We start from the raw sequence: 57,671 nt of genomic DNA on the forward strand, positions 1-57,671 counted from the left end.
CATGCTCGCCATCACCGCCGTCATGAGGAAGCTCATCGTCCTCGCAAACGCACTCGTGCGACACAATCGCTCATGGGCGCCAAAAACAGCTTGATCAAGACGGATACTCTGCCCTGAAACCCGCCAAAGGCTGAGCCTTTGGAAACGCATTTATTATCAATACATTGGCGTGTAAGGGTCGAGGTCGGACATGGGCATCGGCGCGAAACGATGCGTCAATGTGGCCGCTGAGGCTTGCCCGTGCCCTGCGCCCGCGAACGGGGCAGCAGAATTTCTGCCCGCAAGCCGCCTTCGGGCCGATTCGCCAAGGTGAACTGGCCCCCCTCGCGCTGCACTTCCCGGTTGACGATCGCCAGCCCCAGCCCCAGCCCGCCCGTGGAGCGCGACCGCGATCCCTCTACCCGATAGAACGGGGCCAGCACCCGGGTCAGTTCGGCTTCAGGCAGTCCCGGCCCGTCGTCATCGACCCGTATCCGCAGGCCATCCGGTGCCACCGAAAGGTTGACACGGGCTCCACCACCGTAATTGACGGCATTGTCGATCAGATTGCCGAAGACGCGCTTCATCGCCAGCGGCCGGACTTTCGCCAGGCAATGCTCCATGCCTTCATACACCACGTCCCGCCCCTGGTCGGCCGCGTCATCGACCAACGTCTGCAGGATCGAGACCAGATCCACCGACCGGACGGCCTCGGGATCATTTTCCCCGGAGAGATACGCCAGCACGCCGCCGACCATCGCCTCCATCTCGGCAACATCGCTTTCGATCGCGCTCTGCGCTTCCGGATCGGTCAGAAAGCCGGCCCGCAGGCGCAGGCGCGCCAGCGGCGTGCGCAGATCGTGCGATACCGCCGCCAGCGCCTCGGTCCTGTCCTCGATCAACCGGCGGATACGATCCTGCATGGCATTGATCGCCCGGGCCAGATGCCGGACTTCCCGTGGCCCCTTTTCCTCGACCGGCACCCACCGGCCCGACCCCACACCGTCCGCCAGATCGGCCAGGGCCCGCAGCGGCATGCTGAGCGTATGCACCAGCATCGCCGCCGCCAGCAGCACCGCCCCGGCCAGAATGGCGGCCGAGGCGACACCGCGCGTCATATGGTGCGGCTGAAGAATATCGGGCGCCACGAAACCCAGCCGGCTGCCATCGGGCAACCGCACGATGCCCCGTACATCGGACGTACCGATCTGGGTCGGCGACAGGTTCAGGACCGACCCACGCAACGGTTCGCGGTTCCCCACCAGCTTGTCGTGCAAATCGCGCAGCGCCGACGGCTCGGGCCGCATCGGCCGGCCCGCCACGGGCGGCCGCCAATCGAGCGTAAGGTCGCCGGTGGACAGCATGGCCGCCAGGATGGGTCGCTGGGCCAGCGGCGTGGCCGCCAGCACCCGCGTATCCACCGCCAGCCGTTCGCCGATCGCATCGAGTTGGGCATCATCGACCGTGTAGGTCTCGGCCTCCTCGTAGAACGCCGAACTGCCGAGAAACACCAGCGCCACCGCCGCCAGCAGCACGAACGTGACCCGCCCGACCAACCCGCGCGGCCACAGCGTGATCCGCCGCGGCCCCGGCGAAACCCCGACAGTCAACGCCCGACCAGAAATTCAGACTGACACACAGAAACCGCGCGTCGGATCGCCACCAACTCATATGACCGGGAATGGGTATGTGGAAACGCGGGCTGCCGCGCGAGAGCGGCCCGCAGGGTCGCGTCCGTCGTGTGTTTCCGAGCACCGGAGCGGAACGGCCTCAATGGCCGTGAGCACCGGAGCGCAGGAAACGCGCGTCGGATCGCCACCAACTCATATGACCGGGAATGGGTGCGCGGAAACGTGGGCTCGCGCGCGAGAGCGGCCCGCAGGGCCGCGCCCGTCGTGTGTTTCCGAGCACCGGAGCGGAGCGGCCTCAATGGCCGTAAGCACCGGAGCGCAGGAAACGCGCGTCGGATCGCCATCAACTCATATGACCGGGAATGGGTGCGCGGAAACGTGGGCTGGTGAGCGAGAGCGGCCCGCAGGGCCGCGCCCGTCGTGTGTTTCCGAGCACCGGAGCGGAGCGGCCTCAATGGCCGTGAGCACCGGAGCGCAGGAAACGCGCGTCGGATCGCCACCAGCGCGCGTTTCCGCGCACCCATCAGAGGCGCTCGACCGGGGCGGTAAAGATATACCCCAGCCCGCGGACGGTGCGGATCAGGGATTCGGAATCGTTGCCCAGCTTGCGGCGCAGACGGCTGACCAGCACATCGACACTCCGATCGGACACATCGCCCAGGCGGGTGCGCGACAGTTCGAGCAGGCGGTCCCGCCCGATCACCCGTTGCGGATTGTCCAGGAAGCTGGCGAGCAGATCATGCTCGGCGCCGGAAATATCCACCACCGCCCCCGAAGGATCGGTCAGTTCGCGCCGGCGCAGATCCAATGTCCATCCGGCGAATTTCAGCGTTTCGCGGCGCGGCGTGCTGGGCTGCACCCCGGTCACGCCGCCGCTGCCACGGCGCAGCACCGCACGGACCCGCGCCAGCAATTCCTTCTGGCTGAAGGGCTTGGCCACGTAATCGTCGGCCCCGAGTTCCAGGCCGAGCACACGATCCAGTTCCTCGCCCCGGGCCGAGACCATGATGACGGGCGTATGGCGGTCCGGATGGACCACCTCGGCACCCGGCGCACCGCCCCGCCGCAGCGAACGGCAGAGATCCAGCCCGTTGGTTCCCGGCAGCATGACATCCAGAACGATCAGGTCGGCCGACGATGCCGTCAGCGCGGCCCACATTTCGCGCCCGTCCTGCACGCCGCGTACGCGATAGCCATCAGCCTGCAAGGCCCTTACCAGCAGGGTACGCATACCGGGGTCGTCCTCGACGACCAGAATGCGGGCAGGCAGGTCGGAATCTGGGGCGGTCTGGGACATCGTCACGATGCGAATCGTCATTCCTGAAAGCACCGGCCGCCGGATCGGGCCGGAATGTCAGTGAAGATACCGTAAAATCGGGATCGGCGAAAAGGACCCCCTCAAACAGCAAGGGCCGGGTGGATGGTTCCACCCGGCCCCGCCGGCATTCCGGGTCACGCGGCCGGACCGATCAGGCCCGGCGACCACTCAGTGATGAGCGGCCGGCGCGGCGGCGTGGGCCGCAGATGCAGGGGTCAGCTTGAGTATCCAGAGCTGGGCGATATCCCGGGCGCCATTTTCGCCGGCGACGGTCTTGAGTGTCGCGATGGCGTCAGCGGTACGCCCGGCCGCAGCCTGCGCCAGACCGTAATGCAGCTTGCCGATATTGGGGTCCAGCGGCCCCTTCGCCAGCCCTTTCTGCATCACGGCCAGACCTTTGTCTGCCTGACCGAAGGTCACGTAATTATAGCCCACGGTCAGCAGCGCATTGCCGGTCGGCGCGCTCGCGGCAGCGGCTTCGTCCGCCGCGATCGTGGCCTTCTTGTCGGCCACCGCCTTCACGACCATGGCCTTGAGCTTGGCTTCGCGCGCGGCCCCGGCATCCTTGCCCAGAACGCCGCTGGCATAACCCGCGTTCATCAGGTCCAGCGCCAGTTGCGGCAGACCGGCCTGCATGGCCAGTTCGGTCATGTCCATGAAGTCGGACGGCGCCGTCAGCACACCCGCCGCCAGCCGGATGCGATAGACATCAAGCTGCAGGCCGGGCGCGACCTTGGGGTTGGTGATCAGCCCATGCAGGATCAGCGCCCAATATTCCGGCTTGGGATAATAGGACACCAGCATCACATAGGTGTGGTTCAGCCCCGACTGGTCCTTGAGCTGCGTCTGGCAGGCCGCCAGAAGCTGCAACTGGGATTCGACGGGAACCTTGCCGGCCTTGATCGTGGCATCGATCTGCGCCTGCTGAACGCGCGCGGCGTTCTTGTAGTCCTGTTGCAGATAATAGGACTGGATCAGCAGCGTCTCCATCGCCGGGTTGCTGCCGGCGGCCTTCAGATACTGCTCGGTCCCTGCGACGGCCCGGGGATAATCCTTGGCGGTGTAGGCCATCGTGGCCTCCGCCATCATCATCTGCAGCTTGGCGTCCTTGGGAGTACGGCTGGACGCGATCAGCTTGTCATAGGCGGCCGTGGCCGCCGCCACGTTACCCGACTGCGCCGCGACGGCGGCACGCATCTGGGTGACCGTATATTCTTCGTAATCGGATTTGCCGGGCACGGCCTCGGCCGCATCGACGGCGGCCATCGCCTTGGCATAATTATGCGCGGCCAGGGCGGACTGGGCCTCCTGCAAGGGCTTGCCGACCTTGGCGCTCAGAGTGTCGGCCGCCCAGGCGGACCCGACCGACGAGACGGAAAACGGAACGGCGGCGATCACGCCGGCAAGCAGGCCGGCGCGGAACAGACGTAATGACATCAGCTCATTGTCCTTCCATGAACTGATCCTGACCTACGATACCCAGCTTGGTAATGCCAAGCCTCTGGGCGTCAGCAAGGACATGCGCCACCGTCTTGTAATCGGCCAGACGGTTCGGATGAATATGCATTTCGGGCTGGTCGGGCTGCGCCGCGGCCTCCTGGAGATGCGCCAGCAGCGACCCCTCGTCACCGATGGGCTCGCCATTCCACGAAAGGCTGTTGTCGAAATCGATCGCGAGCGTCACGACCTTCGGAATTTCGGTCGAAGGCGGCGGATCACCCTGGGGCAGATCCAGCGCGACCGAATGGGTCTGCAACGGAATAGTAATGATCAGCATGATCAGCAGCACCAACATGACGTCGATCAACGGCGTCGTGTTGATATCGACCATACCTTCGTCTTCGTGGGTGCTTTCGGAGCCGACACTCATGCCCATGGCGGTGTACTCTCTAAAAAAACGTGGGCCACTGGACCGTTCGAACCGCCACCTGAAACCGGTGCGGACGGACAAACGCGGCGCCCTGATGTGAGATTCCCGGAAGTCGGGGGCCGGCGCGGGCCGACCCCCTGTTCCCCGTCGTTCAGTCCGAGTGGGGCTGCTCGGTGATGAAGTCCACGTGGTAGATCCCGGCTTCCTGGCAGGTGGCGATCACCCGCCCGACCGATTCGTAGCGCGCCTTGGCATCGCCACGGATCTGGATCTGGGGCTGCGGCTTGATCACCGCCACCTTTTCCAGCCGGTCCAGAAGGTCGGCCCGACTTTTGATCGCGACCTCGTTCCAGTAGATCTGCCCGTTCTCCGTCACCGCCAGCACCACATTGCCGGGCTTGGTCTGAGTGGGCTGGTTGGCGTCCTTCGGAAGGTTCACCTTGATCGTGTGTGTTGCGACTGGGATGGTGATCAGAAAGATGATCAGCAGCACCAGCATGACGTCGACAAGTGGAGTGGTGTTGATGGCGGACACCACCTCGTCTTCATCGCCGCCGCCTCCGACTTGCATCGCCATGTTCAGGCAACCCGGTTGGAGGTCGTGGTGGTGGTCGGCGAGCTATCGGGATGAACCACGATCTCCGGCGCGACACCATGACGGAAGCCACCCAGCAGGATCGACTGCAGGTCGGCGGCGAAGTTGCGGACCTTGTCCATGGCGCCCTTGTTGCGACGGACCAGCAGGTTGTAGCCCAGCACGGCCGGAACGGCGGTGCCCAGACCGATGGCGGTCATGATCAGCGATTCACCGACGGGGCCGGCAACCTTGTCGATCGACGCCTGGCCGGCGATGCCGATGGCGGTCAGGGCGTGATAGATACCCCAGACGGTGCCGAACAGACCGACGAACGGCGAGGTCGAACCCACGGTGCCGAGGAAGGCCAGGCCACCCTGCATCCGCGCCTGGATGGTATCGACGGCGCGCTGGATCGACATCGAGGTCCAGGTGTGCAGGTCGATGGATTCCTGCATCGTGCCTTCATGATGCTCGGCCGCGACGATGCCGGTATCGGCAATGTAGCGGAACGGCGAGGACGGCTTCAGCGCGGCGGCGCCTTCCTGGATCGAAGACTTGGTCCAGAAGGTCGACGCGGCTTCCTTGGCGGCCGAGAACATACGCATCTGTTCGAAGAACTTCGTGATCATGATGTACCATGTGCCCAGCGACATGACGACCATGATCAGCAGAACGCCACGGGCGATGATGTCACCGTTGCGCCACAGCGCATCCAGGCCATACGGGTTGCCGGCGGGCTTGGCCGGGGCGGCATCCTCGGCCGGCGGCGTCACCGCGGGGGCCGGAGCGGAGGCATCGGCGGCCGGAGCGGCCGGGGCAGCGCCGTCGGCCGGCGGGGTGGCCGGAGCCGAGCCGTCGGTCGGGGCGGCGGCGGGTGCCGAAGCGGCAGGTGCCGATGCGTCGGGCGCCGGAGCGGCCGGAGCCGCTGCGTCAGGGGCGGGAGCCGCGGCCGGAGCGGTGGACTGTGCGTCCTGAGCCACCGCGATCACGGGCGACGAGACGCTCAGAATGGCAGCCAGGGCCGATGCGGCAACAACAGGAACACGGTGCAGTCTGGTCATGTACTCCAAATCCTCTGTGGTAGATGGCCCGTTTGCCGGAACCCCGGGGCCGGCGGGCTCACACCCGTCCGGCTCCGGTCGTTAGGTAACCCTCAGTCGTTGCTGAGCCTGAAGGTAATCGTGTACGGATGGCGGAACTCCTTGATGGGCACGCCATTCTTGACCGCCGGCTGATACCGGGCACGGCGGACGTAATCCAACGCGGCCTGGGAGAACGACTGCCCACCCTGCACGCTCGTCACCGCGCAGTTGCTGGTCGACCCGTCCTGCTCCACGTCGCACACCACGGTCACGCGGCCCTCCCGATTTTCCTCGAGCATTTCCTCGGGATATTCGAGCTTGACGTTGTTCACCGGACGCGCACCCGCCAGATGATCCGGAACCGGCGGCCCGACAGGCGCGTTCTGCACTGTCGGCGGCGCAGGCGGCGACGGCGGCATCGGCTTCGGCGGTGGCGTATGCGTCACCTGCTTGATCACCTGCTGCGGCGGCGGCTGGATCTGGATCTTCGGCGGCGGAATGTACGGCGGCGGCGGCTGCGTCATCACCGGCGGCGGAGGCGGCGGTGGTGGCGGCGGCGGCGGCTTCTTCTCCGTAATAATCTTGGTCTGGATGGGCGGGTGCAGTTCCTGGACGATTTTCGCCCCGAGACCGTTCATCAACGCCCAGATCAGAACCACGTGCAGGAGAACAACGACAGTTATGCCGATGATATGCTTCGTCGGACTGCGTTGTTGTTCCGCGTAGTTCATGTCGAAACCTCCTTAACCCTCTCGTCCACGCCGGTTTCGGCACTCAAAACCACAACAAATCAGGACCACTTCGCAGCGTCCGGCCTTCTCTCCGGGCAAACCCCGGCCACACCGTGGCATGGCCACGGCATGTGCGAAAGCACGCACAAACGATAATCGGGATCGTGCATCCCCTGCGTTCCGACCTGACCGGACAGACATCGAAATGCCGCCAAGCCATCGAATTGGGCTATTGCGCCCATCCGATGTCAAGCAAGATATTTATCGAATTTGAAACGAGTAATTTGTCATCACTGGCCCAAAAAATGGCCATATTAACAACCTGTCATAAATGGCGAAAAACTGGCGATTTTTGAGAGTGTGCCCATTTTTCTGCCATTTTTCGCGCCGGGTCCGCTTTTGTTTCGAATCCGACACATTGGCGTTCCAGCCCACGTCGCCCCGTTCGCCGCGCTGACAGAACCTGAACGCACGAGGGCCGGATCAGGTTCGAATCCATCGTACGGGCCGCAAATCCCGTCATAAAAATCTCACAAAAAAAGGCGGCCGAAGCCGCCCTCTCTTGCGCGCATACCCCGCGATCACCCTGCGGCGATCACTGGGCGGAAGCACTGGCCTCGGACCGGGTCGCCCCCACACGGGCGGCCAGGGCCGCCGCCATGAAATCATCCAGGTCCCCGTCCAGCACCGCGCCGGGGTTGCCGCGCTCGACATTCGTCCGCAGGTCCTTCACCAACTGGTAGGGCGCCAGCACGTAGGAGCGGATCTGGTGCCCCCAGCCGATATCGGTCTTCGCCGCCTCGGTCTGGGCCGCGGCGGCCTCGCGCCGTTGCAGTTCCTGCTCGTACATGCGGGCCTTCAGCATCGTCATCGCCGTGGCGCGGTTGCGATGCTGCGACCGGTCGGTCTGGCAGGCCACCACGATGCCGGTGGGAATATGGGTGATTCGAATCGCGGACTCGGTCTTGTTGACGTGCTGCCCGCCGGCACCCGAAGCCCGGAACGTATCGACCTTCAGATCGGCTTCGTTGATCTCGATCTCGATCGAATCATCGACCACCGGATAAACCCAGACCGAGGCAAACGACGTTTGCCGCCGCGCCGCCGCGTCGAAGGGCGAAATCCGCACCAGGCGATGCACCCCGGCCTCGGTCTTCAACCAGCCATAGGCATTGGGGCCGGTCACCTGGATCGTCGCCGATTTCAGCCCGGCCTGCTCGCCCTCCGAGCTTTCCATCAGCGTGACCTTGTAGCCATGCTGCTCGGCCCAGCGCGTGTACATGCGCAGCAGCATCTCGGCCCAGTCCTGAGCCTCGGTGCCGCCGGCGCCGGCATTGACTTCCATGTAGCAGTCGTTGCTGTCGGCCTCGCCGGACAGCAGGCTCTCGGTCTCGCGGCGCTTGGCCTCGTCGGCCAGTTCGCGCAGCATCCGCGTGGCGTCCTTCAGGACGGCCTCATCGCCTTCCATCTCGGCCAGTTCGACCAGATCCAGCGTATCGCGGACATCGCCTTCCAGCCGCTGCACCCCCTCGACCTGCCCGGCCAGCAGGGTGCGCTCGCGCATCAACTTCTGGGCGGCATCCGGATCGTTCCACAGATCCGGGTCCTCCGCCCGGTTGTTCAGTTCGGCCAGGCGGCCGATTGCGACATCCCAGTCAAAGATGCCTCCTCAGCAGTGCCACCGACTGCTTGAGCTGGTCGTTGAGAGCCTCGGTCTCGGCGGACATGGAACAGGAACTCCATCGGTCAGAAAGGGCGGCCGATTGGCGGCCGGCCCGACAGGAAAAGCAAGCGGCGTCAATACAGGCCACCCATGCCGATGTCACCCCCGCCCGCCGGCGCGGCAGGAGCGGCGGCCGAAGGCGCGGGCTGGCCCGGCACACCGGCGGGGCCGGCGGCGGGCGCGGCAGAGGGCGATGCCGCCATGTCGCTCTCGGAATCCGGCATCGTCTCGGCGCCGGTATCCTCGGCGGTCAACGCGCCGGTCGCATTGGCGTTCAGGTCGGCGCTGATGCCCGGCACCTGGTCGGGCTTGAAGGCATCCACCGCCATGCCCATGCCGGTATCGTAGCGCGCCAGCGTCAACCCCTGGGGCACGGGGAAATCCAGCCTCGGCCGGTCGGCCAGCACCGCCTTCATCACCCGGTTCCAGATCGGGCCGGCGATCGTGCCGCCGGTCTCGTTCTTGCCCAGCGTCTGCGGCGTGTCGAACCCGACCCAGACGATCGTCACGATATCGGGCGAAAAGCCGGCGAACCACGCATCGTTGAAATTCTGGCTGGTGCCGGTCTTGCCGGCGATGGGCCGGTCGATGCCCTGCCCGGCCCGATTGCCGGTGCCGCGCAGGATCACGTCACGCATCATCGCCACGATCTGGTACGCGCTGTCCGGCGAAGCGACCTGCGGCCGCGTATCCACCAGCACCGGCCCATCGGCCGGCACGCCCGCCACCGCCGGGGAGGCGACGGCCGCCGGTGCCGCCACCGATGCCCCATTCCCCGCGACGGCCGGTTGCGGCGTGACGCCAGGCACCGGGGCGGCGGTGCCGGCGGGGGGCACCGCCGCCTGCAAGGCCAGGCCCGGCGGCTGCCACAGCACATGGCCGTCGCGGTCCTGCACATTGTCGATCAGGGTCGGCGTCACCAGCCGCCCGCCCGCCGCGATGGTGGCATAGGCCCCGGCCTCGCGCAGCACGGTCGTCTCCACCGCGCCCAGCGCGGCCGGCAGAACATGCGGCATGGACTCGACCAGTTGCAGCGAAGTGGCCATGTTCGCCACCGATTTCATGCCGATATGGGCCGCCAGACGGATCGTCACCAGATTGCGCGATTCCCGCAGCGCGTCATGCAGGGTGGTCGGACCCCAGAAATCCTTCTCGTAATTGTTCGGATGCCAGGTGCCATAAGACACCGGGGAATCGTCGAATTTCTGCGACGGAGAAATCCCCTGCTCCATCGCCGTCAGATAGACGAACGGCTTGAAGGACGATCCGGGCTGGCGCAGCGCCTGGGTCGCGCGATTGAACTGCGACTGGCCGAACGACCAGCCGCCGACCATCGCCAGCACCCGGCCCGTCCGCACGTCCATCGTCACCAGCGCGCCCTCGACCTTGGGCACCTGCCGCAGCGCGACCCCGCCGCCATCGGCCTGGGGCTCGACCATCAGCACATCGCCCGCGCGGGGGGCGCGCCAGCGGCGCATCCAGGCCATGTCGCGCGCCAGCAGCCGCCCGCTACGCGGTTCGGCATGCGCCGCCGGCCCTTCCAGCCAGCCGATCTCCCCCGTGGCCGGCGAGAGCAGGACCCCCAGCCGCCAGGAATCCAGCATGCCGGGCGGCCGCGCCGTATGTGCCAGCGCAGGCACCCACTGGCCGGCATCCGCGCCGGACGCGATCTCGTCCAGATGCGCCACCGGCCCCCGCCAGCCGCCATGGTCGTGGTCGTAGCTCATCAACCCGTCGCGCACCGCGGCGGTCGCGACCTGCTGGATATGCGGGTCCATGCTGGTATGCACCAGAAGGCCGCCCTGCATGGTGGTGTCCTGCCCGTAACGCTCGATCAACTGGCGGCGCACTTCCTCGCCGAACCATTCCGAGCCGGGGGCCGGGCCGGGCCGGGTGAAGGCCTGCGGCACCAGCGGCTCGGCCTGCGCCAGACGCGCCTGCTCCTCGGTGATGGCACCGATCTCGACCATCTGCTGCAACACGAGGTTGCGCCGGGCCAGCGCCGCGTCCGGGAAACGGTAGGGGTTGTAGTTGGAAGGCGATTTCGGCAACGCCCCCAGGAACGCGGCCTGCGCGTCGTCCAACTGGTCCAGCGGCTTGTTGAAATAGGTCTGCGCCGCCGCGCCGACGCCATAGGCGCCCGCGCCCAGATAGATCTCGTTCAGGTAGATTTCGAGGATCTTGTCCTTGGACAGGGTCTGCTCGATACGGATCGCCAGCAGGGCTTCCTTGGCCTTGCGCTCCAGCGACAAAGTCTGTTTCGAGCCCAGCAGCATGATGCGCGCCACCTGCTGCGTGATCGTCGAGGCACCAATCGGCCGGTGCCCCTTGTTCATCGTCAGGTCGGTCAGCCCCGCGCGGAGGATCGCGAACGGATTGACGCCGCCATGGGTATAGAATTTCTGGTCTTCGGTCGCGATGACGGCGTTCTTCACCCGGGCCGGAATGGCCGAATAGGGCACGAAGATACGCCGTTCCGCCGCCAGTTCCGCCATCACCCGGTCATCGCCGGAATAAAGCCGGCTCATCACCGGCGGCTGGTAGGTGCGCAGCCCGTCAACCGTCGGCAGGTCGGCCACCAGTTGCTCGTATTTGGTCCAGGCGACCATCCCGCCGGCCAGCGAGCCCAGCAGCAGCACCGCCGCCCCCCCGCCGAGCAGCCTGCGCACCAGCCGGAAGCGCGGCCGGCGCGGGCCGCCACCCGGCCCCGTCAGGCCGAAACCGCGTCGCGACGGGCGGGGAGCCCCACCGTCTGCGGCATCACCGCCAATGCGCGAAGTCACAAGCAGCCGGCCGTCACGGCCTGATCCGTTACGAAAAATCATCCAGGGTCCAGTGGGCGAAGGGCAAGGAAACGAGATCCGTCACGACGGGCACCGGCGGGAACGGGGCTGGGCAAGGACGCCTCTCCTAGCATTCCCGGACCCCGGCGTCGCCCCCCGCAAGGTGCGTCAACCACCCGCCTGACGCTGCCATTCCGCGCGCCCCTCCTGCTCCAGACGGGTGAAAACGGCATCATCCAGCACCAGTCCGGCGGCGGCGACATTCTCCTCGACATGCTCGGGGCTGCCGGTACCGGGAATCGGCAGCATCACCGGGGCGCGGCGCAGCAGCCATGCCAGCGCCACCTGCCCCGGCGTGGCCCCCAGATCGCGCGCCACCCGGTCCAGCACGCCGCCCTCGCGGGCCAGCGACCCCGCCGCCAGCGGCGCCCAGGGGATGAAGCCGATCCCGTGCCCCGCGCAATAATCCAGCACGTCCTCCGAGGCACGATTGACCAGGTTATAGCGGTTCTGCACCGTCGCGACCGGAAAGAAGCGCCGGGCCCGCTCGATCATCTCCACGGGCACTTCCGAGAGGCCGACATGGCGGATCAGCCCTTCCGCGCGCATCGCGGCGATCACCTCGAACTGCGTCTCCGGCGTGCAATCCGGCCCCACGCGATGCAACTGCCACAAATCGATGCAGTCCACCCCAAGGCGCCGCATGCTCATCAGCACGCACTGGCGCAGATAGTCCGGGTTCCCCACCGGCCGCCAGATATCCGGCCCATGGCGCGTATGCCCGCCCTTGGTCGCGATATGCAGCCCGGCATAGGGATGCAGGGCGGCGCGGATCAGATCCTCGCTGACATAAGGCCCATAGGCGTCGGCGGTGTCGATCAGCGTCACGCCGCAGGCCGCCGCGCGGCGCAGCGTGTCCAGCGCGCGGTCACGGTCGGGCGGATCGCCCCAGATTCCGCGCCCGGTAATCCGCATGGCGCCAAACCCCAGGCGCGCGACGGGCAGATCGCCGCCAATCAGGAATGTGCCGGCCTGGCCTGCATCGGGACGGGGCATGGAAGCGCTCCTCAAACATGCGCGCCAGGGCGGAAACAAAGGCCAGACCCCGGCAGTTAAAGCAGGAAAATGGCGGCACCAAGGCAGTCCGGTTTTTCACGACGACCGTTTATGGAGCCGCCAAATCCCGACCCGGACACACCACCAGCGCGTGTGTCCGGGCCGAGATTCAGCCGAGCATTCTGCCTATGACGCGGGCAGTATAATCCACCACCGGGATGATGCGCCCATAATTGAGGCGCGTGGGGCCGATCACCCCGATCGCCCCCACGATCCGGTTGCTGTCGGTCCGTGCCGGGGCCACCACCACCGAGGTGCCGGAAAGCCCGAACAGCCCACTCTCGGCCCCGATGAAGATCCGTACGCCATCCGATTCCTGCGCCAGTTCCAGCAGGCGCAGCATCGTCTCCTGCGCCTCCAGCCGCTCGAACAGCATCTGGATGGTGGAAAGGCGCTCGATCTCCGTCACGTCGGCCAGCAGGCGCGCCTGCCCGCGGATGAACAGCGTGCCGCCGCGATCCACGTCGCTCCAGGTCGCCAGCCCGCTGGCCACGATCTCGGCGGTCAGATGATGCAGTTCGCTGCGATTGGCGCTCATGTCGGCGCTGACATGCGTGCGCAGATCCTCCAGCGAGCGCCCGGCCAACTGGGCGTTGAGATAATTCCCCGCCTCGACCAGCGCCGAGGGCGGCAGTCCGATCGGGGTCTCGATCACCCGGTTTTCCACCTGCCCGTCCGCGCCGACCAGGATCACCAGCGCCCGCCGGGGGCCGAGGGCGACGAACTCGATATGCTTCACCGCCCCGTCGCCCTTGGGCGCCAGCACCAGCCCTGCGGCCGAGGACAGGCCGGACAGCATCGACGATGCCTCGGCCAGCGTGTCCTGCAACGAGCGGCCGCGCATTTCCAGCGAGTTGGTGATGGTCTCGCGCTCGTCCTCGCTCAGGCTGCCGAATTGCAGCAACCCGTCCACGAACAGCCGCACCCCCTTTTCCGTCGGCAGGCGGCCGGCCGAGGCATGGGGCGAAAACAGCAGCCCGGCCTCGGTCAGGTCCGCCATCACGTTGCGGATGGTCGCCGGCGACAGCGGCAGCGGCAGGCGCCGCGACAGCGTGCGCGACCCGACGGGCTCTCCGGTTTCCACATATTGTTCGACGATCTCGCGCAGGATCGCCGCCGAACGGGCATCCAGCCCCGGTGGCAGGGCCGGACGGGAAGACAGGGTGCCGGGATTCATCCTGCTTGAAGCCTCCACGTTCGAGGCCGGCGGAAGCCGGCGGAATTGACCCTTATAAATCTGGAAGCTCCGGCCGGCTATGACAAGCGTCGGGCTGGCCATTCTCCCCCGGCTCGGGCTATGCCCGCGTTTTCGGCGGCCCGCCCCGGAATGCCCTGCCTGTCGATGCGGAGTATCGTTTGCCCATGCCCCCCCGCCCCTCGGGCCGCGCCGCCGACGCGCTGCGCCCCGTCTCCATCGAAACCGGCTTCGCCCGCCACGCCGAAGGTTCGGCCCTGATCCGCATGGGCGGGACCGAGGTGCTGTGCGCCGCCAGCGTCGAACCCCGCGTGCCGCCCTTCCTGCGCGGCCAGGGCAAGGGCTGGGTCACCGCCGAATACGGCATGCTGCCCCGCGCCACCCACACGCGCGGCCCGCGCGAGGCCGCGAAGGGCAAGCAGTCGGGCCGCACGCAGGAAATCCAGCGCCTGATCGGCCGCTCGCTGCGCGCCGTGACCGACCTGACCGCCCTGGGCGAAATCTCGATCACCGTCGATTGCGACGTGCTGAACGCCGATGGCGGCACCCGCTGCGCCTCCATCACCGGCGCCTGGGTCGCCCTGCGGCTGGCGCTGGAGAAGCTGGTGCGCAACCGCGTGCTGGCCCGCGTGCCGCTGACGGCACAGGTCGCGGCCATCTCCTGCGGCCTGACCGGGGCCGGCGCGGTGCTCGACCTTGATTACGACGAAGACAGCACGGCAGCCGCCGACGCCAATTTCGTCCTCACCGAGGCCGGCGGCATCGTCGAGATCCAGGGCACGGCCGAACAGGCCCCGTTCTCGCAGGCGCAGTTCGAGGCCCTGATGCGGCTGGCACAGGGCGGCACCGCGCATCTGTTCGCCGCCCAGCTTGCTGCGGTCGACAAAGCACTGGCCGCACGGGGCGACGCGTCGTGAGCGGGGCGAGCCCCCCCCGCCTGGCCTCCGGCACACGACTGGTCCTGGCCAGCCACAACCAGGGCAAGCTGGCGGAATTCGATGCCCTGCTGAACGGCTACGGCATCACCGTCGTCTCCGCCGGCCAGCTCGGCCTGCCCGAACCCGAGGAAACCGCCGACAGCTTCACCGGCAACGCGGCGCTGAAGGCCGTGGCGGCGGCCAGGGCCAGCGGCCTGCCGGCGCTGGCCGACGATTCCGGCCTCTGCGTCGCCGCCCTCGGCGGCGCGCCAGGGATCTATTCCGCCCGCTGGGCCGGCCCCGACAAGGATTTCCCCGGCGCCATGGCCCGCATCCACGAAGCCATCGGCAATGACGAGGACCGGTCCGCCTGGTTCATCTCCGTCCTCTGCCTCGCCTGGCCCGACGGCACCCTCCGCACGTTCGAAGGCCGGATCGACGGACAGATCGCCTGGCCGCCCCGTGGCGCCCAGGGCCATGGCTACGACCCGATCTTTACACCGGAAGGCGAGACCCGGACCTTCGCCGAGATGCCCGAGGCCGAGAAGAACGCCATCAGCCATCGCGCCCGCGCCTTCGCCGCCTTTCGCGCCGCCTGCCTGCCCTCATAGAATAGCTAGAAAAATCACCACTTAGTTGACGGTAATCTCTTGGCAGGGTAGCTGAATGCCTCTCATAGTAAGTCGTAATGGGACGCTGCCTTTTGTCGCGGGAGTTGGCCAGAGCAAAGGAGCGTTATCAGGCAAACGCACTCGAAGCCTATCGTTCTGCCGCACGAAATCTCATACCTCATATTCACGTTGATTTTCACGTCACGGGATGGACAGGCCGCGGGGTGGACGCGTATCGTCATTCGTGGAAGCGCCGGTCAAAGTGGGACTGGGAAGAGATCTTCCGTCGCCATAGAGAACCTGATTGCTTGGAAATGGCGGTCTGGTCAGAGCATTCGGACTTGTGCGCATTAGGGTTAGGTTTGACTTCCGGAAGAGCCGTTGAACTCCGTTTTTTAGAGGGGAATGGCCAAGACGGTTGTCCTCTCGTTGGACGCCGAGCCCTAATTGCGTTGGAAACAGTGTCTTGTTACGCGCAACTCATGGGGAAGCGTGAGGTTTGGGTTAATCCCATAAATGAACAAACCACACGCCTTTACGTTGATGAATTTGGGTTTGAGCGTGTCGTCGAGAAAGGGCGGACGCCGTTTTTTCGTCGCTATGTATGAGTAAGGTTGTTACGAAAGGAGGATGAATATGGCTGATGTCACGAAAAGGCTCGCCGCCTCTTTCCGGAGCGGTGTACGCCTTATCTCTAAGCCGGTGCCCCCGCCTGAGCCGGTATATTGTGAGCCACGTGCGGCTACGGGGCTATTTGCCAGCTTAAGCCATGATAAAAAAGAGGCCGTTCTTTCTTATCGTGGGCCACAGGATCATGGCGATATGGCTTTTAGCCGGAAATAAATAGCGCAAAACAGCAGCTTGATGAGCTGCTGCTTTGGCCTGTTCCGTCGCAGGTGGCAGGCCAAACCTAGAGCTTTTTCACCGAAAACCAGTTCGGTGGAAATGCGGACACCGTCTGCCAGTACGGCTTCGCGCAGGTCAAAATCGACCGCTTCACCTATTGTCAACACTACAGCCACGATCCGATACTAGGACGCGCTCGACGCGGCCAGCTATCCAGCGTTCGGGACAGCACAAATCCGGACCGCCTTCCGGATCCGGCCACGATAGGCGGGATGGCGGTGACCGCCACGCACTGACGGTGACAGACCTCCCCAACGCGAACGGGCCTCGATGAGGCCCGTTCCAACCGTTCCGATAGTCTGCCGGATCAGCGCCCGGTCATGATGCGGTCGACCAGTTGACCGACCGTCGGCACGAACCCGTTGGCGTAGAACGGGTCGGTGGCGAAGCGCCACGCGTTCGTGCCGCCGAACATCAGGTTGTTGTCCATCACCCCGTCGTCGCCTTCCGGCCCCGCATGGGCAATGGCCTGAAGCGTCTTCTGGATGCAGAACGAACGCGGATCGGCCCTGTGGCCGTTGGAATACTCCGGTCCCCGCTGGCTCCAGTTCGAGAAGCGGCATTCCGACAGACAGCCCATGCACGCCACCTGATCGGCCAGGATCTCCCGCGCCTTCTCCGGCGTGACGAAGATCAGGGTGGAATCCGGCGTGCGCATGGCCTCGGTGTAGCCTTCCAGCTCCCACAGCCGGACATGCTCGCGATCGGCCTCGGTCATGAAAACCTGCCGGCCACGGGCACCCACGCCATAGGCGGCGGTATGCTCGCCCACCGGCTCGGTCGAATAGGCAACCTGCCGTTCCGACCGCCCCTGAAGCTCCCGCAGGAAGGGATTGTTCACCGCCGAGGAATAGAATCCCGTGGGCGAGAACCGGTTCAGGAACACGTCCCCCTTCTTCAGGGTCAGCAGCCGGCGCTTCCACGCATCGGGGATCGGGCTCTCCTGCGTCAGCAGCGGCCGGGTGCCGAACTGGAAGGCGATCGGCCCGAGTTCGGGATTGTCGATCCAGTCTTCCCATTCCTCCAGGCACCACACCCCACCGGCCATGACGATCGGCGTCTCATGCAGGCCGAAACCGCGCATCGCCTGACGCAACGCCAGCACGCGCGGGAACGGGTCTTCCGGATTGAGCGGATTTTCGCTGTTCGACAGGCCATTATGCCCGCCGGCCCGCCACGGGTCTTCGTACACCACCCCGCCCAGCCCATCGGGGTTCTTGTGGAATGAACGCTTCCACAAGGCACTGAACGCCCGCGCGGACGACACGATGGGATAATAATGGATGCCGAACCGCGCCGCGATGTCCGACAGGCGATAGGGCATGCCCGCGCCGCAGGTCAGGCCATGGATCAGCCCCGGCGCGCCTTCCAGCACGCCCATGATAACGTCTTCGGCGCCGCCCATCTCCCACAGGATGTTGGCATGCACGCGCCCGCGCCCACCCGACAGATCATGCGCGATCCGCGCCTGCGCAATACCGCCGGCAATGGCGTAGGCAATCAGTTCCTGCTGCCGTTCGCGCCGGCTGCGGCCGTGATAGACCTGCGGAACATAGCGTCCCTCAGCGTCATAGGAATCGGCATTGACGATCGAGACCGTGCCGGCGCCGCCCGCCGCCGCCCAATGACCGGACGATATGCCGGTCGAAACCGACACGCCCTTCCCACCTTCGATCAGCGGCAGGACATCCACCCCGCCCATGCGGATCGCATTGATCGCCTTCATCACTACCCTATCGTCCTCGCACGGTCCCGATGGACCGGCGTCTCGTCCATACGTGCCCCGCGCCTCACGGGCGGGGCCGCGGCGGCGGAGCAGGCTGCCCCACCGCCGACCGGCTTCAGCGCGCCGGCGGCCGAGCGGGCTTGGCTCCGACGGTCTCGCTGATGTCGGCACCCGTCTCCTGGTCGACGACGCGCATCGACAGCTTGACCTTGCCGCGATCGTCGAAGCCCAGGACCTTCACCTTGACCACATCGCCCTGGTTGACGATGTCCGTGGTCTTGGCCACCCGGCCCTGCGACAGTTCCGAGATATGGACCAGACCGTCGCGCGCGCCCAGAAAGTTCACGAACGCACCGAAATCGGCGGTCTTGACCACCTTGCCGGTATAGATCGCGCCAATCTCGGGCTCGGCCACGATGCCGCGAATACGCTCGATCGCCTTGGTGGCCTGCTCTTCGGCCGACGCGGCGATCATGATCGTGCCGTCATCGTTGATATCGATCTTGGCGCCCGAATATTCAACGATCTCACGGATCACTTTACCGCCCTGGCCGATCACATCGCGGATCTTTTCCTTGGGCACGGTGATGGTCGTGATCTTCGGCGCGGTCGAGGACACGTCGCTGCGCCCCTCGGTCAGCGCCTTGGACATCTCGCCCAGGATGTGCAGGCGGCCGTCGCGCGCCTGGCCCAGGGCGATCTTCATGATCTCGGGCGTGATGGACGTGATCTTGATGTCCATCTGCAACGCGGTGACGCCCTGCTCGGTGCCCGCCACCTTGAAGTCCATGTCGCCCAGATGATCTTCGTCACCCAGAATGTCGGACAGCACGGCGAAGCCGCGATCTTCCTTGATCAGGCCCATGGCGATGCCCGCCACCGGACGCTTCAGCGGCACGCCGGCATCCATCAGCGCCAGCGAGGTGCCGCACACGGTCGCCATCGACGACGAACCGTTGCTCTCGGTGATCTCGGACACCACGCGCATGGTGTACGGGAAGGTATCCTTGCCGGGCAGCAGCGGATGCACCGCGCGCCAGGCCAGCTTGCCATGCCCGATCTCGCGACGGCCCGGCGAGCCCATGCGGCCGCACTCACCCACCGAGTAGGGGGGGAAGTTGTAGTGCAGCATGAAGTTGGTGCGGTATTCGCCTTCCAGCGCGTCGATCACCTGCTCATCCTGGGCGGTGCCCAGGGTGGCGACCACCAGGGCCTGGGTCTCGCCACGGGTGAACAGGGCCGAGCCATGGGCGCGCGGCAGAATGCCGACTTCCGACACGATCGGGCGGACCGTCTTCAGGTCGCGGCCGTCGATCCGCAGGCCGGTATCCAGCACCGAACTGCGCACCACGTCGGCTTCCAGATCCTTCAGGATCGGCTTGGCCGCGCCCGCATCCAGGCCTTCCGCCGTCAGCGCCGCCAGCACGGCGTCCTTCGCCGCGCCGACCTTCTTGTAACGCGCCTGCTTCACGCGCTCCTGGTACGCTTCGGCGATCGACGCGCGGCCCAGCACGTCGATCCGCTTGCGCAGCGCCAGTTCCTCGGCCGACGGCTCGGCCAGGTCCCACGGCGCCTTCGCGGCATGCTCGGCCAGCGCGATGATGGCGTCGATGACCGGCTGGAACGCTTCATGACCGAAGGTCACGGCACCCAGCATCACCTCTTCGCTCAGTTCGGCGGCTTCGGATTCGACCATCAGCACGCCTTCGGCGGTGCCGGCGACGACCAGATCCAGCGCGCTGTCCTTCATCTCCGGCAGGGTCGGGTTCAGCACATAGGCGCCGTTCGCATAGCCGACGCGGCAGGCCGCCACCGGGCCGAAGAACGGAATGCCCGACAGCGTCAGCGCCGCCGAGCAGCCGATCAGGGACGCGATCGCCGGATCGTTCTCCAGATCGTGGCTCAGCACGGTCGCGACGACCTGGACCTCGTTGCGGAAGCCTTCCGGGAACAGCGGGCGGATCGGGCGGTCGATCAGGCGCGAATTCAGCACCTCGATCTCCGACGGACGGCCCTCACGCTTGAAGAAACCACCGGGGATCTTGCCGGCCGCGAAGGCCTTTTCCTGGTAGTTGACCGTCAGCGGAAAGAAATCCTGGCCCGGCTTGACGCTGCGGGCGCCCACGGCGGTGCAGAGCACGACCGTGTCGCCATAGGTCACGACCACGGCGCCATCGGCCTGGCGGGCGATCTTGCCCGTCTCCAGCACCAGCGTGCGGCCGCCCCATTCGATCTCTTTGCGGTAGTAGTTGAACATTCAGACACTCCCTGTCCGATGGCCACCCCGGATGAATGGGAGAGGCCCGGACAAGGGGATGAAGGACAGCGTCTCGGACGGCATGGAGCGATGACGGTCATCCGCCAGAACACCATGTGGCCTGAAACGCTGTGACCCGGTCCGGATGTCTCCACCGACATGGGGGCAGCGTGTGGCCCGGCCCAGGATTGGGCATCGGGCGCGGCGGTCCCGCGGCAACGGGGCGGCCATGCCACCCCATCGGCGGAACGCACCAATGCGACCCGGCCCGTTGCCACGCACCGCGGGGCAGCAGGCCGGATCGCGCGTCATCTCAGCGACGCAGGCCCAGACGACCGATCACGGTCTGGTAGCGGGCCTCGTCCTTGCGCTTCAGATAGTCCAGCAGGCCGCGGCGCTTGCCGACCATCACCAGCAGGCCGCGACGCGAATGGAAATCCTTCGCGTGGGTCTTCAGGTGCTCGGTCAGGTTCGTGATCCGCTCGGTCAGCAGGGCGACCTGGACTTCCGGCGAGCCGGTGTCGGTGGCGGCGGTCTGGTATTCGCCAATCAGCGCCGTGCGGCGTTCAGCAGTAATCGACATCGTGTTCTCCACATTCCAATTCGGTTAAAGCATGCGGTCCGGGCGCAGCCAGCCATCTTCCAGCCGGCACAACCCGATCACGCGCCCCCCGTCCATCCCCCGCACGATACCCTGGTCGGGATCGGCGGCGTCCGGAATGCGTCCCATCAGGCCGAGCAGGCTGATCGCCTGCCCGTGCGAGAGGGACTCCGCTTCCTCGTGGGTCAAGGCCAGCGCCGGGATGTCGGCCAGCGCGGTCGCGACCGGAAGAAGCAGATCCGGTGAGGCAGGCGCGTTGTCGTCGTTTGGCGTCAGTTTGTCCAGCGGAATCGCGTCTTCCTCGGCAAAAGGCCCCACCCGCAGGCGGCGCAGGGCGGCCACATGGCCCACCGTGCCGCAGGCCCGCGCGATGTCGCGCGCCAGCGAGCGCATATAGACGCCCTTGCCCGATTCCACCTCGAAAATCGCGGTATCCTCATCCGGCCGCGCCACCAGTTCGAACCGGTCGATCCGGGCCGGCCGGGGCGGCAGATCGGGCGGCCGCCCGTCGCGCGCCATGTCATAGGCCCGCTCGCCCGCCACCTTGATCGCGGAATAGACCGGCGGCACCTGCATGATATCGCCCTGGAAGGCCGGCAGCGCGCGGCGGAAATCCTCGTCCGTCGGCCGCACGGCCGAAATCTCTGTCACCGCCCCGTCGGCATCGTCGGTATCCCGGGCCTCGCCCAGGCGCAGGGTGAACTGATAACGCTTTGTTCCGTCCATGATGTACGGCACGGTCTTGGTCGCCGCACCGAAGGCGATGGGCAGCAGGCCGGTCGCCAGCGGGTCCAGCGTCCCGCCATGCCCCGCCTTGGCGGCATCGAAGGCGCGCTTCACCCGGTTGACGACATCGGTCGATGTCATCCCCGCCGGCTTGTCGATGACCAGCCAGCCATCGATCTGACGTCCGCGCTTGCGTCGCATGGGGCAAAACCTTCTTGATCAAAATCCTGGAAGAGGCGTGCGTGTAGACGAGCCCTGAAGGGGGAGCAATGCCGGATTGTGCCATGCCTGCTTTCTCAAGCGGCTCAGGAGGCCCGAAATAGACACCCGATGATCTTTTCTCTTCCCGCATGAGCACTCATCCAGGCCGTACCGCCGGATGGACGGCCATCCTGCTCTTCGTTGCCGGCGGGATCGGGCTGGGCTGCGCGTTCCTCGGCGCGTTCGGCCAGTTCGGCCTGATGACGCACAGCGAACGCGCCATGGTCGTCTTCGACCGTCCGATCGGCGGCCTGCGCGCCGGCGCCATGGTCACGTTTCGCGGCGCAAGGCTTGGGCGAGTCGAACATGTCGGCCTCGCCGCCGACCCCCTGCATGGCCGCGCGCTGATTCCGGTCACGATCCGCATCCAGCCCGAGCGGATTCACATGGCGGGCGGCGGAGGTCCCCTGTCGCCGCACCAGATGCTGTCCCGGCTGATCCAGGACGGATTGCAGGCCGAACTGCATAGCGCCAGCCTGGTGACCGGCCGCGTCGGCATCGACCTGGATATCGCCCCCGGCCCCGCCCCGCCCCTCCATCCCGGCCTGTCGAACCTGCCGGAAATCCCGGCCCATGAATCCCGCCTGGCCATCCTCCGCCGAACCCTGACCACCCTGCCGATCCATAAAATGGCAGCGGAATGGCGACAGACCGTGCAGGAAGGCCAAAAGATCAGGCAAACCCTCGATGCCGCCCTGCCACCCGTCCGCGCCAGCGTGACGGCAACCGCGTCTTCCATCCGAACGGCTTCCGCCACGGCACAAGCAGCCCGACAAAAGATCGAAACCGACTGGCACACCACCCGCACCGCGCTCGCACAGGCGCGCGCGACAGCCCACCGGCAGAGTCACGATCGCGGCACGGAAATCCAGGCCGTCACCCACGACACCCACGCCGCTCTGGCGGCCGCCCGTCAGGTCCGCTCAGACCTGCGCACACCGGATGATGCATTGAAAACCAACCTGGACACGGCACGGCGCGACATCGCCGCCGGGGGCGCCGCCTTGCATGACGCGGCACGCACGATCCGGCGCGAGCCAAGCGTTCTGATCACAGGAAGGCGATAGTCTTCGTTCTTTTTTGAAAAAAAGAACCAAAAAACTTTGATTCGTCGGGGAATTTTGTGCCGGGACACACGATGTCCCTGAACCGATCAAAAGTCTTTTTGCTTCTTTTTCTTCAGAAAAAGAAGAGAGTCTCTCTCAGTCCAGATCCCGCGCCACTTCCGGCTTGTTCAGCAACGCGCTGACTTCCATCGCATAATCCAGCGCCGTATCCGGCTGGAAATGGATTTCCGGCACCACCCGCAGCCGCAGATTGCCCGACATGCGCGACCGCAGGAACGGCGCCACACGCCGCAGCGCCGGCATCAGCGCATCCACATCGCTACGCCCCAGCCGCGCCACGAAAGCGGTGGCATGTTTCAGATCGGGCGACAGACGCACTTCCGTCACGGTGATGCGCGCATCGACCAGTTCCGGATCGCGGAATTCGGTGCGGGCGAACAGGTCGGCCAGCACCCGGCGCACTTCCTCGCCCACGCGCAACTGGCGCTGGCTGGGTCCGGAAGCGGCAAGACCGGCGAGTTTCCCCGCCGGCCCCGCCGTATTCACCTTCCCACGGGATGGGTTGCGGCTCATGCGGGAACCAGTTCCATCTCGTAGCACTCGACCATGTCACCTTCGCGCAGATCGTTGTAGCCCGCGAAGGACAGGCCGCACTCATAACCGCGCGCCACTTCCTTGACATCGTCCTTGAAGCGCTTGAGCTGGCTGAGATCGCCCTCGTGCACCACCACGTTGTCGCGCAGCAGGCGCACACCGCACCCACGCTTGACCACGCCTTCGGTGACGTAGCAACCGGCAACCTTGCCCACCTTGGTGATGTCGAACACCTTGCGGATCTCGGCATACCCCAGGAACTTCTCGCGGTGCTTGGGCGCAACCTTGCCCTTGACCAGCTGCTCCACGTCATCCGCGACCTGATAGATGATCGAGTAGTAGCGGATATCGACCCCTTCGCGCTGCGCCAGTTCCCGCGCCTGCGTCGTGGCACGGACGTTGAACGCGATGATCACCGCATCCGAAGCCTTGGCCAACTGCACGTCGCTTTCGGTGATCTGGCCCACACCGGCCGTCAGCACCCGCACCTTGACCTCTTCATGCTCAAGCTTGAGCACCGTGGTCTGCAACGCCTCGGCCGAACCCTGGACATCGGCCTTGATCAGCACGGCGACTTCCTTCTGGGCACCGGCCTGGATGCGCGCCAGCATCTGGTCCAGCGTGCCGCGCGCGGCCGTCTGGCCAGCGGCCATGCGGTCCCTGATCACGCGCTGACGGAATTCCGAGATCTCGCGGGCGCGGTTCTCGTTCTCCACCACCACGAACGGCTCGCCGGCACCCGGCACGCCGGCGATGCCCAGGATCTCGACCGGGGTCGAAGGCAGCGCCTCCTGGATCTGGCGGTTGCGGTCGTCGAGCATCGCACGGACACGGCCCCATTCGGCGCCGGCCACCACGATGTCGCCACGCCGCAGCGTGCCCTTCTGCACCAGGATCGTCGCCACCGGGCCACGACCGCGATCCAGCCGGCTTTCGATCACCGAGCCTTCGGCCACCCGGTCGGGGTTGGCGCGCAGGTCCAGGATTTCCGCCTGAAGCAGGATGGCTTCTTCCAGCTTGTCCAGCCCGGTGCGCTTCAGCGCCGAGACCTCGACATCCTGGGTGTCGCCGCCCATGGATTCGACCACGATCTCGTGCGACAGCAGTTCCTGACGCACGCGCTCGGGGTTGGCACCCGGCTTGTCGCACTTGTTGATCGCCACCACGATCGGCGCGTTCGCCGCCTTGGCGTGGCGGATGGCCTCGATCGTCTGCGGCATCACGCCGTCATCCGCCGCGACCACCAGCACCACCACGTCGGTCACCGAGGCGCCACGGGCACGCATGGCGGTAAACGCCTCATGGCCCGGCGTGTCGATGAAGGTGATCTTCGCACCCGAAGGCAGCGTCACCTGATAGGCGCCGATATGCTGCGTGATCCCGCCGGCTTCGGCCGCGGCCACGTCGGTGGTGCGCAGCGCATCCAGCAGCGAGGTCTTGCCGTGGTCGACATGCCCCATGACCGTCACGACGGGCGGACGCGGCAGCAGGTCTTCCGGCGTATCGTCGATGCCTTCGATGCCGATCTCGACATCGCTGTCCGCCACGCGGCGCACACGATGTCCGAATTCCTGAATCACCAGCTCGGCCGTGTCGGCATCCAGCGACTGCGTCACGGTCGCCATCACGCCCATCTTCATCAGGGCCTTGATGACTTCACCCTGGCGGGCCGCCATACGGTTCGCCAGTTCCTGCACCGTGATCGTCTCGGGCAGCACAACGTCACGCACCACGCGGACCTGGTCGGAGCGCAGACGCTCCAGTTCGGCCTGCCGGCGCTCACGCTCGCGCTGGCGCCGGACCGAGGCCAGCGAGCGCGTCTTGTCGTCGTCACCCTCGATCGCCGCCTGAACGTCGATGCGGCCGGACCGGCGGTTGTCGCCACCCTTCTTCGCGGGTGCGCCATTCGGCTTGCGGCTGGGCACGACACCGGGGCGACGCGGCGCACGGCGTTCCTCTTCCGTGTCGGGACCGCGACCGGTGCGCAGGCGCAGGGTCTCGCCCTGCGGCTGGGCCGGCGTCGCCGCCGCCGGCGCGGGACGGGTGGGCGTGACCGGACGGGCCGGCATGATGGCGCGTTCGGCCAGCGGGCGCAGGCGCTCCATCGGCGGCGCCAGCGTAACCTCGCCGGGCCGCGGCACGGCCGAGACCACCGCACCGGTCTCTACGGCTTCAGGCTGCTCCTGCACCTGACGCGCGGCCTGCTCCGCCTGGGCACGGGCCGCTTCTTCCTGTTCGCGGGATTCTTCCTCGGCTGCGCGCCGGGCATCTTCCTCGCGCCGCCGCGCTTCCTCGGCGGCGGACAGGATCATGATCTTTTCCTGCTCGCGGCGCTCCTGCTCGCGGCGGACGGCCTCGGCCCGCTGCTCGTCGAGGACGCGCTGGCGGGTAGCCAGTTCGGCGGCGGTCAGCGCGCGACCGCCACTGCCACCGCGCGCACCGGCCCGGCCGCCACCGGGCGAACCGGAGCCGCTGCCTGCGGGGGCCGGACCGGGGCCGCGCTTCTTGCGCACCTCGACCTGCACCACCTTCGAACGACCATGGCTGAAACTCTGCCGCACGGAACCGGCATCAACCGTCCGTCCGACCTCCTTCCGGCCCGCCGGCCGCAAGGACAAGCGTCCCTTACCCTGATCCTGATCGTTGCCTTCGCTCATGTACCCGCCTGTTCACCCAAGTTCGCCGGATTGGTCCGACGAACCCGGAACCGCCCTGCCGGACAGCCCCGCAAAACGTTCACTATCGATGCGCACGCGCCGTGCCAGTTCGCCACGCGACATCGCCGCATGCACGACATGGTCACGGCCGAATGCCGCCCCCAGACCCGCCGCCGTAGGAACAACCGCTATCGGCAGATCCCGTGCGCCGGACAATAACCTCGTCCTCTCGTCAGGGCTGCCATCCTCGGCCTGTATGATCAGACCGGCGCGACCGCCCTCTATCCATTCCCGCACCTTGACGAAACCGTATGTCACCTGACCGGCCCGTCGTGCGAGTCCCACCGTCTCCAGCATCCGGCGCACGAGGCCGGCTTCCAGGACCTTGTCCAGGTCGGGCGGAACGACGACCTGACCCCGGGCGGCGCGTGAGAATGCCCCGCGCGTCCGGGCCGTTTCTAGCACATCCCGGCGCGCGCTCAACCAGATTCCCCGTCCGGGCAGACGCGCGGAAAGATCGGGTGTCACAATCCGGTCGGGCGAGACCACGAAACGGATCATCGTCTCAGGCGCCGCACGCTCCCGCGTGACGATACAGCGGCGCAAAGGCCCCCGCTCGTCGTCTTCCGGCTCCAGATCGGCGTCCGCCGTCATATCCTGTCCCGCCTGCCCCGACACGCCGTGGCGCTCAGGCCCCCGGCGCCTCCTGCGCGTCGGCCGGCTGCTCGTCCTCGAACCAGTGAGCACGCGCCGCCATGATGATCTCGTTCGCCGCTTCCTCGTCGATCACGTCGCCGCCGAGGAATTCGACCAGCTCATCGCCGGCCAGATCCGCCAGATCGTCCAGGGTCTTCACACCCTTTTCACCCAGCGTCACCAGCATCTGGTTGGAAAACACGCCCAGAACCGCAATCTCGTCGGTCACGCCGAGTCCACGGCGCTTCTCGTCCAGTTCCTCCTCGCGACGGGCCAGGAAGCCCTCCGCGCGGCGGACCAGCTCGCCGGCCACATCCTCGTCGAACCCTTCGATCTCCGCCAGTTCGTCGGGCTCGGCATACGCCAGTTCCTCGATCGAATGGAAGCCTTCGGTCACCAGCAGGCCGGCGATCACGTCGTCCACGTCCAGCGCCTCGACGAACAGGTTGCTGCGACGACGGAACTCTTCCTGCCGGCGCTCCGATTCCTCGGCCTCGGTCAGGATGTCGATATCCCAGCGCGTCAACTGGCTGGCCAGACGGACATTCTGCCCGCGCCGGCCGATCGCCAGGCTGAGCTGCTCGTCCGGCACCACCACTTCGACGCGCCCGGCCTCCTCGTCCATCACCACCTTGCTGACTTCCGCCGGCGCCAGGGCGTTGACCACGAAGGTCGCCGCCTGCGGGCTCCACGGAATAATGTCGATCTTCTCGCCCTGAAGCTCCTGCACCACGGCCTGCACGCGCGACCCGCGCATACCCACGCAGGCGCCGACCGGATCGATCGAGGCATCGCGCGAAATCACCGCCATCTTGGCGCGCGACCCCGGATCGCGGGCCACGGCCTTGATCTCGATGATGCCGTCATAGATCTCGGGCACTTCCTGCGCGAACAGCTTGGCCAGGAACGCCGGATGCGTGCGCGACAGGAAGATCTGCGGCCCGCGCGGCTCGTCGCGCACGTCATAGATATAGGCCCGCACGCGGTCGGAATTGCGGAAGCTCTCACGCGGGATCAGCTCGTCACGGCGCAGCAGCGCCTCCGAACTGCCGATCTCGACCATCAGGTTCCCGTATTCCGTGCGCTTGACCGTGCCGTTCACGATCTCGCCCACGCGGTCCTTGAATTCCTCGAACTGGCGCTTGCGCTCATATTCGCGCACGCGCTGCACGATCACCTGCTTGGCGGTCTGCGCCGCGATGCGGCCGAAATCGATCGGCGGCAGCGGGTCGACCAGATGCTCGCCCAACTGGATCTCGGGCTTGAACTTGCGGGCGATGTGGAGCGGGATCTGCGTTTCCTCGTTCTCCACGACCTCCACGGCCTCGGTCCAGCGCGACAGGCGCACATCGCCGGTCTTGCGGTCGATGGTCGCGCGGATGTCCTTCTCATGCCCGTACTTGGCGCGCCCGGCCTTCTGAATGGCCTGCTCCATCGCCTCCAGGACTTCCTCCCGGTCGATCGCCTTCTCGCGCGCGACGGCATCCGCCACCAGCAGCAGTTCGGGACGGGAAACGGACGTGTCCATCAGAACCTCCAGGACGTCTCAGTGAGTCTTGCGCGCCGGCTTCTCGCCGGGCGGGACAGGGTCTTCCGGGGCTCCGTCGTCGGAGACCCCCATCATATGGGCGCTGGCGGCGATCAGTTCATCGGTCAGAACCAGCCGCGCGCGACGCATGTCCGACAGCGGCAGCGCCACTTCGGTTCCATCTTCCAGCCGCAACCGGCCGAGCCCATCTTCGGCACCCAGCAGGATGCCCGAGAAACGCTTGCGGCCGTCGATCGGGATATTCACCTCGGCCTTGGCCAGATGCCCGGCAAACCGGTTCCAGTCCTTCGCCCGCGTCAGCGGACGGTCAATCCCGGCCGAGGACACTTCCAGCGTCCAGGCGCCGGGCAGCGGGTCCTCGATATCCAGCACCGCGCCCACCGCGTGGCTGATCTGCTCGCAATCCTCGATCGCGATCAGGCTGCCGTCGGCGCGGTCGGCCATGATCTGCACCGTCGGGCTCTCCCGGCCCAGGATCGCCACGCGGACCAGTTCGAATCCCATATCGGCCAGGACGGGCGCCACGAGGGCGGCCACCTTGGCGTCCAGGCCGGTGAGGTGAGGCAGGTCTACGTCCAAAACAAAAAAGGCGGCCGGTAAGGCCACCCCCCAAAAAAGCGGAAGATGAAGGAATGACGCTGATATAGGCGATAACGCACGCGGCCGCAAGGTGCATGCCACGACGGAACCAAGGGGCTACATTACATTACAATCACGTCCTCGTTTGCCTGCTTGCCCAATCGCATGAGGCACACGCATGATGCCCGGATGAGGCAGACGCCCGACCCCGAAGCACGCGCCGCGCCCGATGAGGCCGGACCCGGCAAAGGCCGGCCCCTGTGGTATGGCCTGGCGGCAGGCATGATCGTCGTCGCCGGCTTCAGCGCCCGCATGGCCACCCAGAGCGAGCACCCGGCCCCCGTTCCCGCCCCGATCGTCAGCGATGCCGCCCATGGCGCCGCCGCCGGCGCCAATGCGCTGACCAGCACCCAGCAATTCGCCATGATCGCGCCCGACAACGCGCCGCGCGCCTTGCAGCAATCGGGCCTTCCGCCCGACCAGCAGGCCCGCATCCTGGCCGGCATCCGCAAGCGCGAATACCGGCTGGTGCAGATGCCGATCTATGACGAAGCCGGGACCGGCGGCGTCGTGAGCGTCAGTTCGGGCGGCATCACCCAGACCGTGCCGCTCTCTCCCAGGCCGCGCACCGTGCTGCTGCCCATCCGCATTTCCGGCGAGGTCGATATCGCGCCGGTTTCCGATCCCGGCCCGGCCGGCGTGGCGCCGGGGGCCATCACGGTCCTGGGGCCGACGCCGCTGCCGGTCATTCACCGGGACCAGATGCTCGTTCTGGATGTGATCGTCCAATGAAGGCTCTTCTGCCCGCCCTGAACCGGCTGATGCCGGTCATGATGGTTATTTTTCTGATTCTCGCCAGCTTGCAGGCCGCGGCCTCGCTGCATCTTTCCCTCGCCAGCCTGACGCATTTCATGGAATGGTGTGCACCGGCCTTTCCGGTGCTGATGGGCGGGAGCAGCCTGCTGGTCCTGGCGGGCATGATGTTCGAGACCCGCGCCGAACGGCTGGCGCGCAAGGGGCTACGGCGCCGACGGGGGTGGATGATGGATGTACTGGCCAGGCTGACCAATCGCACCGCGCTGGAAGAAATGATGGCGCGCGAGCAGAAAGAAACCGTGATCGACGCCGAGGAACTGGCGGCCGGCCTGCGCGCGCGGGTCATCGGCCAGGACCAGGTCTGCGAGGACATCGCCGCCCAGTTGCGCCGCCGCATGGCCTTGCAGGTGCGCGGCAAGCCGGTCGGCATCTTCCTGCTGGCCGGGCCGCCGGGCACCGGCAAAACCTACCTGGCCAAGCAGATGGCCCGCCAGCTCGACCGCCCGCTGCTGCATTTCGACATGACGCAGATGAGTTCGCCGCACGCCGCGACGCAGCTTTTCGGCTCGCCCAAGGGCTATGTCGGCTCCGACACGTTCGGCAAGCTGACCGGCGGCCTGAAGGAAAAGCCCGATGCCGTCGTCCTGCTCGACGAAATCGAGAAGGCCCACCCCGATGTCTTCAAGAAATTCCTCACCGCGTGGAACGACGGTCACGTTACCGAGGCTTCCACCGGCCAGCAGATTTCCACCGTCCGCGCCATCTTCGTGCTGACCTCGAACATCGCGACCGATGCTTTGTCCGAGATCGCCGACCGCCTGGCCGACGAACCCGACCGCATGCGCGCCGAGTCGGTCGAGGCCCTGCGCCAGGCCGGCTTCGCGCCCGAGGTGCTGAACCGCCTGGACCGTATCTTCGTCTTCCGCGCGCTGACGGGGCTGGACGTGGCCCGCGTCGCGGCGCTGGAGATCGAGGCGATGATCGAAAGCTACGGCCTGAAGGTCGAGACGGGCGGCATCGACGCGTCGCTGCTGTTCGAGGTCATGCGTCGCCAGAGCAAGATGGGCGCCGCCGCCAGCGCCCGCGACCTGGTACGGTCGATCGAAGACATGATGAGCGACTCGCTGATTTCCGCCCGCCAGCAAGGGGCGAAAATGGTGCGCGTCGTTTCCGGCGAAGACGGCGTCACCGCCGAAATCGCCAACGATACCGAGGCCCAGCGGGCCCGCGTCCTGCGCTGACCCGCTTTTCCCTTACGGCGACCTGAATGTCCGCAGCTTCCCGTCTCTGGCGCCGCGCGCCGATCTGGCGCGCGATGCTCTATTGCATCCCGCTCTTCACGGCGCTGTCGCTGCTGTATCCGCCGGCGTATCTGACGCGGATCGCGGCCCTGCGACCGATGTTCGATCGCATCAACCACACATTGGGCCGCACCCCGCCCCCGCTGGCGCAGGCCGCCGCACCCGACGCACCGCCCGACGCGCCCCCTCCCGCCCCGCCGGCGGAAGGCGCGCCCGACAATGGCCAGCAGACGGCGGGCGGCCCGCAACTGGCGGCCCCGCCCATCACCTCGGACCTCGGCGGCGCCATTCCCTTCGCCGGCCGTATCCTGCCCCTGCCCGCCGGCACCTGGCACCCGGTGCTGACGACGCAGAGCGGCCCGCATGGCGAACTGCTCAGCAACGTGCTGGTGCGTGCCGAAGGCGGCGTCGTGACCGGCGTGATCATCGCCCGCGCCAGCACGCAGTCCCTGCCGACCTCGACCGTCGATGCCATGAATAACGGCTGCCACGACGACCGGAACTACCTCTCGAAGATCGTCCCGTCGGATGCCAAGGTGATGGAATGCTGGTTCACCAGCCACGTCCAGATCGAGGGCCAGCCGCTGAGCGACAGCGTGGATATCCAGACCGCGTTCAATCGCCTGCACGTCCTGGGCTTCCCGATCCCGTACGTGATGCTGGTGGCCACCTGGAACTACGCCGAGGCCGCCGCCGATCGCGGCGCGAATATCGAGAACGTGACCATCCTGCTCAGCCCGGCCCGCAAGGGCACCATGACCCTGCCCGCCCCGCCGGAACAGTGGCTGAAACAGGAACTGCCCCAGCACCCAGGCGCCGAGCACTTCGTAAATGCCGCCAACAACTGGATGGAAGGCTGGACGACCATGCTGCGGCGCGGCTTCCACGGCGACCTCACCAACGGCAGCCCGGATCTGGTGCGCGCCAGCCGCGACCCCGCATCGGTCCTGCCGGGGGAATAAACGCGCCGTTCAGGAGCCTCAGAGCCTGCCCGCTCCAAGGCTCCTGAACGAATAAAAGTCTTTTTGCTTCTTTTTCTTCAGAAAAAGAAGACGCTCCCCTACCGAAGCACGTCCGAAATATCGATCAGGAAATCCAGCACCGTGCGCGTCCGCAGCGGCAGGGTGCGCGGCCCGGTATGCACGGCATAGAACGGCATTTCCGGCACGGTCCATTCCGGAAACAGGCGGATCAGCCGGTCGGCGGCGATATCTTCCCGCACCTGAAAGGCCGGCAGCAGACCGATCCCCAGCCCCGCGAGCGTGGCCCGATGCACCGCCTCGCTGCTGTTGGCGCGGAAGGGGCCGCTGGCGGCCACCACGCTTTCCTCGCCATTGCCTTCGAAATGCCAGTCATGGCGCGTGCCGCCATAGGTATAGGCAATGCAGGGATGGTTCAGCAGGTCGCGCGGATGAACGGGCGTGCCACGCCGGGCCAGATAATCGCCACTGGCCACCGCAATGCGTTTGACGGTGCCCAGGCGCCGGGCGATCAGCGACCCTTCCGCGATCTCGCCCACGCGCACGGCCAGGTCCAGCCCTTCCTCGACCAGGTCGCCGAACCCGTCGCGCATGATCAGTTCCACCGCCAGATCGGGATGCTTGTCCAGCAACTCGCCCATCCGCGCGGTCATGTACAGGCCGAACGCCGTGGTCACCCCCAGCCGCACCAGCCCGGAGACCGATGCCCGGCGACGCCCCAGCGCCGTTTCGGCGGTTTCCAGGATTTCCAGCACTTCATAGGCATGGGGCAGCAGGCTGCGCCCATCCTCGGTCATCATCAGGCTGCGCGTGGTCCGCGCGAACAGGGTGGCGCCATAATGCGCTTCCAGCAGCGCGATATGGCGCGAAATTGTTGGCTGACTGGCGCCGGTTTCCCGCGAAACAGCGGAAAACGAGCCGGTAGCAGCGACGCGAACAAAACTGTGCAGAGCGGATAGCAGATCCATGACCACATGATTTTCGGATTGTCTTCGACTGGTTTTCTTTAAGCTTCCAGCCATTTATGCACAACGTGACATAAAACACCGCCGACATGTGCCAGACGCATCAAGTCGCCGCGATCAGATATGCCCGCGCCGCTGGCGCCCGGTATGAAACCGCGCCTCGGCCATGCGGGCCAGCCGCACGAACGGCAGGCCCAGCAGCAGATACGCCACGCCGATCAGCAGGCCGGTGCCGAAATAATCGTAATAGGTCGAAGACAGCCGCACGTAGGTCTGGCTCAGTTCGGTCAGCGTGATCACGCTGACCAGCGAGGAGTCCTTGAGCAGCGAAATGAAATCGTTGGTCATCACCGGAATGACCATCCGCACCGCCTGCGGCACCACGACGAAGCGCAGCGCCTGGAAATGCGTCATGTTCAGCGCGATGGCGGCCTCGATCTGCCCGCGCGCCACCGATTGCAGCCCGGCGCGGTAATTCTCGGCCTCATACGCCGCATAATTCATCCCCAGCGCCAGCACGCCGGCCACGAAGGGCGACAGGCGCAGGCCGATCCCCGGCAGGGCATAGAAGATGAACAGGATCTGGATCAGCAGCGGCGTCCCGCGCACGATCTCCACATACAGCGTCGCCAGCGCCCCCAGCCAGCGCGGGCCGTAACGGCGCATCAGCGCCAGGGCCAACCCCAGCCCCACCGCCAGCACCATGGCGCAGGCCGACACCGCGAAGGTCAGCACCGCACCATGCAGCAGCAGCGGCAGAAAGCTGACATAGCGGTCGAAGCGCGCCCGCCAGCCCGTCGCGGGCGCGGTGGCGGCCCGGTAATGGTCCCAGGCATCGGGCGCGATATCGGGGGTCGTGGCATCGCCGGTCAGGGCGGCCATCGCGGGCGTCCATAATTTCCAGCGCGCCAGGATCCGGTGCAGTTCGCCGTCCCGCATCATGCCGTCCAGCGCCGCGTTCACCTGGTCGCGCAGCGCGGTATTGCCCTGGGCGAAGGCCACGCCATAGGCCACCTGCCCGATCGGCTCGCCCACCAGCTTCAGGTCCGGGTCCGGCGATCCGTAATAGAGCGCGATGGTGCCATCCAGCAGCACCGCATCCAGCCGCCCGTTCTTCAGGTCGGTATAGGCGTTGGTCTCTTCCTCGTACGCGCGGATGCGGATCGACGGGTCGGCCTGCAACATGCGCTCCGCCGTGGTGTCCTTCAGCGTGCCCACCACATGCCCGTGCAACGCCGCCAGCGTGTCCAGCCCCTGCTGGTCGCGGCGCACGGTGATGCGCTCGGTCGTCATGTAATAGGGGCGGCTGAACAGCACCCCCTGCTCATGTTCGGGCGTGATCTCGATTCCGTCGATCACCATGTCGTACAGCCCGCGTTGCAGGCCGGGGATCAACCCATCCCAATCGTTCTGCACAAACAGGGCCGGCCGGCCGAGCCGGCGGGCGATCGCCTGGGCGATCTCGTATTCGTACCCGGTCAGGCGCGACTGGTCGGCCGGATCGTGAAAGACGAACGGCACATTGGCTTCGGCATCCGACGCCCAGCGCAAGGGCGCGGCATGGCCGGCGACGGAGAAAACCATCGCCACCAGCGCCAGCAGCAGGCCCACCACGCCCTTCACAGCACGGACCTCAGAAACTTCCGGGTCCGCGGGTCCTGCGGGTCCACGAACAGCCGGTCGGGATCATCGGCCTCGACGATCTCGCCCCCATCCATGAACACCACCCGGTCGGACGCCGCGCGGGCAAAGCGCATGTCATGCGTCACCACCAGTTGGGTCATCCCCTCGTCATCCAGGGTGCGCATCACCGACAGCACCTCCTCGGCCAGTTCGGGATCGAGCGCCGAGGTCGGTTCGTCATACAGCATCACATCGGGGCGCATCGCCAGCGCCCGCGCAATGGCCGCGCGCTGCTGCTGCCCGCCCGACAGCGTGTCGGGATAGCGCGCGGCCATGGCGGACAGGCCCACCTTGTCCAGCAGGGCCAGCGCCTCGGCGCGCGCGGCCTCGGCCGGCACGCGCTTCACCTGCACGGGGGCCAGCATCACATTGTCCAGCACGGTGCGATGGGGAAACAGGTTGAAGGACTGGAACACCATGCCGACATGCGCGCGCAGGCGATGGGCGGCATCCTCTTCCTGGCGGGTCCAGCGTCCACCGGTGCGCGTAATCGTCACGCCGGCGATCTCCACCATCCCGGAATCGGGGATTTCAAGAAAATTGAGGCAGCGCAGGAAGGTCGATTTCCCGCAGCCCGACGGCCCGATGATCGAAACCAGCTCGCCCCGCGCCATATCCAGCGAGATGCCCCCCAGCACCGCATGGCCGTCAAAGACCTTGCGGATCTGATCGGCCCGCAGGACGGACCCAGCAAAAAACGCCGGCCCGGGTTTCCCCGGGCCGGCGCCAGACTCGTCAGACGGAAGAAAAGACCGTTCAGGCAGCTTCAGTCATCCCGCGCAACACATACTGCAGGATGCCACCATGCCGGTAATACTCGACCTCGTCCAGCGTATCGACGCGGCAGAGCAGCGGCACCGTTTCCTTGGTGCCGTCGGCACGGGTGATGTCCATGTCGATCGTCATCCGGGGAGTGATGGTCTCCAGCCCCCTGATGTCGATGATTTCGTCACCCTTCAGGTTCAGCGACTTGCGCGTCGTCCCATCCTTGAACAGCAGGGGCAGCACGCCCATGCCGACCAGGTTGGAGCGATGGATGCGCTCGAAGCTCTCGGCGATCACGGCGCGAACGCCCAGCAGCAGGGTGCCCTTCGCCGCCCAGTCGCGCGACGACCCCATGCCGTATTCCTTGCCGCCGAACACGACCAGGGGCACGCCCTCGGCCTTGTATTCCATCGCGACATCGTAGATCGAGCCTTCCTTCCCATCGGGGAAGTGCTTGGACAGGCCCCCTTCGGTGCCCGGCAGCATCTCGTTCTTGATGCGGATGTTCGCGAAGGTGCCACGGACCATGATGCGGTCGTTGCCCCGGCGCGAGCCGTAGGAGTTGAAATCCTTCGCCGAAACCTGGTGCTCTTTCAGATAGACACCGGCCGGCGAGATATGGTCGGTGGTGATGTTATCGCCCAGCAGCGCCAGCACGCGGGCACCCACGATGTCACCCTTCGGCTTGGGCTCCGGCGTGATGTCCTGGAAATACGGCGGGTCCTGCACGTAGGTCGAGGTCGGGTCCCACTTGTAGGTCTCCGAACCGGTCGCGACCTTCAGGGCCTGCCATTCCTTGGTGCCCTTGCCGATCTGGCTGTACCGCTTGATGAACTCTTCACGGTTGATCGAAGAGCCGATCAGGTCCGCGATCTCCTTGTTGGTCGGCCAGATGTCCTTCAGATAGACCGGCTTTCCGTCCTTGGAGGTGCCGAGCGACACGGTCGTGATGTCCTCGCGCATCGTGCCGAGCAGCGAGTACGCAACCACCAGCGGCGGGCTGGCCAGATAGTTGGCGCGCACGTTGGGCGAGATACGGCCTTCGAAGTTACGGTTGCCCGACAGCACCGAAACGGCGACCAGCTTGTTGCCCTCGATCGCATCGACGATATGCGGCTCCAGCGGGCCGGAATTGCCGATGCAGGTCGTGCAGCCATAGCCGACGGTGTTGAAGCCCAGCGCGTCGAGTTCTTCCGTCAGGCCGGCACGGTTCAGATAGTCGGTGACGACCTGCGAACCCGGCGCCAGCGACGTTTTCACCCAAGGCTTCGGCTTCAGGCCGAGCGCGCGCGCCTTCTTGGCCACCAGGCCGGCCGCGATCAGCACCGCCGGGTTGGAGGTGTTGGTGCAGGACGTGATCGCCGCGATCACCACGTCGCCATGGCCGATCTCGTAGTTCGTGCCGGCCACCTTGGCCTTCTTGTGCGCGTCGGCGGCGGGAACGCCCAGACCACCGGTCAGCTCGGTTTCGAACGCGCCGGTCGCATCCTTCAGCGTCACGCGGTCCTGCGGACGCTTCGGCCCGGCCAGCGACGGCACGACGGTCGAAAGCTCCAGCTCCAGCGTGTCGGTGAACACCGGCTCATGCGATTCCGCGGTGCGGAACATGCCCTGCGCCTTCAGATATTCTTCCGTCAGCTTGATGCGGTGTTCGTCACGGCCGGTCTGGCGCAGGTAATCCAGCGTCAGGTGATCGACCGGGAAGAAGCCGCAGGTCGCGCCATATTCCGGGGCCATGTTCGCGATCGTCGCACGGTCGGCCACCGGCAGGTGATCCAGCGCCGGGCCGAAGAATTCGACGAACTTGCCGACGACGCCCTTCTTGCGCAGCATCTGGGTAACGGTCAGCACCAGATCGGTCGCCGTCGCGCCCTCGGGCAGCTTGCCCGTCAGCTTGAAGCCGATGACATCGGGGATCAGCATCGCGATCGGCTGGCCCAGCATCGCGGCCTCGGCCTCGATCCCGCCCACGCCCCAGCCCAGCACGCCCAGGCCGTTGACCATCGTGGTGTGGCTGTCGGTGCCATACAGCGTGTCGGGATAGACGTAGCTCTTGCCGTCGACATCGGCCGTCCACGCGACCTGGGCGATATATTCCAGGTTCACCTGATGGCAGATGCCCGTGCCCGGCGGCACGACCGAGAAATTCTCGAACGCTTCCTGGCCCCAGCGCAGGAAGGCATAACGCTCGCCGTTCCGCTCGAACTCGATGGTGACGTTGTCCTGCAATGCCTCGGGCGTGCCGGCCACGTCCACCATCACCGAGTGGTCGATGACGAGGTTGACGGGCACCAGCGGGTTCACCTTCTGCGGGTCGCCCTTCAGCTTCAGGATACCGTCGCGCATCGCGGCCAGATCGACCACGGCGGGCACGCCGGTGAAGTCCTGCATCAGAATACGCGAGGGTTTGAACGGAACTTCCTTCGTGCTGCTGCCCGAGGGCAGCCAGCCGGCGATCGACTTCGCGTCCTCGACGCTGTACGACCGGCCATCCTCGAAACGCAGGATGTTTTCCAGCAGAACCTTGAGGCTGACCGGCAGGCGCTTCACATCGCCGATGGTCTTCTCAGCTTCCGGGATCGAGAAATAATGATAGGTCTTGCCGTCTACGTTCAGCGTGCGGCCTGTCTTGATTGAATCGTGCCCAACCGACTTCATTGGTTTTTCCTCCGTGGCGTCAGCGACGGATCATCCAATCGGGGCACGTTCTTCGCATATGAAGGCGGTGTGTTCCCTCTGGACAACCGGCTTGATCTCCCAACGGTCGTAGAACATACCCGGACGCGGTGACGACACAAGCTGACCCCGGTAACAAGAACGCGGGGGGGGGCGGGCCGTCGTCCCCCCGCCGCCGCCGCCCACAAGCCGAGGACGATCGCCATCCCTGCCTCCCGCCCCCCTGCCAGCCCGCTGCTGAATGTCGAAAATATCTCTGTTTTTCGGGGGGAAAGACTGGTTCTCGACGGGGTCGGCCTGCGCCTGGACGCCGGGGAGGCCCTGCTGCTGACCGGCCCGAACGGTGCAGGAAAGTCGACCCTGCTGCGCGTTCTCGCAGGATTGCGCAAACCGGAAGGCGGCCATGTCCTGTGGTCCGGGATCGACGCCCTGGCCGACCGCACCGCCCATGCCGAACGCGTAGCCTATCTGGGCCATCAGGACGCCCTGAAACCCGGCCTGACCCTGCGCGAGAACCTGGCCCTGCCCGCCCGCGCGGCCGGATCGAACCCCGAGCAGGCCATGGAATCGCTCGATCTTCTGCCCCTGGCCGACCTGCCGGCCCGCATGCTCTCGGCCGGGCAGAAGCGCCGCGCCGCCCTGGCGCGGGTGGTGCTGTCCCGTGCGCCGCTCTGGCTGCTCGACGAACCCAGCCTGGGGCTGGACACACGCTCCATCGGCCTGCTGGAAACCCTGTTCAAGACCCACCGCGAGGCTGGCGGAATCGTGATCGCGACCACCCACGTCCCCCTGCCCCTGCCCGACGCACGCACCCTGGCCCTCCCCGGCGCCATCGCCGTCGATGCCGCGGAAGAACTCGATATGGGGTCGTGGTCATGAAAGCCAGACCCATGCGCGCATCCATTCCCGCCCTGCTGGCGGCCGTCATCGGGCGCGACCTGCGTCTGGCGCTGCGCCACGGCGCCGACACGCTGGGGGCGGTGCTGTTCTTCATTCTCGCCGGCGCATTGTTCCCCCTCGCCCTCGGCCCGTCGCCGGACCTGCTGCGCCGCATGGCCCCCGGCATCGTCTGGGTCTGCGCCCTGCTGGCCGCATTGCTGCCGCTGGACCGCCTGTTCGGGTCGGAACTGGAAGACGGCTCGCTGGACCAGCTCATGCTGTCCGGCCTGCCGCCTGCCCTGGTGGCGCTGGCCAAGATGATCGCGCACTGGCTCACCACCGGCCTGCCGCTGCTGCTGGCCGCCGCCCCGCTGGCCATCATGCTGGGCCTGCCGCTGCCGGTCCTGCCGATCCTGCTGGGCGGCCTGGCGCTGGGCACCGCAATCCTGTCGCTGATCGGCGGCATGGCGGCGTCGATCGTGCTGGGCGCGCGCCGGGGCGGCGTGCTGCTGCCGTTGCTGGTGCTGCCGCTGGCCACCCCCGCCCTCATCTTCGGCGCGGCGGCGCTCGACGCCGCACAGACCGGCCTCTCCTGGCGGCCGGATCTGGAACTCCTGGGCGCCTTCCTCGCCGGCGCGCTCCCACTCTGCCCGCTGGCCGCCGGCGCCGGCCTGCGCGCCGCCGTCGAATAGATGACCAACGCCGCCGCCGGAACCGGCACGCTCGACGGCCGCAATCCCGGCATCGACCTCGTGCGCGGCGCGTCGATCCTCCTCGTCGTCTCGCACCACATGGCGCTGCGAATTCCCCTGGCGAAGACCGGCCTCGCCGGAATCGTCCCCCTGCCGCTCCTGCGCCTCTTCAGCTGGTTCGGCTACGAAGCCGTGTTCCTGTTCTTCGTCGTGTCGGGCTTCCTCGTCACCAGCCACACGATCCGGCGCTCGGGCTCCCTGTCCACGCTGGACCCGCGCGCCTTCTATGCCCGCAGGCTGGCCCGCATCGCACCCTGCCTGCTGGTCCTGGTCGCCATCCTCTCCGTGCTCGACCTGCTCGGCGTGCCCGACTACACCATCACCCGCGCCGACCAGACCCTGCCGCGCGCGATCGTCTCCGCCCTGACCATGCACCTGAACTGGTACGAAGGGCACACGGGCTACCTGCCGGGCGGCTGGGACGTATTATGGTCCCTGTCGATCGAGGAACTCTTCTATCTGGGCTTTCCAGCCCTCTGCCTCTGCCTGGCAAGCATCCCTCGCCTGCGCACAAGCCTGTTCGCGCTCCTCGCCCTGTCGCTGCCGTTCGCCCTCGACGCCCTGGCCAACGCTCCGGAGATCTGGCGGGAAAAGGCTTACCTGCCCGGACTCGCGGCCATCGCCACCGGTGTCTGCGCGGCGGTGACGGTCGCCGGCCGCCCCGCGCCGCGTGCGGGCATCGTCAACGCAACGGGCTGTTTCGCCCTCCTGGCGCTGCTGGCTGTTTTCCTTGGGGAACATGCACTCTGGAGCCTGCTGGGCAATATGACGATGCTGGTGCTGACCCTCGGCTGCGCCCTGCTGCTGGTCGCCTTCCAGTGGGGCTGGGGGCAACACCGCCTGATGCACGGCACACGATGGCTGCGCTCCTACGGCTTCATGAGCTACGAAATCTACCTGACCCACATGTTCGTGGTGTTCCCGCTCGTCGGCCTGTTCCACCTCAGCGGCGGCGCCATGCGCACAGGCTGGCTCTGGTTTCCGCCCGCCTTCGCCCTGTCCTGGCTGCTGGGACGGGCGACCGACAGGCTGGTCTCGACACCCGCCAATCGCCTGCTGCGCAGATGGCTTCAGGTCGGGGCGCCGCCCCGAACCCCGCCAAAGGGCATCGCCCTTTGGAAACCCAATCGTGATGCGTAATTACTGAATGCTGTCGCCCTCGCGCCGGCTGGTCCGCATAAGCCAGTCGATCTGATTACGGACCTTCAGCCAGAACAGAACATCGTCAGGCAGATCCTGATCCAGGCAGCGGGCGATATGACGCATCGTCACGCCGCGCGCGCCATCGCCACACACGACGATGAGAGAATGCGCCATCGCGCGAACGCTGACCTTTTCCCGCGCGCGCGCCTGCGATCTTTCCAGCATAGCTGCCTCGACCGTTGATGATGATCCACCTGAGGAAGAAACCGGCTGACCCATGGAAATGGATCGTTCCCGTGCGCGCGTCATGAGATCGTCCATACAAAACAGGACCTCTCCGGTCCTGCTTCCGCATACCGGCACGCTTGGGGTCAACCAGCGACCTATGCCAGAAAATCCCAGGAAGATGGTTTTATTATGACTGCCGACACCCCCCTGAACACAAAACCCGTCGCCAGAGGCGACGGGTTTCGCAAGGAGACTGCCCACCGAAGGCCCCCACGAAAGGGGGCCTGCCAACTTCAGATATAATGCTCGGTCAGCGGCGCGAAACCATTGAACCGGGTCGAGCAGTAGGTCGAGACATACGCCCCGGTCGACAGCAGTTCGATCCGGTCGCCCGACGCCAGATCCAGCGGCAGGGCGTAGGGCGCCTTTTCGTACATGATGTCCGCGCCGTCGCAGGTCGGGCCGGCAATCGCCACCCGCCCCGTCGCGCCACCATCATGCGGCGTGCGGATACCATAGCGGATCGACTCGCCCTCGGTCTCAGCCAGACCACCGAACCGGCCGATATCCAGATACACCCAGCGCGTATCGTCCTTCAGCCCGCGATTGGTCACCAGCACGACTTCCGACGACACCACCCCGGCATCGCCGACGATGAAGCGGCCCGGCTCGACGATCATTTCCGGCAGGTCATTGCCGAAATGCTCGGTCATCGCATGGCTGATCGCCAGCGCGAACCGGTCGATCTCCGGCACGTCCTCGCGGTAGCGGATCGGGAAGCCGCCGCCCAGATTGACCATGCGCAGGTTCAGCCCCGCCGAGGCCAGGTCGGTGAACAGCATGCCAACCCGCGCGATCGCGGCTTCATACGCATCGGTCGTCGTCTGCTGGCTGCCGACATGGAACGACAGGCCATACGGGTCCAGCCCCAGGTCGCGGGCGCGCAGCATCAGGTCGCGCGCGCTGTCCAGCGTGGTGCCGAACTTGCGCGACAGCGGCCATTCCGCACCCTCGTTCTCGACGATCAGGCGGCAATAGACGCGCGACCCCGGAGCATGGCGGGCCAGCTTCTCCAGTTCCTCGATGCAGTCGAAGGCATACATCGTCACACCGGCCGCATGGGCATTGGCGATCGCCGACACCTTCTTGACGGTATTGCCGAACGAGATGTCCCGCGCCTGCGCCCCGGCCTCGAGGCACATGCGGATCTCTTCCCACGACGCGGCATCGAAGGCCGAGCCCAGCGAGACCAGCCGGCGCAGAATCGCTTCCGCCGGATTGGCTTTCACGGCATAATAGATGCGCGCCAGCGGCAGCACATGCCGCAGCGAATGATAGCGCGCCTCGACGCGATCGACATCGACGACGAGGCAAGGCGTGGCGGGCGCATGCTCCGCCAGAAAATGGGCGATTTTGGGAGTCATCGCACCCAAATCCCTTCTGTGAAATCCATCCGGGACGAAAGCCGGACAGGTGTTGCGAAACGGTCTAACGGACCAGCGACCAGAACCGGGTTCCAAAGAACCCCCAATTGCCAGAACGCTTGACGTCGTTGCGTAACCTCAGAGGGCCAGTGGCACGTGCGTTGTTGCGTGGAGAGCGCATATGGGGGCAAAGCATTCGGCGCGCAACAGAAAAATCGTCCCCTCCGCATGTTTTTTCGTTAGGTAGTGCAGACCCGCCGGGCGATGGCCGCCCACCCTGGGGCGCAGGCCGCCCCCTACCCGACCGACGGAGCCAGCTTGATCGTCCCGCAGCCCGAAAAATCCGAGCATCTCGCTCCTGGACATCCCGCCCCTGAGCACCTCGCCTCTGGGACCATCGATCCGCGGCAACTCTGGCGGCCGGTCCTGCGCCGCATCCTGCGCAACCTGACATCGGACCAGATCACCCTGGCGGCGGCGGGGTGCGCGTTCTACGCGACGCTTTCCCTCTTCCCCGCCATCAGCACCCTGATCTCGATTTACGGACTGGTGCTGGACCCGGACACGGTGGAACCGCAGCTCGACCTGCTGCGGCACCTGCTGCCGCCCGCCGCCTTCACCCTGATCGGCGAACGCATCCACACCCTGGCGGCCGAACCCCATTCGTCGCTGACGCTCAACCTGATCATCTCGACCAGCATCGCGCTCTGGTCGGCCTCGGCCGCCACGCGCTCGATCATCTCCGCCGTCAATATCGCCTACGGCACCACCGAGACGCGGGGCTTCATCCGCTTCCAGATGGTGGCGATCGGCATGACGCTGTGCGCGATCTGCGGCGCGGTGCTCACGCTGGCGGTGATGGTGGCGCTGCCGGTCCTGATCAATTTCCTCCCCGAGCGCCTCGGCCTGGCGCCGCCACCCTGGTCGGTCGAACTGCTGGTGCAGATGGGCGGCCCGATCCTGCTGCTGCTGTTCGTGCTGGTGGCCTGCACCCTGCTCTACCGGCTCGGGCCAAGCCGCCCGGCCGTCCCATGGCGCCACATCCTGCCCGGCTCCTGCGCGGCGACGCTGATCTGGATCGTCACGTCGCTCGGGGTCTCCTACTATATCGGCACCATCGCCCCCTACAACGCCACATACGGGCCGCTGGGCGCGGTGGCGGCAACGATGATGTGGTTCTTCGTGACCGCCTACGTCATCATGCTGGGGGCGGAACTCAACGCGGGGCTGGAAGCCGAGATGGCCCGCGCCCGCGCCGCCAAAGGCCCCGAGCCGACCCCCGCAAGCCCCCCGTAAGCCCCCAGCCGTCGGCAAAGCCGAAGGCGTCGGAGCCCGGAGGACCGGAAGATGCCGGTCAGCGGTGGCGGGGAGCGACCGGTGCGCGGCGCTCGGCGCTCGGCCCGGCGGCGGCGATGGCATCGGCGCTGCTGTCCGACGCTTCGGCCTGCGCGACTTCGACGGCCGAAGCCGATTGAACCACAACGTGGGCGGTCCCGGCACTGAGCATCCCCAGTCGGGCCGCCGCGGCAGGCGAGAGGTCGATGATCCGGCTGCCATGGAACGGGCCACGGTCATTCACCGTCACCACCACCGACCGGCCGGTTTCCTGCGAACGCACCAGCAGCTTCGTTCCCATCGGCAGGGTCGGATGCGCAGCCGTCAGCGCCTTGGGGTCGAACGTGCTGCCCGACGAGGTCCGGCCCACCACATGGCGACGAGGGCGGCGCATATGGCCATACCAGCTTGCCACGCCCTGCTCGGACCATGCGAGCGCGGACCGACCGGCAACCGCGATGCTATGGGACCGCCGCGCCAGCGCCGCGCGGACCGAAGCCGCCCACGCCGTCACCGGGCGGCCATCGTCCCCCGCCGCCGGCGCATCGGAAACACCCCCGGCAGACACCGCCGCATCCGCCGTTCCCTCAGGGGCAGTGGAGGCGGCACTGGCGGCGGACATGAAGAAAACGAGGCAGAGCAGCGACAGCATCGCCTGCCCACCCATTCGCATTCCTCGCGTTGTCCGATGCAGTTTCAATGCGTTTCCAGTCCTTTTGGGATCGGTGATCCAGTATCGGACCACAATAGAGCAGTCCTGTCACCACCGAGTCCAGTTTTTTCCGCCACGATACCGGCGCGGGCGGCCGCAAAGCGTTCATGCCGCCACGGTTTTCCCGCGCTGGATCACGTTTTCGCGGCGAATTATGGCAATTTTCAGCCTTCATTACTGCCGCCTCTTTTCCGGCCGGCGGGCAGGACATCGAAGCCCGCGCGATCATTCTCTTGGAACCGGCCGAAGAGCGTGCTACGGCGCCTGTGATGATAAAGCGCCCCCTGATCGTGGTCCTGAACGGGCCCAACCTGAACATGCTCGGAATGCGCCAGCCCGAAGTCTATGGTCGCGCGACCCTGGACGACGTGGAACAGATCTGCATCCAGGCTGCCGAGCGACTGGATGTCGGTATCGACTTTCGCCAGACCAACGGCGAGGGCGAGCTGGTGTCGTGGGTCCATGAATGCCGCAACCGCGCGCAGGGGATCGTTATCAACCCGGCCGCCTACGGCCACACTTCAATCGCCCTGCTCGACGCGCTGCTGGCCGTCGAGCTGCCGGTGATCGAGGTCCATATCTCCAACATTCATCGCCGCGAGGAATTCCGGCATCACACCTACTGCTCCCGCGCGGCCGCAGGCGTCATCTGCGGCCTGGGAGTACGCGGCTATGCCCTGGCGCTTCAGGCGATGACAGACATGATTCTGGACGAGAACGACCGATGAGCCGACTGCTCGTGGACGCGGATGCCATTCGGGCATTGGCTGAAATTCTGACCGAAACCGGCCTGACCGAGATCGAGATCGCGGAGAAGGACAACCGCATCCGCGTTGCCCGCGCAGCACCCGGCGTGGTCCATGCCGTGCCGGCCGCCGCGGCCGCCGCCCCGATCGCGGCCGCGCCCGTGGCCGCCGCGCCGGCCGACCCGGCCAAGCATCCGGGCGCCGTCACCAGCCCGATGGTCGGCGTGGCCTACCTGACGCCAGACCCCAGTTCGCCCCCCTTCGTCACCGAAGGGCAGAGCGTCACCGCCGGGCAGACCCTGATGCTGATCGAGGCGATGAAGACCTTCAACCAGATCAAGGCCCCCCGCGCCGGCACGCTGAGGAAGCTGCTGGTCGCCTCCGGCGATCCGGTCGAATTCGGCGAAGCCCTGGCCGTCATCGAGTAATGTTTTCCAAGATCCTCATCGCCAATCGTGGCGAAATCGCCCTGCGGGTCCTGCGCGCATGCCGCGAAATGGGCATCCGCACGGTCGCGGTCCATTCCACGGCCGATGCCGATGCCATGCATGTGCGCCTGGCCGACGAAGCCGTATGCATCGGGCCGCCCTCCTCGCGTGAGTCGTACCTGAACGTCGCGGCCATCCTGTCGGCCGCGACCATCTCCGGTGCCGACGCGATCCATCCGGGCTACGGCTTCCTGTCCGAGAACGCCGATTTCGCCGAGACGGTCGAGGCCCACGGCCTGGCCTTCATCGGGCCGACCGGCCAGCACATCCGGATGATGGGCGACAAGATCACCGCCAAGACCACCATGCGCGCGCTCGGCGTGCCGCTGGTGCCCGGTTCGGACGGCGCGCTGGCCAACCTGGACGAGGCTCGCGCGGTGGCCGCCCAGGTCGGCTACCCGGTGCTGATCAAGGCCGCCGCCGGCGGCGGCGGGCGCGGCATGAAGGTCGCCCGGACCGCCGACGAGCTGGACGAGGCGTGGAGCGTCGCCCGTACCGAGGCCCGCGCCGCCTTCGGCAATGACGAGGTCTATCTCGAAAAATACATGGACCGGCCCCGGCACATCGAGTTGCAGATCCTGGCCGACACCCATGGCAACGTCGTGCATTTCGGCGAGCGCGACTGCTCGCTCCAGCGGCGCCACCAGAAGCTGCTGGAAGAAGCCGGCTCGCCGGCCCTCACCGCCGAGCAGCGTGACGCCATCGGCGCCACCGCCACGGCGGCGCTGCGCAAGCTGGGCTACCGCAACGCCGGCACGCTCGAATTCCTCTACCAGGACGGCCAGTTCTGTTTCATCGAGATGAACACCCGCCTGCAGGTGGAACATCCGGTGACGGAAATGCTCTGCGATGTCGATCTGGTGCGCGAACAGATCCGCATCGCCGCCGGCGAACCGCTGGGTTACGAGCAGTCGGACATCACCTTCAGCGGCCATGCCATCGAATGCCGCATCAATGCCGAGGATCCGGCGACCTTCATGCCCACGCCGGGCACGGTCACGGTCTATCACCCCCCCGGCGGCCTGGGCGTGCGCATCGACAGCGCGCTGTATGCGGGCTATCGCGTGCCGCCCTATTACGACAGCATGATCGGCAAGCTGATCGTCCACGCCCCCACCCGGCCCGAGGCCATCGCCCGGATGCGCCGCGCGCTGGATGAATTCGTGATCGACGGCGTCAAGACGGTGATTCCGCTGCATTGCAAGATCCTGGACGATCCCGAATTCCAGAAGGGCGACTACACCATCCACTGGCTGGAACGCTTCGTCGCCAGGCAGGGCTAAAGACCAACCCCCTCCCCACCACGCAACAACGACCGGGTTTCCAAAGGGCGATGCCCTTTGGTGGGTCAAGGGCAACGCCCTTGCCTTTCGCCGAGGCTCTCAGCCAAAAGCGGTATCCATGTACGGGCTGGACGCATCGAAAAACAGCCGGTTGGCGTCGAGTTCGTAGGAAATCACGTCCAGACTGGCCAGGGCGCGGTCCATTTCCATCCGCACGCCCAGATTGGGCTCCTGCCCGGCCTCGGCCGCGATCCGCTGGCTGGCCAGCTTGGCCGCGCGGGCGGTCCGGCCGTAATGGCCGCCATAACGACCGCTGAACTGCTCCATCCGGCCCATCATGGCCTCGATCACCTGGGTGGCGGCGGCCGGCAGCAGATTGCGCGCCAGGATTCGGCGCAGACGGATGACATTCAGGCCGATCGTCATCGCCGAAAGCGTGCCTTGCAGATAGGCATCGATCACCGGCTCCGGCGTCTCGCCGGCATTGGTCAGCAGGCGCACGAAGCGGTCCACGTTCCGTTCGACCACGAAAACGGTGGTCGGCAGATTCGCCGACCGCGCCACCTGCCGCAGCCCCTTCAGGATCTCGGTCCGCATCTGCCAGCGCATGGCATTGATATCGTTGGGCAACACCAGCCGGAACGACCACATCGCATACCACAGCGCCAAGATCAGCGGCATGGCGGTATTGAAGAACGTGATTTCGTCCAGCCGCCCCTGATTGTCCGGCCCGATGAGAATGGGCAGGAACAGGTTGTACGACACGGCGGCGAGGACGATGGTGGGATAGGCAAAGGCCAGCCCGCCCGCCAGCATCGGCAGGCTGAGGCACAAGGCCAGCACTTCGAAGGTCGAGGGCGTCGCCAGCGCCCACAGCACCAGCACCCCCGACACGCCCACCGCCCACAACGCCCCGGTCAGAAAGGCCTGCGTCGCCAGGGCCGGCTTCTCCAGCGTCGAGAACAGGCTGCACACGATCGAGACGAACATCAGGAACAGCAGCCCGACCGACCAGCCGGTGGTAATCCAGATCACCCCGGCACCGAAGATGGTGATCGAGGCACGCAGGCTGTTGGCGCCCGCCAGCCGCCAGTCACGGAACGTCTTGATCCGATAATGGAAATGGTCGTGCGGCAGGGGGTGCATGCTGGCTTCGAACTGGGTAATCGCCCCTTCCAGATCCTCCAGCATGCCATCGAGCGCATGATGCAGCATGCGCTGCCATTGCAAGCTCCGCGCCTCGTCCACGCCTGCCGGCGGCCGGGTATCGCTGCCCATCTCGGCCCCCAGCGAATCCGCGATCACCTGGCGGCAGGTGGCGCGCAGTCCCGCCAGTTGCAGCAGGGTGGGCTGGGTATCCCCGGCCTGCAACCGCTCGGGCAGGGCCAGGAGGAACGTCCGCACCGACGCCGCCGTGGTGCTGAACGTATCGCCCTCCACACGGCCGGGCGTGTGCAGCAGCGCCGACAGGTCCAGCCCGCGTGACAGCAGCACCGCCACGCGCGCCAGCGCGGCACGGGCATGGTCGCCTTCATGGCCATGATGGCGGCCCAGTTCCACCTCGGCGAACTCGATCTGGTCGCTCAGCGCGGTAATGGTCGAAAACACGCCCCGCACCCGCGTCAGGGCCTGCTGGTCCCCGCCCAGCAGATCGGCCAGCGCATGCGCGGCCCCGTCGATCGAGGTGAGGAAATTATGGGCCAGCCGATCGCGCGCCCGCTCCCCCAGCCGGAACTGGAACAGCGAAGACACCGTGCTTTCCAGCACGATGCCCAGCACGATGTAGGTCGCGCGCGCCATGGCGATGGCGAAGATATGCTGCGGATCGGCAATGCCGTCCAGCGCGATGATGGCGTAGGTAAAGCCGCTCGCCCGCATCCCGTGAATGCGGTAATTGGTCATGGTGGCGGGGCCGGGCAGCAGCGTGCCTACAAAGCAGAATAGCCCGATCCCCACCGCCAGCAGCAGGATGAGCAGCAGGGGCTGCTGTGGACAGGCCGCCACCAGCGCCACGGCGAAGATGGTGCCGACGACCATGCCGAACAGATGCCAGCGCGCCTTGGCCACGCTCTTGCCGCGCGAGCCCTGCGCCACCATCCACACGGTCAGCGCCGCCCATTGCGGGCTGCCCAGTTCCCACCACAGCGCGATACCCAGCGCGATCAGCGAGGTGATCGTGGTGCGCAGCGCATAACCGAAGGTCAGCAGGTCGGGGGCGTAAAGCCAGCGCAGGCGGTCCTGCCGGCGGGGAACGCCCGACCAGATCTGGGACCACAGATCGTGCAGCCGGGCCAGGTCAAAGGTCAGCGACGGCTCACGGCTCTTCATCCCGGCATCATACTCCCGCACCGCACCCGCCGCCGGACGGTGGCTTCACTTCCCTTATTGAAACATCATTAGAACACCGTGCCATCCGCTGACAGTACGGCGAAACGAATAACAGAGGTGATGAAACTGTATTTCCGGCTCACCGGAGCGACGGCGCCATCATCACCGGTCAGAGGCTGTTTGAAAAACCGGGCCGACAGGCGAGCGTGGCGCGCAACGGCATGTCCGCCGGGTCTTTCCGCGCCCCGGAGCAGAGCGCGGGAAACACCCGCCGGATCGCCGGCAGGATAAGTGTGCCGGCGGTCTCTCAGTCGTCGTAGGTGACCAGGGCCTTGACCGGCACATCCAGCCGCGCCCGGCCGCCCAGCGCCCGCAGTTCCACCAGCACCGAGGCGCCGACGACCTCCGCGCCGACCTTGCGCAGCAGCGCGATCGAGGCCGCGAGCGTACCACCCGTCGCCAGCAGGTCGTCCATCACCACCACGCGCTGGCCGGGCACGATGGCATCGGCCTGGATCTGCAACGTGTCGCTGCCATATTCCAGCTCGTAGGCGTGCGAGACCGTCTCGCCCGGCAGTTTGCCCGGCTTGCGCAGCATCACCAGCCCGCAGCCCAGCCGACTGGCCAGCGGGGCAGCGGTCAGGAAGCCGCGCGACTCGATCGCGGCCAGCATGTCCGGCGCCCAGGGGGCGACCGCGTGCGTCACCCGCCCCATCGCCACCTGCCACGCATCCGCGTTCCGCATCAGGGTGGAGATATCGTAGAACAGGATACCCGGCTTCGGAAAATCCGGAATGCCGCGAATGTGCTGCTTCAGGTCCATCGTGGCGGTCGTCATGTCCGTGTCCAAATCCATCCCGTCGTAAACCGATTCCACGGCAAAAGCCGGCCAGGACCAGCCGTCCGGGTCGGAAAAAATCGCCGCGCTGTAGCTAGCCCGCCCCCGCCATCGCCCGCAAGCCCGACGGATGCCTCCAGGGGGCGGTCAATGCACCATGGGCGGGGCGCCCGCTGCCTCTCCGGCCATATGGGCCTCGGCCTCCGCCTCGCCCGCCGCCGGGCGCGCGGGCCGCAGCAGCACCATCACCAGCATGATGATGGCGCCCACCAGCATCACGCCGGCCATCGGCACCGGCGTGGTGCGCGGCAGCATGCCGACGAAGGCGCCGGCGATCGCGCCCAGCACATATTGCAGCGTGCCGATGAAGGCGGCGGCGCTGCCGGCCAGACGCGGATGGTCGGCCATCGCCCCCACGGCGGCATTCGGCCCGATGATGCCGGTCGTGCCCAGCGCGACCATCATCGTCAGGACCAGCGGCACCAGCTCCAGCCCATGCGGCGTCGTCCCGCCACGGATCGCGAAGGCCATGACGACCGACACCACCAGCATCCCCACCGTGCCCAGCACGGCGGTCCCCACCGACATGCCGAGAATGCGCCCGGCATCGATCCGCCCCACCAGCACGCCGTTGATCTGCGAGGCCCCGATCATGCAGACGGCGAAGACGCCGAACAGCATGCCGAACCCGGCGGGCGTGAAGCCGAACAGATGGATGAAGACCGAAGGCGCCGCCGACAGATAGGTAAACGACATGAAACAGCCGAACCCGGCGATCATGGCATTGGTGATGAACCCCCGGTCCCGCGCCAGCATCACATAGCGCGTGGCCAGCGCGAGGGGGGACAGAATGCTGCGCTCGCGCTCCGGCAGGGTTTCGGGCAGCACCCGCGCCACCAGCACGGTACAGACCAGCCCATAGGCCGCCGAGGCCCAGAAGATCGACCGCCAGGTGGTGAAGGACAGCACGAAGCCGCCGATGGTCGGCGCCAGCACCGGCACCACGCCCATCACCAGCACCAGCCGCGACATCAGGCGCGCGGCCTCGTTGCCGTACGAGATATCGCGCACGCAGGCACTGGGGATCACCAGACTGGCCGACGCCCCCAGCGACGCCAGCAGGCGAAAGCTGGAAAAGGTCCAGATATCCCCCGCCAGGGCGCAGCCGACCGAGGCCAGCGTATAGATCAGCGTGCCGACCAGCATGGGCATGCGCCGCCCGAACCGGTCGGAGAGCGGCCCCATCGTGATCTGCCCGATCGCGAGGCCGACGAACCAGATCGCCAGCGTCATTTCAGCCGAGCCCGCCTGGGCGTGCAGCGACGCTTCCAGCGCCGGGAAGGCGGGAAGGTAGATATCCGTCGATACCGGCCCCACAGCCGTCAGGAACCCAAGCAGGATGGCAATCCAGTTCATGGGCCGGGCAACGGAAGCGGTGGCAGGGGCATCGTCGGATCTCGCGGCTATCGCAGGTGGCGCCATCGGCGGCACTCCATTTGAGATCGTCGGGACCTACTATCTCAGCGTGTCACCGGATTTCATCATATAAATACTGTAAGGCTGCATTTCGCCTGACGCGGTGCATACACGCAACAGCCCCGGCGACACCGCCCACCCCCCGATCAGACGGGGGGAACGGGGCCACAAGATGGCACGTTCACGGCACACCGGGGGCACGCGCCTCGGGGGAACGCGCCTCGGGGGCCACACCCCGCGACGCCATGCGCCGCGCCAGCCACAGCCCCAGCGCCCCGGACCCGGCGAACAGCACCGCCGCCAGCCCCACCTGCCAGCCATGCCCGATCCGGGCACCGCCCCCCAGCAGCACGAACACCACCGTCTGCGGCAGGCTGCCCAGCAGCGTCGCCAGCATGAACGGCACGAACCCCGCCCCTGAAACCCCGGCCAGCAGGTTCAGCATCAGCGCCGAGCCCACGGGCAGCAGGCGAATGGTCAGGATGGCGGTGAAGGGATGCGCGGTCACGAACCCGTCCAGCCGGGCCAGCCGCCCGGCCAGCCGCCGCCGCACGCTCGCCCGCCCGACCCCGCGCGCCCAGCCGAACCCGCCGGCCGCCCCCGCCAGCGTCGCCAGACTGGCCAGCACGATCCCCTCGGGCGCACCGTACGCCACTCCAGCGGCAAAACAGACAAGCTGGCGCGGCAGCCCCACGGCGCAGATCGCCGACCCCACCAGCAGAAAGACCATCCGCCCCGCCATGCCGTCCCGCAGCAGCGCGGTATCGCCCAGCATCCCCCGCAGGCCCGGCGCATGGCGCAGCGCCAGCCCCACCGCGATGCAGGCCGCCACCATCAGCGCCGGCCGCGCCAGCACGGCCAGCCCGCCGCCACGCGGGGGGTCGACAACAGCGCGCTCCGTCATGCCGCGCACAGGTCGGGACGAGAAAAAAAAGAGGCCATGGCGTCAGGTCCGCTGCTGGAATCATTCAGGGCATGGCGGCAGGAGGCACATCCCGGCGTCCGGGGGTGCGGGCCATGCACTAGCATCGGCTTGCGACCGGCAGCAAGGCAGGTCTAAATCCCCTTCATGTCCGTACATACCATCCCGCAGACCGCCGCCGCCCACGACGCTGCCGCGTCCATCTCGCCCCGCAACCGGCAGCGCATTTCCATGTGGCTGTTCGTCATCTGCTTCATGCTGCTCGGCATGATCGCACTGGGCGGCTATACGCGCCTGACCGGCTCGGGCCTGTCGATCATGGACTGGCGCCCGGTCACGGGCATGATCCCACCCCTGTCCCACGCGGAATGGGAGCGCCAGTTCGCGCTGTATCAGACCATCCCGCAATACAAGATCCTGCATGACGGGTTCGGGCTGGCCGGCTTCCAGAAGATCTTCTGGGCAGAATGGACCCATCGCTTCTGGGGCCGGCTGATCGGACTGGTGCTGCTGGTGCCGCTGATCTGGTTCGCGGTCACGGGCGCACTCACCCGCGGGCTGATCGCACGGCTCCTCCTGTTCTTCGTGCTGGGCGGCCTGCAAGGCGCCGTGGGCTGGTTCATGGTCGCCTCGGGCTTCGACGCCAACAGCACGGCGGTCGAACCGGTGCGTCTGGTCCTGCATCTGTGCTGCGCCTTCGCGCTCTATATCGCCATCCTGTGGACGGCCCTGTCGATCCGCACCCCGTCCCCCGCCTTCATTCCCGCCACGGTCGCGGTCGTACGCACCAGGCGGCTGGTCTGGTGCGCCACGATCCTGATCGGCATCACCATCATCGCCGGCGGCTTCACCGCCGGGACGCATGCAGGCTTCGCCTACAACACCTTTCCGCTGATGGAAGGGCACCTGATCCCGCAGGGCTACGCCAAGCTGTCGCCGTTCTGGCTCAACTGGTTCGCCAACATCCCCGCCGTCCAGTTCGACCACCGGCTGCTGGCCACCGTCACCGCGCTGGTCATCGGCGCCACCGTCTTCAGCGGCCTGCGCACGCCGCAACTGGGCAAGCCGGCGCAAGACATTCTGATGCTCCTGGGCTGGGCGGTGCTGATCCAGTACGCTCTGGGCGTCACCACCCTGCTGCTGGTCGTGCCCGCCTGGGCCGGCACCGTGCACCAGACCTGGGGCGCCGTCCTGCTGACCGTCGCCATCGTGGCGCTGCACCGGCTGCGCGGCGTCGGCCGCGTCTGAGAGCCTGGACGGACATGCGCGCTGGCGGCGATCCGACGCGCGTTTCCTGCGCTCCGGTGCTCAAGGCCATCAAGGCCACTCCGCTCCGGTGCTCGGAAACACACGACGGCCGCGCCGCTTCGCGGCACTCTCGCTCACCAGCCCCCATGTCCGCCCAGGCTCTCCAAACCCCATCACCTTCCAGTCCCCGTCTTCACTCGGGCGCCGCATGTGGGGCGCCGGACGGTGAAGCGGTGGCCGCCGGCACCGCATCGACCGAAGGCGCCACCGAGGGCGGCGTGGCCCCCGGATAGCGTTTCATCAGGTCCAGCAGGGTGCCGTTGGTCCAGCCGAAGCCGATCTGCATCGGGTATTCGCCGCCCCCGGCCCCACCCATGGGGCTGATCGACGGGTTCACCACGTCGTATTTTTCCAGCAGCACGCCCGAAGCCTGATAGGTCGTCACCACCCGCGCCATCCACCGCGTGGCGACCTCGCGCGCCAGATCGTCCTCCCCGTAGCGGGCCAGCCCCATGATGGCCATCCATTCCTCCGGCGCCCAGCCGTTCGGCGCGTCCCATTGCTGGCCGGTCGCCGTCTCGGTCGTCACCAGCCCGCCCGGCTTCAACAGCCGGGCGCGCACCGTCGTCGCCACCGCACGCGCCTGCTCGGGCGTCGCGGCTTCCAGGAACAGCGGCACCAGCGTCGCCGTCGACAGAACCGGCGAGAGCTTCTGCTTCGTCCAGTCGTAATCGAAGAACGCCCCCTGGGCCGGGTCCCACATCACCCGCCGGATGTCGGCGATCCGCCCGGTCGCCAGTTGCGCATAACGCTGCGCCTGAACCTGGTCGCCCCGCACCCCGTAGGCATGGGCCAGCGTCTGTTGCAGATGCGCGATCAGGCTGTTCAGATCCACCGGCAGCAGGTCGATGGTATGGATCGTGGTCAGCGTGTGACCATCGGCCAGCCAGCGCGAGGAATAATCCCACCCGCTCTCCGCCCCGGCGCGCAGATTGCGATAGATCTCGGCAGCCGGACGATCCGATGCGGCAGCGGTGGCGATATCCTGCGGATAGCTCTCGTCGCGCGGCGTGTCCCGGTCGTCCCAGTACCGGTTCATCACCGTTCCGTCGGCCAGACGCACCACGCGACGATGGGCGGTACCGGGCGCCAGCCCCTCGGCCCCCTCCATCCAGTAATCATATTCGCGCTGCATTTCCGGCAGGAAGGTCACGTAAGTCTGCGGCCCGTCATGCCGCGCCAGCAGATCGACCATCAGCGCGAAAAAGGGCGGCTCCGACCGGCTGAGATAATAGGTGCGGCTACCATTGGGCATATGCCCGTAGCCGTCGATCAGCGAGGCGATATCGCGCACCGTACTGCGCAGCAGGTCGAACCGCCCGCTCTCCGACAGCCCGATCAGCGTGAAATAGGAATCCCAGTAATAGAGTTCGCGGAACCGCCCACCGGGCACCACATAGGGCTCGGGCAGCGGCAGCAGCGACGAGAACGGCGGCGGCCGATCCGGCGGCCGGCTCAGCACGTCCCACATGCCGTCGATATATTCGCGCACGCTCTCGTCCTGATGCCGGCGATAGGAGACGAGACGCTGCTGCGGCACCGAAAAATGCTGGGCCACGAAACTGGTCAGGTCGAACCCCGACTCCTCTTTCGCCCGCCTGTATTCCGCCAGCAGGTCGGCCGGCGCGCGGTCGGGCACGGCATCGGCCGCCGTCTTGGCATCGGCGAAGATCCGGGCTGCGGAAATGGCGGCGAACAGCCCATCCAGCGCGACCGAAGGCGGCGACAGAAGATCGGCGGCGGATACCGGGGCGGAACCCGGCGCGGCAGCGGCAGCGGCAACGGCAGCCGCAACCGGCGCCTGCGCAGGCTCCGGCGCCGCCCCGGACGCCACAGCCGGAGCCGAGACCTGCGCGGGCGCCGCCGCCGCACCGGGCGCGGGCACGGATGCCGAACCCGAAGCCTGGGCAGGCGCGGGCGCGGAACCGGTCGCGACAACCGGCACCGGTGCCGGCACCAATGCCTGGGCAGGTGCCTGGGCGGGCACAGCCTCCGGTGCGGCCACCGCCGACGGCACGACAGGCCATGCCAGCCCGGCGGCCAGCAACGCCACCGCACGCGGCCGCGTGCGGCGGAAAGACAGGGAGGTGGCGGAATCGCGACCGGGCTTCATGGCGCGTCGCACCGGGATAGAGAACGTCACCAGGCAGAAAATCCTTGCTCGCTCAGGGTGTTGAACGGACAGAATGCCCTGAGACACCGAAGGCGCATAAGAAAAACGACCCGGATGGCGCGAAGTTCATCCGGCGGCCAGCATCGGGCGGCACTGGTCAAGCCGGCGCTTTCGCCCCACATCGGAATACGATTATGAATTCCAAAAGCGCATCACGCATCCTGCCCTCCCGTTCCCGCGCACCGTCCGGAGTCCACCCCCCGATGACCATGACCGACCAGATCCTGAATCCGCTGACGGCGACCGACCGGCTGTTCTTCGACCGCGCGGGCGCCACGCTCGACCGTTCGGGCACCGAGGCGCTGGTCCGCCGCACGCTGGACGGCATGGATGACGGCGAGCTGTTCCTGGAATACCGCGAAAGCGAATTCATCTCGCTGGATGACGGCGTCATCCGCTCCGCCACCTTCGACACTTCGTCGGGCTTCGGGCTGCGCGCGATCCTGGGCGAGGAAACCGGCTTCGCCCATTCCGACGAACTCAGCGAATCCGCCATCAGACGCGCCGCCGATACGGTCACGCAGGTGCGCGCCGGCCGCTCCGGCACCATGGCGGCGCCCCCGCGGGCCACCAACCAGCGCCTGTATGGCGACGCCAACCCCCTGGGCGACACCGATTTCGCCTCCCGCGCCGCCCTGCTGTCGGCATTGGATACCTACGCCCGCGCCCGCGACCCGCGCGTGGTGCAGGTTTCGGCCTCGCTGGCGGCGGAATGGCAGGCGGTGCAGATCGTCCGCGGCGACGGCACCCGCGTCGCCGACCTCCGCCCGCTGGTGCGGCTCAACGTCTCGGTGGTGGTGGAGCGCGACGGACGGCGCGAGAGCGGCGGCCACGGCATGGGCGGCCGCTATGCCTACACCCGCCTGCTGGACGAGGCGGTATGGAAAGGCGCGGTGGACGAAGCCCTGCGCATGGCCCTGGTCAATCTCGACGCCGTGCCCGCCCCGGCCGGCGAGATGGAAGTGGTGCTGGGCGCCGGCTGGCCGGGCATCCTGCTGCACGAGGCCGTGGGCCATGGTCTGGAGGGCGATTTCAACCGCAAGGGCACGTCCGCCTTCGCCGGACTGATGGGCCAGCGCGTGGCCGCCCCCGGCGTCACGGTGGTCGATGACGGCACCCTGCCCGAGCGGCGCGGCAGCCTGACGGTCGATGACGAAGGCACCCCCACCGGCCGCACCGTGCTGATCGAGGACGGCATCCTGACCGGCTACCTGCAAGACCGGATGAACGCGCGGCTGATGGGCGTGCGCCCCACCGGCAACGGCCGCCGCCAGTCCTACGCCCACGCACCGATGCCG

At 66.8% G+C, this 57,671-nt stretch carries 49 protein-coding genes (1 of these 49 running past the window's edge); 16 read left to right on the plus strand and 33 right to left on the minus strand.

Going from position 1 to position 57,671, the window contains the following annotated elements:
- Positions 1 to 215 precede the first annotated feature (215 nt).
- The 11 genes from HLH25_RS13025 to hrcA all read right to left on the minus strand — a co-directional run bounded on the left by HLH25_RS13025 (position 216) and on the right by hrcA (position 13,987).
- Positions 216 to 1,589 carry an ATP-binding protein gene (locus HLH25_RS13025; protein WP_182974480.1) on the minus strand — a complete coding sequence of 458 codons (1,374 nt, stop codon included), beginning with the start codon at positions 1,587 to 1,589 and terminating at the stop codon, positions 216 to 218.
- Positions 1,590 to 2,133: 544 nt separating this feature from the next.
- Positions 2,134 to 2,928 (minus strand): response regulator, encoded by a 795-nt coding sequence (locus HLH25_RS13030; protein WP_246402247.1) that lies wholly within the window; start codon positions 2,926 to 2,928, stop codon positions 2,134 to 2,136.
- A gap of 168 nt (positions 2,929 to 3,096) precedes the next feature.
- Positions 3,097 to 4,365: a hypothetical protein gene (locus tag HLH25_RS13035; RefSeq protein WP_182974481.1), complete on the minus strand. Its 1,269-nt coding sequence runs from the start codon at positions 4,363 to 4,365 to the stop codon at positions 3,097 to 3,099.
- A gap of 4 nt (positions 4,366 to 4,369) precedes the next feature.
- Positions 4,370 to 4,804 (minus strand): ExbD/TolR family protein, encoded by a 435-nt coding sequence (locus tag HLH25_RS13040; RefSeq protein ID WP_182974482.1) that lies wholly within the window; start codon positions 4,802 to 4,804, stop codon positions 4,370 to 4,372.
- Between the two features lie 145 nt (positions 4,805 to 4,949).
- On the minus strand, positions 4,950 to 5,375 hold the full coding sequence (locus HLH25_RS13045) for an ExbD/TolR family protein (RefSeq protein ID WP_182974483.1): 426 nt from the start codon (positions 5,373 to 5,375) through the stop codon (positions 4,950 to 4,952).
- Positions 5,376 to 5,377: 2 nt separating this feature from the next.
- Entirely contained in the window at positions 5,378 to 6,436 is a 1,059-nt protein-coding gene (locus HLH25_RS13050) for a MotA/TolQ/ExbB proton channel family protein (RefSeq protein ID WP_182974484.1), read from the minus strand.
- Between the two features lie 92 nt (positions 6,437 to 6,528).
- Positions 6,529 to 7,188 (minus strand): energy transducer TonB, encoded by a 660-nt coding sequence (locus HLH25_RS13055; RefSeq protein WP_114725403.1) that lies wholly within the window; start codon positions 7,186 to 7,188, stop codon positions 6,529 to 6,531.
- A gap of 595 nt (positions 7,189 to 7,783) precedes the next feature.
- Positions 7,784 to 8,915 (minus strand): peptide chain release factor 2 gene (gene prfB, locus HLH25_RS13060; protein ID WP_114725401.1). Its coding sequence is split into 2 segments (ribosomal slippage): positions 7,784 to 8,845 and positions 8,847 to 8,915, totalling 1,131 coding nucleotides; the frame shifts between segments, so codons are not numbered across the junction.
- A gap of 70 nt (positions 8,916 to 8,985) precedes the next feature.
- Complete coding sequence (locus HLH25_RS13065) at positions 8,986 to 11,736, minus strand: penicillin-binding protein 1A (RefSeq protein ID WP_182974485.1); 2,751 nt, start codon at positions 11,734 to 11,736, stop codon at positions 8,986 to 8,988.
- A gap of 126 nt (positions 11,737 to 11,862) precedes the next feature.
- On the minus strand, positions 11,863 to 12,750 hold the full coding sequence (locus tag HLH25_RS13070; protein ID WP_182974486.1) for an aldo/keto reductase: 888 nt from the start codon (positions 12,748 to 12,750) through the stop codon (positions 11,863 to 11,865).
- Positions 12,751 to 12,919: 169 nt separating this feature from the next.
- Positions 12,920 to 13,987: a heat-inducible transcriptional repressor HrcA gene (gene hrcA / locus HLH25_RS13075; protein WP_114725395.1), complete on the minus strand. Its 1,068-nt coding sequence runs from the start codon at positions 13,985 to 13,987 to the stop codon at positions 12,920 to 12,922.
- Between the two features lie 185 nt (positions 13,988 to 14,172).
- Between hrcA and rph the strand changes: the two genes are divergently transcribed.
- A complete protein-coding gene (rph, locus tag HLH25_RS13080) occupies positions 14,173 to 14,922 on the plus strand; it encodes a ribonuclease PH (protein ID WP_182974487.1) in 750 nt (249 codons plus the stop codon).
- A complete protein-coding gene (gene rdgB, locus HLH25_RS13085; RefSeq protein ID WP_182974488.1) occupies positions 14,919 to 15,533 on the plus strand; it encodes an RdgB/HAM1 family non-canonical purine NTP pyrophosphatase in 615 nt (204 codons plus the stop codon). The genes rph and rdgB overlap by 4 nt, the downstream gene beginning before the upstream one ends.
- Positions 15,534 to 16,345: 812 nt before the next feature.
- Here rdgB and HLH25_RS13090 read toward each other — a convergent pair.
- The 5 genes from HLH25_RS13090 to truB all read right to left on the minus strand — a co-directional run bounded on the left by HLH25_RS13090 (position 16,346) and on the right by truB (position 21,950).
- Positions 16,346 to 16,546, minus strand: coding sequence for a hypothetical protein (locus HLH25_RS13090; RefSeq protein ID WP_220791810.1), 201 nt, complete (start codon positions 16,544 to 16,546; stop codon positions 16,346 to 16,348).
- A 200-nt stretch (positions 16,547 to 16,746) separates the two neighbouring features.
- Positions 16,747 to 18,165, minus strand: coding sequence for an NAD(P)H-dependent flavin oxidoreductase (locus HLH25_RS13095; protein ID WP_182974490.1), 1,419 nt, complete (start codon positions 18,163 to 18,165; stop codon positions 16,747 to 16,749).
- Between the two features lie 115 nt (positions 18,166 to 18,280).
- Complete coding sequence (gene pnp, locus HLH25_RS13100) at positions 18,281 to 20,422, minus strand: polyribonucleotide nucleotidyltransferase (protein ID WP_182974491.1); 2,142 nt, start codon at positions 20,420 to 20,422, stop codon at positions 18,281 to 18,283.
- Positions 20,423 to 20,735: 313 nt separating this feature from the next.
- Positions 20,736 to 21,005, minus strand: coding sequence for a 30S ribosomal protein S15 (gene rpsO / locus HLH25_RS13105; protein ID WP_114725993.1), 270 nt, complete (start codon positions 21,003 to 21,005; stop codon positions 20,736 to 20,738).
- 24 nt (positions 21,006 to 21,029) lie between these two features.
- Entirely contained in the window at positions 21,030 to 21,950 is a 921-nt protein-coding gene (gene truB / locus HLH25_RS13110; protein ID WP_182974492.1) for a tRNA pseudouridine(55) synthase TruB, read from the minus strand.
- A gap of 149 nt (positions 21,951 to 22,099) precedes the next feature.
- Here truB and HLH25_RS13115 point away from each other — a divergent pair, with 149 nt between their 5' ends.
- On the plus strand, positions 22,100 to 23,077 hold the full coding sequence (locus HLH25_RS13115) for an MlaD family protein (protein WP_182974493.1): 978 nt from the start codon (positions 22,100 to 22,102) through the stop codon (positions 23,075 to 23,077).
- 135 nt (positions 23,078 to 23,212) lie between these two features.
- Here HLH25_RS13115 and rbfA read toward each other — a convergent pair whose 3' ends face one another.
- From rbfA to rimP, 5 genes are read right to left on the minus strand one after another with little or no spacing between them, the layout of a single operon-like run.
- Entirely contained in the window at positions 23,213 to 23,650 is a 438-nt protein-coding gene (gene rbfA / locus HLH25_RS13120) for a 30S ribosome-binding factor RbfA (protein WP_114725381.1), read from the minus strand.
- Complete coding sequence (gene infB / locus HLH25_RS13125) at positions 23,647 to 26,328, minus strand: translation initiation factor IF-2 (protein WP_182974494.1); 2,682 nt, start codon at positions 26,326 to 26,328, stop codon at positions 23,647 to 23,649. Before infB ends, rbfA begins: the two co-directional genes overlap by 4 nt.
- A 12-nt stretch (positions 26,329 to 26,340) precedes the next feature.
- Positions 26,341 to 26,982 (minus strand): RNA-binding protein, encoded by a 642-nt coding sequence (locus tag HLH25_RS13130; protein ID WP_182974495.1) that lies wholly within the window; start codon positions 26,980 to 26,982, stop codon positions 26,341 to 26,343.
- Between the two features lie 34 nt (positions 26,983 to 27,016).
- Positions 27,017 to 28,552, minus strand: coding sequence for a transcription termination factor NusA (gene nusA / locus HLH25_RS13135; RefSeq protein ID WP_182974496.1), 1,536 nt, complete (start codon positions 28,550 to 28,552; stop codon positions 27,017 to 27,019).
- 18 nt (positions 28,553 to 28,570) lie between these two features.
- Complete coding sequence (gene rimP / locus HLH25_RS13140; protein WP_375288978.1) at positions 28,571 to 29,179, minus strand: ribosome maturation factor RimP; 609 nt, start codon at positions 29,177 to 29,179, stop codon at positions 28,571 to 28,573.
- Between the two features lie 162 nt (positions 29,180 to 29,341).
- Between rimP and HLH25_RS13145 the strand changes: the two genes are divergently transcribed.
- The 3 genes from HLH25_RS13145 to HLH25_RS13155 are packed head-to-tail and all read left to right on the plus strand — an operon-like array spanning position 29,342 to position 32,231.
- Positions 29,342 to 29,944: a hypothetical protein gene (locus tag HLH25_RS13145; RefSeq protein WP_182974498.1), complete on the plus strand. Its 603-nt coding sequence runs from the start codon at positions 29,342 to 29,344 to the stop codon at positions 29,942 to 29,944.
- Positions 29,941 to 31,209, plus strand: a complete 1,269-nt coding sequence (locus HLH25_RS13150) for an AAA family ATPase (protein WP_182974499.1) — start codon at positions 29,941 to 29,943, stop codon at positions 31,207 to 31,209. Before HLH25_RS13145 ends, HLH25_RS13150 begins: the two co-directional genes overlap by 4 nt.
- A gap of 26 nt (positions 31,210 to 31,235) precedes the next feature.
- On the plus strand, positions 31,236 to 32,231 hold the full coding sequence (locus HLH25_RS13155) for a hypothetical protein (protein ID WP_182974500.1): 996 nt from the start codon (positions 31,236 to 31,238) through the stop codon (positions 32,229 to 32,231).
- A gap of 98 nt (positions 32,232 to 32,329) precedes the next feature.
- Here HLH25_RS13155 and HLH25_RS13160 read toward each other — a convergent pair whose 3' ends face one another.
- The 4 genes from HLH25_RS13160 to acnA form a co-directional block, all read right to left on the minus strand.
- The gene (locus HLH25_RS13160) at positions 32,330 to 33,217 is read right to left on the minus strand and encodes a LysR family transcriptional regulator (protein ID WP_182974501.1); all 888 of its coding nucleotides are present in this window, start codon (positions 33,215 to 33,217) and stop codon (positions 32,330 to 32,332) included.
- A 114-nt stretch (positions 33,218 to 33,331) separates the two neighbouring features.
- Positions 33,332 to 34,798 (minus strand): ABC transporter substrate-binding protein/permease, encoded by a 1,467-nt coding sequence (locus tag HLH25_RS13165; RefSeq protein ID WP_220791814.1) that lies wholly within the window; start codon positions 34,796 to 34,798, stop codon positions 33,332 to 33,334.
- A 35-nt stretch (positions 34,799 to 34,833) separates the two neighbouring features.
- Positions 34,834 to 35,577 carry an amino acid ABC transporter ATP-binding protein gene (locus HLH25_RS13170; protein ID WP_259657243.1) on the minus strand — a complete coding sequence of 248 codons (744 nt, stop codon included), beginning with the start codon at positions 35,575 to 35,577 and terminating at the stop codon, positions 34,834 to 34,836.
- A 76-nt stretch (positions 35,578 to 35,653) separates the two neighbouring features.
- Positions 35,654 to 38,320, minus strand: a complete 2,667-nt coding sequence (acnA, locus tag HLH25_RS13175; protein WP_182974503.1) for an aconitate hydratase AcnA — start codon at positions 38,318 to 38,320, stop codon at positions 35,654 to 35,656.
- A 222-nt stretch (positions 38,321 to 38,542) separates the two neighbouring features.
- On the opposite strand from acnA, the gene ccmA reads away from it, so the two are divergent.
- Genes ccmA through HLH25_RS13190 form a run of 3 tightly spaced genes read left to right on the plus strand, consistent with a single transcriptional unit; the run spans position 38,543 to position 41,109 of the window.
- Positions 38,543 to 39,217, plus strand: coding sequence for a heme ABC exporter ATP-binding protein CcmA (gene ccmA, locus HLH25_RS13180; RefSeq protein WP_456305505.1), 675 nt, complete (start codon positions 38,543 to 38,545; stop codon positions 39,215 to 39,217).
- A gap of 11 nt (positions 39,218 to 39,228) precedes the next feature.
- Complete coding sequence (gene ccmB, locus HLH25_RS13185) at positions 39,229 to 39,909, plus strand: heme exporter protein CcmB (RefSeq protein WP_182974504.1); 681 nt, start codon at positions 39,229 to 39,231, stop codon at positions 39,907 to 39,909.
- Entirely contained in the window at positions 39,910 to 41,109 is a 1,200-nt protein-coding gene (locus HLH25_RS13190) for an acyltransferase family protein (protein ID WP_182974505.1), read from the plus strand.
- Here HLH25_RS13190 and HLH25_RS13195 read toward each other — a convergent pair whose 3' ends face one another.
- Together HLH25_RS13195 and HLH25_RS13200 are read right to left on the minus strand one after the other, a co-directional pair.
- Positions 41,110 to 41,433, minus strand: coding sequence for a hypothetical protein (locus HLH25_RS13195; RefSeq protein WP_182974506.1), 324 nt, complete (start codon positions 41,431 to 41,433; stop codon positions 41,110 to 41,112).
- A gap of 200 nt (positions 41,434 to 41,633) precedes the next feature.
- On the minus strand, positions 41,634 to 42,764 hold the full coding sequence (locus tag HLH25_RS13200; protein WP_182974507.1) for a type III PLP-dependent enzyme: 1,131 nt from the start codon (positions 42,762 to 42,764) through the stop codon (positions 41,634 to 41,636).
- 264 nt (positions 42,765 to 43,028) lie between these two features.
- Here HLH25_RS13200 and HLH25_RS13205 point away from each other — a divergent pair, with 264 nt between their 5' ends.
- Positions 43,029 to 44,060: a YihY/virulence factor BrkB family protein gene (locus HLH25_RS13205; protein WP_182974508.1), complete on the plus strand. Its 1,032-nt coding sequence runs from the start codon at positions 43,029 to 43,031 to the stop codon at positions 44,058 to 44,060.
- Between the two features lie 58 nt (positions 44,061 to 44,118).
- On the opposite strand, the gene HLH25_RS13210 is transcribed toward HLH25_RS13205, so the two are convergent.
- On the minus strand, positions 44,119 to 44,766 hold the full coding sequence (locus HLH25_RS13210) for a septal ring lytic transglycosylase RlpA family protein (protein WP_246402250.1): 648 nt from the start codon (positions 44,764 to 44,766) through the stop codon (positions 44,119 to 44,121).
- A 314-nt stretch (positions 44,767 to 45,080) separates the two neighbouring features.
- Between HLH25_RS13210 and aroQ the strand changes: the two genes are divergently transcribed.
- The 3 genes from aroQ to accC are packed head-to-tail and all read left to right on the plus strand — an operon-like array spanning position 45,081 to position 47,328.
- Positions 45,081 to 45,539, plus strand: coding sequence for a type II 3-dehydroquinate dehydratase (aroQ, locus tag HLH25_RS13215; protein ID WP_182974562.1), 459 nt, complete (start codon positions 45,081 to 45,083; stop codon positions 45,537 to 45,539).
- A complete protein-coding gene (locus tag HLH25_RS13220) occupies positions 45,536 to 45,985 on the plus strand; it encodes an acetyl-CoA carboxylase biotin carboxyl carrier protein (protein WP_182974509.1) in 450 nt (149 codons plus the stop codon). The genes aroQ and HLH25_RS13220 overlap by 4 nt, the downstream gene beginning before the upstream one ends.
- Positions 45,985 to 47,328, plus strand: coding sequence for an acetyl-CoA carboxylase biotin carboxylase subunit (accC, locus tag HLH25_RS13225; protein ID WP_182974510.1), 1,344 nt, complete (start codon positions 45,985 to 45,987; stop codon positions 47,326 to 47,328). Before HLH25_RS13220 ends, accC begins: the two co-directional genes overlap by 1 nt.
- Before the next feature lie 99 nt (positions 47,329 to 47,427).
- Here accC and HLH25_RS13230 read toward each other — a convergent pair whose 3' ends face one another.
- From HLH25_RS13230 to HLH25_RS13240, 3 genes are all read right to left on the minus strand, one after another.
- The gene (locus tag HLH25_RS13230) at positions 47,428 to 49,656 is read right to left on the minus strand and encodes an FUSC family protein (RefSeq protein ID WP_182974511.1); all 2,229 of its coding nucleotides are present in this window, start codon (positions 49,654 to 49,656) and stop codon (positions 47,428 to 47,430) included.
- Between the two features lie 307 nt (positions 49,657 to 49,963).
- On the minus strand, positions 49,964 to 50,494 hold the full coding sequence (locus HLH25_RS13235; RefSeq protein ID WP_182974512.1) for an adenine phosphoribosyltransferase: 531 nt from the start codon (positions 50,492 to 50,494) through the stop codon (positions 49,964 to 49,966).
- A gap of 147 nt (positions 50,495 to 50,641) precedes the next feature.
- Positions 50,642 to 51,910, minus strand: a complete 1,269-nt coding sequence (locus HLH25_RS13240; RefSeq protein WP_246402253.1) for a multidrug effflux MFS transporter — start codon at positions 51,908 to 51,910, stop codon at positions 50,642 to 50,644.
- On the opposite strand from HLH25_RS13240, the gene HLH25_RS20315 reads away from it, so the two are divergent.
- Complete coding sequence (locus HLH25_RS20315) at positions 51,894 to 52,043, plus strand: hypothetical protein (RefSeq protein ID WP_246402256.1); 150 nt, start codon at positions 51,894 to 51,896, stop codon at positions 52,041 to 52,043. The two genes, HLH25_RS13240 and HLH25_RS20315, sit on opposite strands and share 17 nt — an antisense overlap.
- A 108-nt stretch (positions 52,044 to 52,151) precedes the next feature.
- Here HLH25_RS20315 and HLH25_RS13245 read toward each other — a convergent pair whose 3' ends face one another.
- Complete coding sequence (locus tag HLH25_RS13245; RefSeq protein ID WP_182974514.1) at positions 52,152 to 52,874, minus strand: TVP38/TMEM64 family protein; 723 nt, start codon at positions 52,872 to 52,874, stop codon at positions 52,152 to 52,154.
- 249 nt (positions 52,875 to 53,123) lie between these two features.
- Between HLH25_RS13245 and HLH25_RS13250 the strand changes: the two genes are divergently transcribed.
- The gene (locus tag HLH25_RS13250; RefSeq protein WP_375288981.1) at positions 53,124 to 54,140 is read left to right on the plus strand and encodes a COX15/CtaA family protein; all 1,017 of its coding nucleotides are present in this window, start codon (positions 53,124 to 53,126) and stop codon (positions 54,138 to 54,140) included.
- Between the two features lie 193 nt (positions 54,141 to 54,333).
- Here the strand turns inward: HLH25_RS13250 and treA are convergent, their stop codons facing one another.
- Entirely contained in the window at positions 54,334 to 56,343 is a 2,010-nt protein-coding gene (gene treA, locus HLH25_RS13255; RefSeq protein WP_310889106.1) for an alpha,alpha-trehalase TreA, read from the minus strand.
- A 233-nt stretch (positions 56,344 to 56,576) separates the two neighbouring features.
- Between treA and tldD the strand changes: the two genes are divergently transcribed.
- Positions 56,577 to 57,671 carry the 5' portion of a metalloprotease TldD gene (gene tldD, locus HLH25_RS13260; RefSeq protein WP_182974516.1) on the plus strand. 366 nt of this gene lie beyond the right edge of the window, so the window shows 1,095 of its 1,461 coding nt (coding positions 1–1,095); its start codon is at positions 56,577 to 56,579; the stop codon falls past the right edge of the window.

The sequence above is a fragment of the Gluconacetobacter dulcium genome (genome assembly GCF_014174165.1).
Taxonomy (GTDB): domain Bacteria; phylum Pseudomonadota; class Alphaproteobacteria; order Acetobacterales; family Acetobacteraceae; genus Gluconacetobacter; species Gluconacetobacter dulcium.

Coding starts and splice junctions, on each gene's coding strand:
- HLH25_RS13030 (WP_246402247.1), bottom strand. CDS start 2,928: ATGACGATTCGCATCGTGACGATGTCCCAGACCGCCCCAGATTCCGAC.
- HLH25_RS13035 (WP_182974481.1), bottom strand. CDS start 4,365: ATGTCATTACGTCTGTTCCGCGCCGGCCTGCTTGCCGGCGTGATCGCC.
- HLH25_RS13040 (WP_182974482.1), bottom strand. CDS start 4,804: ATGGGCATGAGTGTCGGCTCCGAAAGCACCCACGAAGACGAAGGTATG.
- HLH25_RS13045 (WP_182974483.1), bottom strand. CDS start 5,375: ATGGCGATGCAAGTCGGAGGCGGCGGCGATGAAGACGAGGTGGTGTCC.
- HLH25_RS13050 (WP_182974484.1), bottom strand. CDS start 6,436: ATGACCAGACTGCACCGTGTTCCTGTTGTTGCCGCATCGGCCCTGGCT.
- HLH25_RS13055 (WP_114725403.1), bottom strand. CDS start 7,188: ATGAACTACGCGGAACAACAACGCAGTCCGACGAAGCATATCATCGGC.
- HLH25_RS13065 (WP_182974485.1), bottom strand. CDS start 11,736: ATGATTTTTCGTAACGGATCAGGCCGTGACGGCCGGCTGCTTGTGACT.
- HLH25_RS13070 (WP_182974486.1), bottom strand. CDS start 12,750: ATGCCCCGTCCCGATGCAGGCCAGGCCGGCACATTCCTGATTGGCGGC.
- hrcA (WP_114725395.1), bottom strand. CDS start 13,987: ATGAATCCCGGCACCCTGTCTTCCCGTCCGGCCCTGCCACCGGGGCTG.
- rph (WP_182974487.1), top strand. CDS start 14,173: ATGCCCCCCCGCCCCTCGGGCCGCGCCGCCGACGCGCTGCGCCCCGTC.
- HLH25_RS13095 (WP_182974490.1), bottom strand. CDS start 18,165: ATGAAGGCGATCAATGCGATCCGCATGGGCGGGGTGGATGTCCTGCCG.
- pnp (WP_182974491.1), bottom strand. CDS start 20,422: ATGTTCAACTACTACCGCAAAGAGATCGAATGGGGCGGCCGCACGCTG.
- rpsO (WP_114725993.1), bottom strand. CDS start 21,005: ATGTCGATTACTGCTGAACGCCGCACGGCGCTGATTGGCGAATACCAG.
- truB (WP_182974492.1), bottom strand. CDS start 21,950: ATGCGACGCAAGCGCGGACGTCAGATCGATGGCTGGCTGGTCATCGAC.
- HLH25_RS13115 (WP_182974493.1), top strand. CDS start 22,100: ATGAGCACTCATCCAGGCCGTACCGCCGGATGGACGGCCATCCTGCTC.
- rbfA (WP_114725381.1), bottom strand. CDS start 23,650: ATGAGCCGCAACCCATCCCGTGGGAAGGTGAATACGGCGGGGCCGGCG.
- infB (WP_182974494.1), bottom strand. CDS start 26,328: ATGAGCGAAGGCAACGATCAGGATCAGGGTAAGGGACGCTTGTCCTTG.
- HLH25_RS13130 (WP_182974495.1), bottom strand. CDS start 26,982: ATGACGGCGGACGCCGATCTGGAGCCGGAAGACGACGAGCGGGGGCCT.
- nusA (WP_182974496.1), bottom strand. CDS start 28,552: ATGGACACGTCCGTTTCCCGTCCCGAACTGCTGCTGGTGGCGGATGCC.
- HLH25_RS13145 (WP_182974498.1), top strand. CDS start 29,342: ATGAGGCAGACGCCCGACCCCGAAGCACGCGCCGCGCCCGATGAGGCC.
- HLH25_RS13150 (WP_182974499.1), top strand. CDS start 29,941: ATGAAGGCTCTTCTGCCCGCCCTGAACCGGCTGATGCCGGTCATGATG.
- HLH25_RS13155 (WP_182974500.1), top strand. CDS start 31,236: ATGTCCGCAGCTTCCCGTCTCTGGCGCCGCGCGCCGATCTGGCGCGCG.
- HLH25_RS13160 (WP_182974501.1), bottom strand. CDS start 33,217: ATGGATCTGCTATCCGCTCTGCACAGTTTTGTTCGCGTCGCTGCTACC.
- HLH25_RS13165 (WP_220791814.1), bottom strand. CDS start 34,798: ATGGTTTTCTCCGTCGCCGGCCATGCCGCGCCCTTGCGCTGGGCGTCG.
- acnA (WP_182974503.1), bottom strand. CDS start 38,320: ATGAAGTCGGTTGGGCACGATTCAATCAAGACAGGCCGCACGCTGAAC.
- ccmB (WP_182974504.1), top strand. CDS start 39,229: ATGCGCGCATCCATTCCCGCCCTGCTGGCGGCCGTCATCGGGCGCGAC.
- HLH25_RS13190 (WP_182974505.1), top strand. CDS start 39,910: ATGACCAACGCCGCCGCCGGAACCGGCACGCTCGACGGCCGCAATCCC.
- HLH25_RS13195 (WP_182974506.1), bottom strand. CDS start 41,433: ATGGACGATCTCATGACGCGCGCACGGGAACGATCCATTTCCATGGGT.
- HLH25_RS13200 (WP_182974507.1), bottom strand. CDS start 42,764: ATGACTCCCAAAATCGCCCATTTTCTGGCGGAGCATGCGCCCGCCACG.
- HLH25_RS13205 (WP_182974508.1), top strand. CDS start 43,029: ATGGCCGCCCACCCTGGGGCGCAGGCCGCCCCCTACCCGACCGACGGA.
- HLH25_RS13210 (WP_246402250.1), bottom strand. CDS start 44,766: ATGGGTGGGCAGGCGATGCTGTCGCTGCTCTGCCTCGTTTTCTTCATG.
- aroQ (WP_182974562.1), top strand. CDS start 45,081: ATGATAAAGCGCCCCCTGATCGTGGTCCTGAACGGGCCCAACCTGAAC.
- HLH25_RS13220 (WP_182974509.1), top strand. CDS start 45,536: ATGAGCCGACTGCTCGTGGACGCGGATGCCATTCGGGCATTGGCTGAA.
- accC (WP_182974510.1), top strand. CDS start 45,985: ATGTTTTCCAAGATCCTCATCGCCAATCGTGGCGAAATCGCCCTGCGG.
- HLH25_RS13230 (WP_182974511.1), bottom strand. CDS start 49,656: ATGAAGAGCCGTGAGCCGTCGCTGACCTTTGACCTGGCCCGGCTGCAC.
- HLH25_RS13235 (WP_182974512.1), bottom strand. CDS start 50,494: ATGACGACCGCCACGATGGACCTGAAGCAGCACATTCGCGGCATTCCG.
- HLH25_RS20315 (WP_246402256.1), top strand. CDS start 51,894: ATGGCAATCCAGTTCATGGGCCGGGCAACGGAAGCGGTGGCAGGGGCA.
- HLH25_RS13240 (WP_246402253.1), bottom strand. CDS start 51,910: ATGAACTGGATTGCCATCCTGCTTGGGTTCCTGACGGCTGTGGGGCCG.
- HLH25_RS13245 (WP_182974514.1), bottom strand. CDS start 52,874: ATGACGGAGCGCGCTGTTGTCGACCCCCCGCGTGGCGGCGGGCTGGCC.
- HLH25_RS13250 (WP_375288981.1), top strand. CDS start 53,124: ATGTGGCTGTTCGTCATCTGCTTCATGCTGCTCGGCATGATCGCACTG.